This is a genomic window from Nostoc sp. GT001, assembly GCF_030382115.1.
Taxonomy (GTDB): domain Bacteria; phylum Cyanobacteriota; class Cyanobacteriia; order Cyanobacteriales; family Nostocaceae; genus Nostoc.
This window is the reverse complement of record NZ_JAUDRJ010000003.1, coordinates 2,909,734-2,967,404: the sequence shown is the minus strand read 5'-3', so window position 1 is coordinate 2,967,404 and position 57,671 is coordinate 2,909,734. Positions and strand designations below refer to the sequence as shown.

The 57,671-nt window shown below is 42.5% G+C and carries 49 protein-coding genes and 4 pseudogenes (2 of these 53 only partly in view); 29 read left to right on the top strand and 24 right to left on the bottom strand.

What is annotated here, in order from left to right; all coding sequences use genetic code 11:
• A protein-coding gene (radA, locus tag QUD05_RS15470) for a DNA repair protein RadA (RefSeq protein ID WP_289796833.1) crosses the window boundary here: on the bottom strand, positions 1–348 show its 5' end (the start). Its footprint begins 1,179 nt before the window's first position; 348 of the gene's 1,527 nt are visible here — the first part of the coding sequence; the start codon lies at positions 346–348; the stop codon falls past the left edge of the window.
• A 170-nt stretch (positions 349–518) separates the two neighbouring features.
• Between radA and rpaB the strand changes: the two genes are divergently transcribed.
• Together rpaB and QUD05_RS15460 are read left to right on the top strand one after the other, a co-directional pair.
• Positions 519–1,247, top strand: a complete 729-nt coding sequence (gene rpaB / locus QUD05_RS15465; protein ID WP_012412029.1) for a response regulator transcription factor RpaB — start codon at positions 519–521, stop codon at positions 1,245–1,247.
• Between the two features lie 205 nt (positions 1,248–1,452).
• Positions 1,453–2,103, top strand: coding sequence for a cofactor assembly of complex C subunit B (locus QUD05_RS15460; RefSeq protein ID WP_289796832.1), 651 nt, complete (start codon positions 1,453–1,455; stop codon positions 2,101–2,103).
• Positions 2,104–2,248: 145 nt separating this feature from the next.
• Here the strand turns inward: QUD05_RS15460 and QUD05_RS15455 are convergent, their stop codons facing one another.
• Positions 2,249–3,154, bottom strand: coding sequence for a M48 family metallopeptidase (locus QUD05_RS15455; RefSeq protein WP_289796831.1), 906 nt, complete (start codon positions 3,152–3,154; stop codon positions 2,249–2,251).
• Between the two features lie 155 nt (positions 3,155–3,309).
• Between QUD05_RS15455 and QUD05_RS15450 the strand changes: the two genes are divergently transcribed.
• Together QUD05_RS15450 and QUD05_RS15445 are read left to right on the top strand one after the other, a co-directional pair.
• The gene (locus QUD05_RS15450) at positions 3,310–3,828 is read left to right on the top strand and encodes a DUF456 domain-containing protein (protein WP_289796830.1); all 519 of its coding nucleotides are present in this window, start codon (positions 3,310–3,312) and stop codon (positions 3,826–3,828) included.
• Positions 3,829–4,382: 554 nt separating this feature from the next.
• On the top strand, positions 4,383–5,060 hold the full coding sequence (locus tag QUD05_RS15445) for a PEP-CTERM sorting domain-containing protein (protein ID WP_289796829.1): 678 nt from the start codon (positions 4,383–4,385) through the stop codon (positions 5,058–5,060).
• A gap of 161 nt (positions 5,061–5,221) precedes the next feature.
• Here QUD05_RS15445 and nblB read toward each other — a convergent pair whose 3' ends face one another.
• The 7 genes from nblB to dpsA all read right to left on the bottom strand — a co-directional run bounded on the left by nblB (position 5,222) and on the right by dpsA (position 14,233).
• Positions 5,222–5,887: a phycobilisome degradation protein NblB gene (nblB, locus tag QUD05_RS15440; protein ID WP_289796828.1), complete on the bottom strand. Its 666-nt coding sequence runs from the start codon at positions 5,885–5,887 to the stop codon at positions 5,222–5,224.
• A gap of 93 nt (positions 5,888–5,980) precedes the next feature.
• Positions 5,981–6,445: a CBS domain-containing protein gene (locus QUD05_RS15435; protein ID WP_289796827.1), complete on the bottom strand. Its 465-nt coding sequence runs from the start codon at positions 6,443–6,445 to the stop codon at positions 5,981–5,983.
• A gap of 185 nt (positions 6,446–6,630) precedes the next feature.
• Entirely contained in the window at positions 6,631–7,047 is a 417-nt protein-coding gene (mutT, locus tag QUD05_RS15430; protein ID WP_289799979.1) for an 8-oxo-dGTP diphosphatase MutT, read from the bottom strand.
• A gap of 670 nt (positions 7,048–7,717) precedes the next feature.
• Positions 7,718–8,062, bottom strand: a complete 345-nt coding sequence (locus tag QUD05_RS15425) for a DUF760 domain-containing protein (protein WP_289796826.1) — start codon at positions 8,060–8,062, stop codon at positions 7,718–7,720.
• A 222-nt stretch (positions 8,063–8,284) separates the two neighbouring features.
• A complete protein-coding gene (locus tag QUD05_RS15420; RefSeq protein WP_094348517.1) occupies positions 8,285–9,241 on the bottom strand; it encodes an RNA polymerase sigma factor, RpoD/SigA family in 957 nt (318 codons plus the stop codon).
• Positions 9,242–9,844: 603 nt separating this feature from the next.
• Positions 9,845–13,111, bottom strand: a complete 3,267-nt coding sequence (carB, locus tag QUD05_RS15415; protein ID WP_289796825.1) for a carbamoyl-phosphate synthase large subunit — start codon at positions 13,109–13,111, stop codon at positions 9,845–9,847.
• Positions 13,112–13,678: 567 nt separating this feature from the next.
• Positions 13,679–14,233, bottom strand: a complete 555-nt coding sequence (dpsA, locus tag QUD05_RS15410) for a DNA starvation/stress protection protein DpsA (RefSeq protein WP_194044835.1) — start codon at positions 14,231–14,233, stop codon at positions 13,679–13,681.
• 454 nt (positions 14,234–14,687) lie between these two features.
• Between dpsA and QUD05_RS15405 the strand changes: the two genes are divergently transcribed.
• Both QUD05_RS15405 and QUD05_RS15400 read left to right on the top strand, forming a co-directional pair.
• Positions 14,688–14,945 carry an Asr1405/Asl0597 family protein gene (locus QUD05_RS15405; protein ID WP_289796824.1) on the top strand — a complete coding sequence of 86 codons (258 nt, stop codon included), beginning with the start codon at positions 14,688–14,690 and terminating at the stop codon, positions 14,943–14,945.
• A gap of 63 nt (positions 14,946–15,008) precedes the next feature.
• Positions 15,009–15,677, top strand: coding sequence for a (2Fe-2S) ferredoxin domain-containing protein (locus tag QUD05_RS15400; protein ID WP_289796823.1), 669 nt, complete (start codon positions 15,009–15,011; stop codon positions 15,675–15,677).
• Positions 15,678–15,864: 187 nt separating this feature from the next.
• Here the strand turns inward: QUD05_RS15400 and QUD05_RS15395 are convergent, their stop codons facing one another.
• Both QUD05_RS15395 and QUD05_RS15390 read right to left on the bottom strand, forming a co-directional pair.
• Positions 15,865–19,872 (bottom strand): tetratricopeptide repeat protein, encoded by a 4,008-nt coding sequence (locus tag QUD05_RS15395; protein ID WP_289796822.1) that lies wholly within the window; start codon positions 19,870–19,872, stop codon positions 15,865–15,867.
• Positions 19,873–20,517: 645 nt separating this feature from the next.
• Complete coding sequence (locus QUD05_RS15390; RefSeq protein WP_289796821.1) at positions 20,518–20,991, bottom strand: hypothetical protein; 474 nt, start codon at positions 20,989–20,991, stop codon at positions 20,518–20,520.
• A gap of 166 nt (positions 20,992–21,157) precedes the next feature.
• On the opposite strand from QUD05_RS15390, the gene tumA reads away from it, so the two are divergent.
• Positions 21,158–21,388, top strand: coding sequence for an antitoxin TumA (gene tumA / locus QUD05_RS15385; protein ID WP_289796820.1), 231 nt, complete (start codon positions 21,158–21,160; stop codon positions 21,386–21,388).
• Positions 21,378–21,761: a toxin TumE gene (gene tumE, locus QUD05_RS15380; protein WP_289796819.1), complete on the top strand. Its 384-nt coding sequence runs from the start codon at positions 21,378–21,380 to the stop codon at positions 21,759–21,761. The genes tumA and tumE overlap by 11 nt, the downstream gene beginning before the upstream one ends.
• Before the next feature lie 123 nt (positions 21,762–21,884).
• Here tumE and QUD05_RS15375 read toward each other — a convergent pair whose 3' ends face one another.
• Both QUD05_RS15375 and QUD05_RS15370 read right to left on the bottom strand, forming a co-directional pair.
• A complete protein-coding gene (locus tag QUD05_RS15375) occupies positions 21,885–22,139 on the bottom strand; it encodes a hypothetical protein (RefSeq protein WP_289796818.1) in 255 nt (84 codons plus the stop codon).
• Between the two features lie 13 nt (positions 22,140–22,152).
• Positions 22,153–23,277, bottom strand: coding sequence for a Rid family detoxifying hydrolase (locus QUD05_RS15370; protein WP_289796817.1), 1,125 nt, complete (start codon positions 23,275–23,277; stop codon positions 22,153–22,155).
• A 241-nt stretch (positions 23,278–23,518) separates the two neighbouring features.
• On the opposite strand from QUD05_RS15370, the gene QUD05_RS15365 reads away from it, so the two are divergent.
• On the top strand, positions 23,519–23,827 hold the full coding sequence (locus tag QUD05_RS15365; RefSeq protein ID WP_289796816.1) for a hypothetical protein: 309 nt from the start codon (positions 23,519–23,521) through the stop codon (positions 23,825–23,827).
• 2 nt (positions 23,828–23,829) lie between these two features.
• On the top strand, positions 23,830–24,237 hold the full coding sequence (locus QUD05_RS15360) for a type II toxin-antitoxin system VapC family toxin (RefSeq protein ID WP_289796815.1): 408 nt from the start codon (positions 23,830–23,832) through the stop codon (positions 24,235–24,237).
• Between the two features lie 45 nt (positions 24,238–24,282).
• Here the strand turns inward: QUD05_RS15360 and QUD05_RS15355 are convergent, their stop codons facing one another.
• Positions 24,283–24,714, bottom strand: coding sequence for an NUDIX domain-containing protein (locus QUD05_RS15355; RefSeq protein WP_289796814.1), 432 nt, complete (start codon positions 24,712–24,714; stop codon positions 24,283–24,285).
• 205 nt (positions 24,715–24,919) lie between these two features.
• Here QUD05_RS15355 and malQ point away from each other — a divergent pair, with 205 nt between their 5' ends.
• Entirely contained in the window at positions 24,920–26,428 is a 1,509-nt protein-coding gene (gene malQ, locus QUD05_RS15350; RefSeq protein WP_289796813.1) for a 4-alpha-glucanotransferase, read from the top strand.
• Positions 26,429–26,584: 156 nt separating this feature from the next.
• Here malQ and QUD05_RS15345 read toward each other — a convergent pair whose 3' ends face one another.
• Together QUD05_RS15345 and QUD05_RS15340 are read right to left on the bottom strand one after the other, a co-directional pair.
• Positions 26,585–27,400 carry a helix-turn-helix domain-containing protein gene (locus QUD05_RS15345; RefSeq protein ID WP_289796812.1) on the bottom strand — a complete coding sequence of 272 codons (816 nt, stop codon included), beginning with the start codon at positions 27,398–27,400 and terminating at the stop codon, positions 26,585–26,587.
• A gap of 29 nt (positions 27,401–27,429) precedes the next feature.
• Positions 27,430–28,188 (bottom strand): pseudouridine synthase, encoded by a 759-nt coding sequence (locus tag QUD05_RS15340; protein WP_289796811.1) that lies wholly within the window; start codon positions 28,186–28,188, stop codon positions 27,430–27,432.
• 134 nt (positions 28,189–28,322) lie between these two features.
• On the opposite strand from QUD05_RS15340, the gene QUD05_RS15335 reads away from it, so the two are divergent.
• A complete protein-coding gene (locus QUD05_RS15335) occupies positions 28,323–29,036 on the top strand; it encodes an LmeA family phospholipid-binding protein (RefSeq protein ID WP_289796810.1) in 714 nt (237 codons plus the stop codon).
• Positions 29,037–29,369: 333 nt separating this feature from the next.
• Here QUD05_RS15335 and QUD05_RS15330 read toward each other — a convergent pair whose 3' ends face one another.
• A complete protein-coding gene (locus tag QUD05_RS15330) occupies positions 29,370–30,251 on the bottom strand; it encodes a phosphatidate cytidylyltransferase (protein ID WP_289799978.1) in 882 nt (293 codons plus the stop codon).
• A gap of 227 nt (positions 30,252–30,478) precedes the next feature.
• Entirely contained in the window at positions 30,479–31,081 is a 603-nt protein-coding gene (cbiT, locus tag QUD05_RS15325) for a precorrin-6Y C5,15-methyltransferase subunit CbiT (RefSeq protein ID WP_289796809.1), read from the bottom strand.
• Between the two features lie 93 nt (positions 31,082–31,174).
• On the opposite strand from cbiT, the gene QUD05_RS15320 reads away from it, so the two are divergent.
• On the top strand, positions 31,175–32,578 hold the full coding sequence (locus QUD05_RS15320; RefSeq protein ID WP_289796808.1) for a serine/threonine protein kinase: 1,404 nt from the start codon (positions 31,175–31,177) through the stop codon (positions 32,576–32,578).
• 296 nt (positions 32,579–32,874) lie between these two features.
• On the opposite strand, the gene QUD05_RS15315 is transcribed toward QUD05_RS15320, so the two are convergent.
• Positions 32,875–34,206, bottom strand: a complete 1,332-nt coding sequence (locus QUD05_RS15315; RefSeq protein WP_289796807.1) for a flavin-containing monooxygenase — start codon at positions 34,204–34,206, stop codon at positions 32,875–32,877.
• 847 nt (positions 34,207–35,053) lie between these two features.
• Between QUD05_RS15315 and QUD05_RS15310 the strand changes: the two are divergent.
• From QUD05_RS15310 to QUD05_RS15295, 4 genes and pseudogenes are all read left to right on the top strand, one after another.
• Positions 35,054–35,247, top strand: a pseudogene (locus QUD05_RS15310) (twin-arginine translocase TatA/TatE family subunit).
• A gap of 530 nt (positions 35,248–35,777) precedes the next feature.
• Positions 35,778–36,356, top strand: a pseudogene (locus QUD05_RS15305) (reverse transcriptase N-terminal domain-containing protein); the annotation flags it as partial.
• Between the two features lie 499 nt (positions 36,357–36,855).
• Positions 36,856–38,643: a reverse transcriptase domain-containing protein gene (locus QUD05_RS15300; RefSeq protein WP_289794279.1), complete on the top strand. Its 1,788-nt coding sequence runs from the start codon at positions 36,856–36,858 to the stop codon at positions 38,641–38,643.
• Between the two features lie 106 nt (positions 38,644–38,749).
• Positions 38,750–39,784: pseudogene (locus QUD05_RS15295) on the top strand (group II intron reverse transcriptase); the annotation flags it as partial.
• Between the two features lie 87 nt (positions 39,785–39,871).
• Here the strand turns inward: QUD05_RS15295 and cphA are convergent.
• Both cphA and QUD05_RS15285 read right to left on the bottom strand, forming a co-directional pair.
• Complete coding sequence (gene cphA / locus QUD05_RS15290) at positions 39,872–42,577, bottom strand: cyanophycin synthetase (protein WP_099100271.1); 2,706 nt, start codon at positions 42,575–42,577, stop codon at positions 39,872–39,874.
• A 166-nt stretch (positions 42,578–42,743) separates the two neighbouring features.
• The gene (locus QUD05_RS15285) at positions 42,744–43,616 is read right to left on the bottom strand and encodes a cyanophycinase (protein WP_289796806.1); all 873 of its coding nucleotides are present in this window, start codon (positions 43,614–43,616) and stop codon (positions 42,744–42,746) included.
• 538 nt (positions 43,617–44,154) lie between these two features.
• Here QUD05_RS15285 and trmD point away from each other — a divergent pair.
• The 6 genes from trmD (at position 44,155) to argH (ending at position 49,930) form a co-directional block, all read left to right on the top strand.
• Positions 44,155–44,889 (top strand): tRNA (guanosine(37)-N1)-methyltransferase TrmD, encoded by a 735-nt coding sequence (gene trmD, locus QUD05_RS15280; protein ID WP_289796805.1) that lies wholly within the window; start codon positions 44,155–44,157, stop codon positions 44,887–44,889.
• A gap of 41 nt (positions 44,890–44,930) precedes the next feature.
• Entirely contained in the window at positions 44,931–45,416 is a 486-nt protein-coding gene (gene ispF / locus QUD05_RS15275) for a 2-C-methyl-D-erythritol 2,4-cyclodiphosphate synthase (protein WP_289796804.1), read from the top strand.
• A 63-nt stretch (positions 45,417–45,479) separates the two neighbouring features.
• A complete protein-coding gene (locus QUD05_RS15270) occupies positions 45,480–47,261 on the top strand; it encodes an ABC transporter substrate-binding protein (protein ID WP_289796803.1) in 1,782 nt (593 codons plus the stop codon).
• A 78-nt stretch (positions 47,262–47,339) separates the two neighbouring features.
• Positions 47,340–48,128 (top strand): nickel pincer cofactor biosynthesis protein LarB, encoded by a 789-nt coding sequence (gene larB, locus QUD05_RS15265; protein ID WP_289796802.1) that lies wholly within the window; start codon positions 47,340–47,342, stop codon positions 48,126–48,128.
• 106 nt (positions 48,129–48,234) lie between these two features.
• The gene (locus QUD05_RS15260) at positions 48,235–48,441 is read left to right on the top strand and encodes a hypothetical protein (RefSeq protein ID WP_289796801.1); all 207 of its coding nucleotides are present in this window, start codon (positions 48,235–48,237) and stop codon (positions 48,439–48,441) included.
• A gap of 103 nt (positions 48,442–48,544) precedes the next feature.
• The gene (argH, locus tag QUD05_RS15255; RefSeq protein ID WP_289796800.1) at positions 48,545–49,930 is read left to right on the top strand and encodes an argininosuccinate lyase; all 1,386 of its coding nucleotides are present in this window, start codon (positions 48,545–48,547) and stop codon (positions 49,928–49,930) included.
• Between the two features lie 170 nt (positions 49,931–50,100).
• On the opposite strand, the gene QUD05_RS34415 is transcribed toward argH, so the two are convergent.
• Positions 50,101–50,268, bottom strand: a complete 168-nt coding sequence (locus QUD05_RS34415) for an Asl3888 family RNA-binding protein (protein ID WP_012412073.1) — start codon at positions 50,266–50,268, stop codon at positions 50,101–50,103.
• Positions 50,269–50,983: 715 nt separating this feature from the next.
• Here QUD05_RS34415 and QUD05_RS15250 point away from each other — a divergent pair.
• The 4 genes and pseudogenes from QUD05_RS15250 to QUD05_RS34405 all read left to right on the top strand — a co-directional run.
• Complete coding sequence (locus QUD05_RS15250; protein ID WP_289796799.1) at positions 50,984–51,478, top strand: NUDIX hydrolase; 495 nt, start codon at positions 50,984–50,986, stop codon at positions 51,476–51,478.
• A 91-nt stretch (positions 51,479–51,569) separates the two neighbouring features.
• Complete coding sequence (locus tag QUD05_RS15245) at positions 51,570–52,382, top strand: alpha/beta fold hydrolase (RefSeq protein ID WP_289796798.1); 813 nt, start codon at positions 51,570–51,572, stop codon at positions 52,380–52,382.
• 61 nt (positions 52,383–52,443) lie between these two features.
• Positions 52,444–52,569 (top strand): DUF6888 family protein, encoded by a 126-nt coding sequence (locus QUD05_RS34410; RefSeq protein WP_502911397.1) that lies wholly within the window; start codon positions 52,444–52,446, stop codon positions 52,567–52,569.
• 399 nt (positions 52,570–52,968) lie between these two features.
• Positions 52,969–53,046, top strand: a pseudogene (locus QUD05_RS34405) (DUF6887 family protein); the annotation flags it as partial.
• 139 nt (positions 53,047–53,185) lie between these two features.
• Here the strand turns inward: QUD05_RS34405 and QUD05_RS15240 are convergent.
• Together QUD05_RS15240 and QUD05_RS15235 are read right to left on the bottom strand one after the other, a co-directional pair.
• Complete coding sequence (locus QUD05_RS15240) at positions 53,186–53,512, bottom strand: hypothetical protein (RefSeq protein ID WP_289796797.1); 327 nt, start codon at positions 53,510–53,512, stop codon at positions 53,186–53,188.
• Between the two features lie 205 nt (positions 53,513–53,717).
• On the bottom strand, positions 53,718–54,557 hold the full coding sequence (locus QUD05_RS15235) for a pantothenate kinase (protein ID WP_289796796.1): 840 nt from the start codon (positions 54,555–54,557) through the stop codon (positions 53,718–53,720).
• A gap of 109 nt (positions 54,558–54,666) precedes the next feature.
• Between QUD05_RS15235 and QUD05_RS15230 the strand changes: the two genes are divergently transcribed.
• Complete coding sequence (locus QUD05_RS15230; protein ID WP_289796795.1) at positions 54,667–56,391, top strand: diflavin flavoprotein; 1,725 nt, start codon at positions 54,667–54,669, stop codon at positions 56,389–56,391.
• A gap of 178 nt (positions 56,392–56,569) precedes the next feature.
• Positions 56,570–57,671, top strand: the 5' portion of a protein-coding gene (locus QUD05_RS15225) for a diflavin flavoprotein (protein WP_289796794.1). 611 nt of this gene lie beyond the right edge of the window; the window shows 1,102 of its 1,713 coding nt (coding positions 1–1,102); it begins with the start codon at positions 56,570–56,572; its stop codon lies off the right edge, out of view.

Sequence of the window (57,671 nt, the reverse complement as noted above, 5' to 3'; positions counted from 1 at the left end):
AATACCTGGATCGCCACCAATCAGCACCATAGAGCCAGGGACAACCCCACCTCCAAGCACTCGATCTAATTCCCCATAACCAGACTCCCAGCGAGCGATTTGGCGATCGGTAATTTGGTCGAATGTTAAAGAGGCTCGCGCTTTAGCTGGTTTATTGTGAGATTTGCCATTGCCTTGAGCGGATTGCCAACTACTTACCCCNCCTCGACTGGGTACATCTACTGAGGATTGAATCGAAATTTGTTCTTCTAGAGAGTTGTAAGTGCCGCAAGCTGGACACTTACCAAACCACTGGGGCGATTCTGCTCCACATTCGTTACAAGTGAAAAAGGTTTTTGGCTTTGCCATTCTTAAATCTTATTAAATAATCTTAATATTTACTTAATTCTTGAAAAAAACTAGAAACTAATAATAGTGGTATTTAGAGCTTTTTCCAAATCAATTCATGGAATGATATCTTAATATTATGGTATTAAAAATTAATCATGTAAATTTTTAGTCAAGGAGCCTAGAGAAACTTGGAAAGCCATAAAGAAAAAATCTTGGTGGTAGACGACGAAGCCAGCATTCGCCGGATTTTGGAAACACGCCTTTCCATGATTGGCTACGATGTAGTGACGGCTGGCGACGGGGAAGAAGCTTTGGAAACTTTTCGCAAAACTGAGCCTGATCTGGTAGTTTTAGATGTAATGATGCCAAAGCTAGACGGCTATGGTGTATGTCAAGAATTACGAAAAGAATCAGATGTCCCCATTATTATGCTAACAGCCTTGGGTGATGTCGCCGATCGCATCACCGGGTTAGAATTGGGTGCTGATGATTATGTAGTTAAACCATTTTCCCCCAAGGAGCTAGAAGCCCGGATTCGCTCGGTGCTGCGGCGAGTAGATAAAAACGGAGCTTCTGGAATTCCCAGTTCTGGGGTAATCCATGTCGCTAATATTAAAATCGATACGAATAAGCGACAAGTCTACAAAGGCGATGAGCGGATTCGATTGACAGGTATGGAGTTCAGCTTGTTAGAGTTGTTAGTCAGTCGTTCTGGAGAAGCTTTTTCTCGTTCGGAAATTTTACAGGAAGTATGGGGTTATACACCTGAACGTCATGTAGATACCCGCGTAGTAGATGTGCATATATCACGTTTGCGGGCAAAATTAGAAGACGATCCTAGCAACCCAGAATTGATTCTCACCGCACGAGGTACTGGTTATCTTTTCCAGCGAATTATTGAACCAGGAGAGGAGTAAGGAGATGAGGCAGGGGAGCAGGGAGCAGGGGAGCAGGGGGCAGGGAGCAGGTGAGATGAAGGAGATGAAAGGACAAGGGGACAAAGAGATAAATAAAACTCCGAACTCTTAACTCCTAACTCAGCACTCAGCACTGGTTCAACACCCCGCTGACGCTAACAGCACTCAGCACTCCTAACGCCCAATGACAAATGACAAATGACAAATGACTAAACCCGATCCTAATCGCGTTTTGCGGCGTCTACCTATTGTTGTGGGTGGGCTAGGCGCTGTACTTTTATTGATTAACCGTTTCTTGACACCGGAATTAACCCAGTCTCAATCGCGTGGTGATGTAGTAGGCGTAATTTTGAGTGCGGTATTAATTTTGACGGGTTTAATTTGGCAGCAAGTTCAGCCGCGATCGCCTGATATTGTAGAACTAATTGGAGAAGAAGGTTTTGTACTGGCAGCAGATTTGCCCGAAGCCGTGAAAACAGAGCTAGCCTGGGCATCTCATTTATTGTTGACTAATACAGTAACGCGATCGCTTGTGGTTTTTTATCAAGGTAAAGTTTTGTTGCGTCGTGGGATTCTGGGTACTAAATCTGAGGTTGTACCAGGAGTAATCTTAAAACAGGTACTCGAAAAACAAAAACCGATTTATCTAGTTGCTCTAAAAATATATCCAGGTAGGCTCGAATTTGATTATTTACCAGAAAATACTCAAGGTGTAATTTGTCAACCTATTGGCAACCAAGGTGCATTAATTTTGGGAGCAAATGCTCCTCGCAGTTACACCAAACAAGATGAAAACTGGATTGCGGGAATTGCTGATAAGTTAGCCGTTACTCTTAGTACTTCGGTAATCAGCTAGAAGTCAGCCAATTTTAGTGAGACAAGGGGCTTAAGCCCCTTGTTTGGAAGCAGATCACAGCTAATCTGTATTAGCAAGTTATTGACTGTCACAAGCGTATTTTAAATTTAATTTTTAAATCTAAAATCTAAAACTTAAAATTCAATTACCAAGAAGTCAAAAAATTCCAACCTTCCTTTTCTTCCGGTGTTTTTTCTTCTAGTTTTTCTGGTGTCTTTAAATTTGTCTGTTGAATTAAATTATCATAAGCTCCTGAATCAACCCATTTTAATAATTCGCCAGCCCGCATAACTATCCAAGAAAGCCCAGGCTCTGTATAGCTTAATATTTTAGTGACTTTATCCACGCTATCAAAGTTATTGGATGCAAATTCACGGGCTTGAACGAGGAAATCTTCAATTACAGCAGTAGTCAAGTACTCATCTGGTAAACCCGCAAGTTTCATCAGTGTAGTAGTTGCTACGTCAATATCCTGACAAGCAAGCAAAGCAGCCCGATCGGCAGTGAACCTAGCCATCATCCGCCAATTATACAAACCTAGTTCCATTCCACCAGCTACCAAGCCACCGACACCCAATGTGGTACTGCTCAACAAATTTTTCAACGTTGGCATCACAATTGCCATTTGGTGATAAACCATGTGCTGACTTTTGATGCGAGCGATTTCGTGTCCGAAAACATAAAGCAACTCATCTGCGCCAAGCCACTCCATTGCATCTAAATTGATACCGACAAGGGGTTTTTCCACGCCAACAATGTAGGTTTCAATGTGACCTGTGCCTCGAAATAGATACAATTCAGGAAGTGGAGCAACATCAAGAATTTGGCAGGTTTCTACAAATGCTTGATGTAATTCGGGAAAATTACGGGGCGAAATTCTGATTTCACTACCAAGGCTTTGCAGTCTGAGTAGGCGATCGATACCGTATTCGTTAATTTTTTTGAGTAGCAAGGAGACACCGGGCATATTTTGCAAAGAAGCCAAGGCTTTGCGATCGAAGGGGTGTTCGTATGCTTCCGAACTTAGTCCAGTTAATATTTTTCTCGTCATAGGTTTTGAGCTTTTTAATAGCAGTTTAGAAGCATTAGGCAAACTTGCACCACAGTGTACTAAGTATTTTTCGCTATCTTACCCAGATAGAATAAACAGTAGAGACGCACAGATGTGCATCCCTATGAGAAAATTTGGAAATTTACAATTGATCTATGCAAATTATTTATTGGCTATTAGTTGCTGTAATGTTTGTGGGTATTATTGGTGCTGTAGTTCCAGCCATTCCCGGTAGCAGCTTAATTTTAATTGCAATTATCATCTGGGGAATTGTTAGTAGTTCCTTTGCAGCTATCAAAATTCCACTAATTGTGACAATTATAGTTTTACTGCTCAGTGTCGGAGTAGATTTTTTAGCTAGCTACGTAGGAGCAAAGCAAGCCGGAGCTAGCAAGTGGGGGCAAATTGGCGCAATTGTTGGTTTGGTGGTAGGATTTTTGGGATTATTGCCAACTTTACCTTTTGGGGGGCCACTGTTAGGAATTTTACTAGGCCCGCTTTTGGGAGCAATTATTGGTGAGTATCTGTACCGACGTGAATTTGGGTTAGCAGTTAAAGCAGGTATAGGGATTGTAGTCGGATCTTTGGTTGGAAATTTGATTCAAGGGTTGTTAGCGATCGCCGCAGTTGTAGTTTTTGTTGTAACAACCTGGCTACAGGTATTTGGCTCTTAGCATTTGAAAAAGCAGACAGATTTGAGAATAGCGGCAATAGCTAGCAGTTAGCTGTTTGATTACAAACATTCAATTTGATCGCAAAGACTATTCATAGCAAACAAATACAGTGGTTCCTCCCATTTCTTCTATGAGAGGAACCGTTTCACTAAATACTGATAACTAGAAAGATTATAGATACAGTGCATACTCCATTTATCTAAAATATAGTTTAGTAACTATACGTATAAAAAGCTACTATTTTATTGATTACGTAAATAATTTTTCTTAAAGTCACAGCGAATGCCAATAATTGAAACCCTAGAGAGTAAGAGATATACGAAGCGCAGATATGTAAGAAATTAAAATTTTATGAAGACTACTTATTAGTTGAAGATGTGATGAAGACCACTCAGTAAATATTGCAGGTTCTAAGTCTATGTGATTTTATGGAGATAAGAAATACATCACGCAAGTTTCGCTTTCACTGACAGTATTTTAAGTAGATTACTGATAGTAAAAGTCAAGCAATCAATTTCTCTGTTCCAGGTTATTATTAGGACTCTCAAAGGATCATGATTAATTTTAAATCTAAATTAGTAAACGCAACTCTAGCAGCTACTTTTGCAATCCCCTTGGCTACTGCTGGAATATTTACATCTGCTGGTTCGGCTCAAGCTGTAACCCTGAGCGGAAGTATTGGTCTTAATGGTACATCTATCGTTCCTAGTGATGGAATCAATCCAGCTACTACTAGCATTCAATTTGTCGATGTTGATGGTGTTGATCCTGATGGTGATTTTGAATTCTTCTCACCAACTTTATCAGGCACAGGTATTACCATTAACACTCTAAATTTAACCAAGATAGCTGATCTACCAACAGTGGGAACAACCACAAGCGCTACATATTCTACAGGCGTTTACACTCCATTCATTAATTTCGGATCGCGAACCTTGGGTAGTACTACTGCGCTTCTTACCTTTGATCTAGATGATTCTGTAGTTACCAGAATTCGGAAATCGGCTACTAACATTAATGACGTAATATTGGATGGGATTACGGGCAAATTTAATTTCAATGGAAAAACTATTGCGGCTGGCAATTTGGGCGCTTCTGTTAATGGAGCTAGAAGCACTTACCATTTAACTCTCGAAGCAGTTAGTGTTCCTGAGCCAACCACAATGTTAGGTTTAGGTTTAGTTGGTGCTGGCATGGTTATGTCTCGCCGTCGCAAAAGTATTCTTCAATAGTCCTATCCTAAATATAAAAAAGTTACTTTTAATTGCTAAAAGTAACTCTAATTTATCTATTCGATCTGGCTGGAATGCAAAATTTTCCCAACCAGGTCGAATTTTTTTCTGCTGCCAGACAAATCTATATTAAAGGTGAATTTTATTAACCTTAGATAGACTTAAACTGACTGCAAAGAATTTTTAGCTTCGCTTGCGATCGCATCTACTTCATCATTAGCCAGAATTTCTAATATTGATTTGGCTTCTGGATTATCTAAACGAGCCAAGGCTTGTACAAGCCTGTAACGAATTTGCCAATCCGGGTTGGTAGCATAGGGAGCCAACAGAGGAACTGCTTGTACATCTCCCAAGTCACCCAAAGAACTAATAGCAGCAGTTTGGACTAATTCGTTTTCTGATGAAAGTGCCTCTTTAAGTAGTTCAAAGGCTCGTGGATCGCCCAACTCTCCTAATGTAGCAATAATACTGAATTGTATTAGCCATTCACTGGTTGTATGATAAAGCTGCTGTAAATCTTCAAAAGCTTCGCTTAATTTTAGAGCGCCCAAACAGTCTGCTGCTGCTGCTTGTACATCTACTTCGGAGTCATGAAGCAAGCGATCGCGCAAGATATCCAAGGATAACTGTAAATCTTGGGTTCCAAGTGTATCCATTTGACTCACCGCTGAGTAACGGACACGGGAATTGCGATCGCCAATAGCACTTTGAATTAATTCAAAGCCAATCGCAGGTTCCAATTCGCGGATTTGATTTACTGCACGTAAGCGATCGCCTAAATCCTCAGAACTGAGCAATTGCTTAACAGACTCCGGAGTAATACTCATTTAGTTATCCTTGATTTTCAAATGTATAAAAAACAGCCATTAGTTAATACTCAAGGGTCAAAAAAATCTTGACTATTAACTAATGACAACTGACTAATCTTGACTAGCAGCCATAGCCCGAATAATATCACCACGAGTGAGAATACCAATTACTTGACCTGTAATATCAAGTACTGGCAAGCGGTGAACGCTGCGATCGTGCATGATTGTAGCTGCTTCTTTTAAAGTTTTATCAGGGGAAATAGCGATCGGGTTTTTACTCATCACCTCCCCAACGGTTTGCCCTAGAGCCTTGTGCAAATCACGGTCATACGTAGCAGGATTTTTTAAATAGATAACACTATCAAGAAACATAATGTACGCAGGTGGAGTAACACCAGTTTCTTGCCACATCAAATCGGTTTCCGAGATAATGCCCACCAATTTACCGAGATCGTCCACAACAGGTAGTCCGCTGATATGGCGTTCTGCGAGAATTTGGATAGCTTCCTTGAGTGGAGTTTCCTCCCGGACAACAATAGGATCGCGGCTCATCACATCGGCAACGGTTTTAGGCATTTATTTGCTGACACCTTAAATCAAAGTCCCTGCGCCTATTGTAGAAAATTGCGGGACTCAACCTGATGCAATTAATAGATTGTTACGGGATTTGTCATTGGGCATTGGTTATTAATTATTCTCCTCTGCTCCTCGGTCACTGAGCGTAGCCGAAGTGCTGCTCCCCTGCTCCCTATGCTTCTTTCCTAGCCCCCACTTCCTTTCAATGCAGCAATAATTTGAGTATTTGCTTTCGGAAAAGTAAAATGCTCCAGTTCTTCCAAACTTACCCAGCGAATTTCATCGGATTCCAAAGGTTGGGGAATACCTGTAAGATGGCGACAGTGATGTACTGTGAGGGTAACGCGCAAGTTTGTATAGCTGTGGTCAATAGTAATCAGATGCTCTCCTACTTCAATCACTATTCCCAGTTCTTCGGAAATTTCCCGTTGAATACATTCTTGGATGGTTTCACCAGGCTCAATTTTACCACCAGGAAATTCCCACAAACCACCCATCGCTCCTTCTGGACGACGGCGGTCAATTAAAATTTGCTTTTGGTCATTCCAAATTACTGCAACACCAATGATTTTATGGGGTGGGAAAGAACTAGTTTCATTCATAATTGCATGGGAAGTAGGGAGTAGAGAAAGAATTCCTGAATTTTGACTCTTGACTAATAACAAAACTCGGCAGACTAGTTGTAACTCTGCCGAGTTTTGATTTATTGCAAAGGTCATTTAGCACTGTTCGTTTATCCACAAATGTGCATTCATCATTTATGAATAAGCCTCTAATATCATATTCGGTTAAAGACTTATTATTCAAACCGTAAAAAGGCTTAGGGACTTCCAAATAAAAAATATACAACTATTTATTGTGGGGTGGGCGACACGATAGCCCATAGTCAAAGGCGGGCAAGATGCCCACCCCACAAGATTGGATAATTTATTTCTTGGAAGTTCCTTACAGGAGAGGAATTTTTATGCTTTCTGCATAGGTTCGGGAGTTATAACTAACTAGCATGACATCCCTGACATCATATAATTGATTGAATTAATCACAAAATTACAGGAGTTTACAGAGAAGCGAAATCAAAGACTCCGCGTTCCTCTGCATTGAAATTTTAACCTCAATGCGTCACTATTTTGGATATTTAAAAAAACTTAGCTGATGTATAATCTGAAATTAGCGGCAAAGATTTCGCAGAGACTTATTTTCAATTCGTATCGCCGTAACTCTGACTAGCTCTCAGCCCAACAATATTGATTGAATTTCCAAAATTTTACATTTCTACTCAATTTCGCTGTTGTCGGTTTCAGATCCTTGTAGCGCCATTTCAAAATTCATTCTCTGTTCAGCGTTACGCAAGAAATAACCACTAATCATCGCAGAAGCAAGAAGCCTACCTAGATTTTCGCGATTTGTGGTTACAGTAACACCAAAGTGTTCTGAAGGTAGATTACCTAATAGTCCTGTAATATTCCGTTCCATCACCTGAAACACTTCGGCAGATGTGGGTTTGGATAGCTGGGTAACTGTCTCTGGACTCAAGGATTTAACGTACTGCCAGAGTAAATCGTTAGTTTCTGATTCGCTATTAAAAAATTCTGAGACACGATTGGATGGGTTACTCATTTTTTAGCTCCTTAACTACCACTATTAGCTGCGGTGCTTGTGATTTGAATATTAAATGTCTGTTTTGGATTTGACTTAGTTATTTTGTCTTCCTGTCAACTAATGTAACAGCCTCGCGTAAGAGTGGAAGTGGGTGTAACCGTACCAAAGTCAGCGTATTTTCTCACCCAAATAAATAAGTGAGGAGTGGGGAGTTAATTACAAACTCATCACTCCTAACTTCTAACTTGCCAAATATTCATCCATATTGGCTTTAGACTTGCGAAGTTTGCTTAAGGCTTCCCGTTCAATTTGTCGGACTCGTTCTCTACTGATGTTCAATATTTCACCAATTCTAGCCAGAGTCAGGGCTTGCCCATCAGTTAAGCCAAAGCGCAGTGTGATTACTTCCCTCTGTTGTGGTGTGAGATCGCCCATCAGACGATCTAAGTCATAAGATAGGGAGGATTGCATAACAAACTCTTCGGGAGAAGCCCCTGGATCTTCCAGCATTTCTCCGAGTTCGGTGTCGTAGTTATCACCCAGCCGCAAATCCAAGGAAAGAGGCAAACGCGCTTTTTCTAAATACTCTCGTACTTGTTTGGGGGTCAATTCTAATTCTTCAGCTAGCTCCCCAGCCGTAGGAGCGCGTCCCAACTTTTGAGACAATTGGCGCTGTGCCTTTTTAATCTTATTTAATTTTTCGGTGATATGAATAGGCAGCCGAATGGTACGAGCTTTTTCGGCTATAGCACGAGTAATCGCTTGCCGAATCCACCAATAGGCATAAGTAGAAAATCTGTACCCTTTGGTGGGGTCAAACTTTTCTACGCCCCGTTGCATACCAATGCTACCTTCTTGGATCAAGTCCAGTAAATCAACGTTGCGCTTGATGTATTTTTTGGCAACGGACACTACCAGCCGCAAATTGGCTTCTACCATCTTGCGTTTGGCAATTTCACCATCTGCGATCGCTTCGTTCAACTCTGCTGGTTCTAGGTTTGTTGCTGTGGCCCACTCTTCTAGAGTCGGTTGACGATCTAGCTGAGTGGCAAGAGATTCTCTTGATTCGTGCAAAGCACAGGAACGTTGCACCTGTTTACCATAGAAAATCTCTTCCTCGTGTGTTAAGAGTGGCACACGGCCAATCTCACGCAGGTAAGTCCGCACGAGGTCTGTGGCTGTCTGAGCGGTCTTCATGGCGCTACTCTTTGGTAATGATGGGGTTGGCGGTAGGGTCATTAAGGGATAGATGCTTTCTTTATTTATTAGGGTGCTACCCAGTCAGACTGGGAACCCATGTTATGGTTTGCAACTTACGCGCCTGAGAAACTCGGCTGCTCATAATCATCAAATTTAGGCTTGTTAACTGCTAAAACTACAGTTATTTCCTAGTTTTCACAAGTATCTACAGTTAGATAAAAGGTTGCTTTTTAAACATTTTTTATGGAAGTCCTATGAACAATTGTAACATTTATGAGAAGATTTTGGCTAGATAACGACATGAAATCTACTGGTTTTTCCAGTTAATGCAACGTTGCCCTCTATCTTAAGGCTGACTAAAAGTCAATTTAAGAAATTATCTGGTTCAAATAATTTTCCTCATATTTGTTAAAGTATCTCAATGAGAACTATATTCATTCTCTTCTAACAATTGTTTAATTTTTTCTGGGAATTGGGCATGGGGTATTAGGAATACGGAGTGCTGAGTTAGGAGTTAGGAGTTAAGAGTTTTGTTTACCCCCTTGTCCTCTTGTCCCCCCATCTTCCCCTGCTCCCCTGCCCCCCTGCTCTTCTGCTTCCCTACACCCTCGCAATCGGGCAGTACTCTTGGATAGTTTTTACGTCCAAAGTCGTATTTTGTAAGGAACGGATGGCGGCGACGGTAGCTTTTGCACCAGCGATGGTAGTAATGATGGGAATTTTGTAAGCTAAGGCTGTGCGGCGGATTAACCTAGCATCAGTCTGGGCTTCTTCCCCGGAAGGTGTGTTGATAATAAGTTGGATTTTCTGGTTTTTGATCGCATCAAGGACGTGGGGACGACCTTCATGGAGTTTTAAGACTAATTCAATATTTAGCCCCTGTTCCAGAAGAACTCGGCGTGTACCAAGGGTAGCCATCACTGTAAAGCCCAAATCGATAAATTCCTTCACCACACCACTTGCAGCAGCTTTATCGCGATCGCTCATTGATACAAATACAGTTCCCGTTAGCGGTAAACGCTCCCCTGCACCCAATTCCGCTTTGGCAAAAGCACGGCCAAAGTCGCTGTCAATCCCCATCACCTCACCAGTGGATCTCATTTCTGGGCCTAATATTGTATCAGTTCCTGGGAATTTATTAAAGGGTAATACAGCTTCTTTTACAGCAATATGAGTTGGGATGACTTCTTCGGTGAAATGTAGCTCCTCTAAGGTTTTACCCGACATAATTAAGGATGCTAATTTCGCCAACTGTACGCCTGTCGCTTTAGATACAAAAGGTACTGTACGGGAAGCGCGGGGATTAGCTTCTAGAATGTAAACTTGGGGAGAATAGCTGCTTGCACCCACAACAGCAAATTGGATATTCATCAACCCTACGACTGAAAGCGCTTGTGCTAGCTGCACCGTCCAAGTGCGAATTTGATTGAGAACTGCTGGTGATAGAGAAATGGAAGGTAAAGAACAAGCGGAATCTCCTGAGTGAATCCCCGCTTGTTCAATGTGTTCCATGATACCACCAATTACCACCCGTCCCGTATGATCGGCGATCGCATCGACATCAACTTCAATCGCGTTTTCCAAAAACTTATCAATCAAAATTGGATGTTCTGGTTCCACTAGTACCGCAAAGGTCATGTAGCGTTCCAACTCAGCATCAGAATAGACGATTTCCATCGCCCGTCCACCCAACACATAGCTGGGACGCACCACCACCGGATAGCCAATGCGTTTAGCAACAATCAGCGCATCTTCGTAACTCCGCGCGATACCGTTGGGCGGTTGGGCAATATTCAACTGTTGGAGAATCTTTTCAAACCGTTCCCGGTTTTCTGCCATATCGATGGAATCTGGTGATGTACCCCAGATTTTGGTGAGCAGTCCAGAAGTGTCATTGTTAAGAAACTCTTGTAAAGGAATAGCCAACTTCAGCGGTGTTTGTCCGCCAAATTGGATAATTACCCCAACTGGATTTTCAGTTTCGATGATGTTAAGAACATCTTCTTTTGTTAAAGGCTCAAAGTAAAGGCGATCGCTGGTATCGTAATCAGTCGAAACTGTCTCTGGGTTGGAGTTGACCATAATCGTCTCATACCCCGCTTTCTTCAAAGCATAAGCGGCATGACAACAACAATAGTCAAACTCAATTCCCTGTCCAATGCGGTTAGGGCCACCACCCAAAATCAACACTTTTGGCTTGGTTGCGGGGATTACCTCTGTTTCTTCTTCGTAGGTAGAATAGTAGTAGGGGGTAAAGGCTTCAAATTCAGCCGCGCAAGTATCTACAGTTTTGTAAACTGGGATAATTTCTAGCGACTTGCGGTAAGCGCGAACTTCGTCTTCAGTGGTTTTGGTGGCGTAAGCAATCTGGCGATCGCTATATCCGTCCCGCTTTACCTCATAAAGTTGCTCTTTTGTCAATTGCTGCAAAGGTGTCCGCTTCAGGAATTTCTCGACATCTAGTAGTTGCTGAAATTTATCTAGGAACCACGGGTCAATACCAGTCAGTTCATAGATTTCCTCAGCACTAATTCCTAGTTGCAAGGCATGGCGCACGGAGAAAATGCGATCGGGGTTAGGTGTTCGTAATTGGGCGCGGATTTGTTCGCCACTAGGTAATTTTTCAGCTTTGTCACAACCCCAACCAGCGCGTCCGGTTTCGAGTGATCGCAATGCCTTTTGAAAGGATTCGTTAAAAGTCCGCCCAATAGCCATCGCTTCCCCAACTGATTTCATTTGGGTTGTCAGTACTGGGTCAGAACCGGGAAATTTTTCAAAGGCGAAGCGGGGGATTTTTGTCACCACATAGTCAATTGTCGGCTCAAATGACGCGGGAGTTTTTTTGGTGATGTCATTTTTAATTTCATCCAAGGTGTAGCCCACAGCCAATTTTGCGGCCATTTTAGCGATGGGGAAACCCGTAGCTTTGGAAGACAAAGCCGAACTGCGGGAAACGCGGGGGTTCATTTCAATTACAACCACATCACCATTCAGCGGATTGACAGCAAATTGAATATTAGAACCACCAGTTTCCACACCTATCTCACGGATGATTTTAATTGCCATATCCCGCAGCCTTTGATATTCTTTATCAGTCAGGGTTTGCGCAGGAGCGACGGTAATTGAATCCCCGGTGTGAATGCCCATAGGGTCAAGGTTTTCGATGGAGCAGATAATCACCACGTTATCTGCCAAATCACGCATCACTTCGAGTTCATATTCTTTCCAGCCGAGTAAAGACTGGTCAATGAGAATTTGCGAAACGGGGCTGGCATCTATACCCACCTGTGCCATTTCTTCAAATTCTTCTTGGTTGTAGGCAATGCCACCGCCACTTCCACCCATTGTGAAAGCTGGACGAATAATTAGCGGATAAGTACCAATTTGGCGGGCAACAGCTTTGGCTTCTTCTAAAGATTCGGCTGTGTCGCTGGGACACACAGCTACCCCAATTCTTGCCATTGCTTCACCAAACAGCTTTCGATCTTCGGCTTTTTCGATCGCTGGGAGTTTAGCGCCGATTAACTCAACGCCGTACTTTTCCAATACGCCATTTTTGGCTAAAGCAACGGCGAGATTGAGGGCGGTTTGTCCTCCCATCGTTGGTAGTAAAGCATCAGGGCGTTCTTTTTCGATGACTTTTTCGACCAATTCCGGCGTTAACGGCTCAATGTAAGTGCGATCGGCCGTTTCCGGGTCGGTCATAATCGTTGCAGGGTTGGAGTTGACCAAAACCACTTCATAGCCTTCTTCTCGCAGCGCTTTGCAGGCTTGAGTGCCAGAGTAGTCAAACTCACAGGCTTGTCCGATCACAATTGGACCAGAACCTAACAGTAGAATCTTCTGGAGGTCGTCACGGCGGGGCATAGTCGTTGCCTTGGAATACGAGAATAGAAATCCTGATCATTTTAAGGGTCTTTACCCCCTCTGGTGCTTTTTATTATTAAGTTTTCTAAGTTTGATGACAGGAAGGGAGTGGGGGACAAGGAGTGGGGGACAAGGAGCAGGGGAGCAGGGGAACAGGTTAAAGGTTAAAGGAATAAATTTAATCTTCCCCTTACCCTTTTCCCCATGCCCAATGCCCGATGATTATTTTGTATTTTTAATTTTATTTAATTATGATGCTCAAATTTCTAAAGTTTTTGCGAATCTTTGTTATTTAATCTGATAACTCTTCCGATAAATGATGATTTATTTTGGTATTTATCTGTCTGCTTATTTATACACAAATAGATTACTTAGATAAATTTTTATCTAACCTAGCTAATTGCTAAATATTTTCAACGTTAAATATTATATAAATATGTTTACTTAGATTAAAAATGGCAGAGAATATAGGGATACCATTCTCTGCCATTTTTTATAATATTTTAATAGTTGGTGCTGCCAACTTTTTCTTTCAGTCTAGGTAGACAAATCTAGATTATGAGAATTTTAGCTTTGAGCAGCTTGGACAAACCCTAAAGTTAAGCTGTCTTTGGCGAGGAAGTGAGATAAATGATACGCACGTTCCTCAGTTTTCAACAAAATCTTTTCGTATAGATAGCGTGTGCCCCGATCGCCTAAACTCTCTGCCTGAGCAGCTTGACGACGAATTACGCCAATGATTGCTTGTTCGGCAGCTAGGTCATTTTCCACCATTTGGCGAGAGGAATATACGCCTTCAGATTCTTGCTCAAAACAGGTTAATTCTGCTAATTTGCTGAAGGTAGCTACTGGCACACCACCTAGTCCATCTAAACGTTCTCCAATTTCATGAACGTGGTCTTGTACTTGGTTGTAGCTTTCGTTAAAAAACTCATGCAGAGAGTAAAATTCTGAGCCTTCAACTACAAAATGATGCTTTTGGTACTGCAAGTACAGTGCCTGGAAACTAGCTAATACAACATTAAATCCTTCTGTAACTGGAGCAGTTACACTGTGATCCAGCAACACAGGATTGTCATATACATGACCAAAATTCCGTAACAAAGTTTGCGTTTCAGACATTGTTCTCCTTGTTATTTAGCAATTATAGATTTTAACTGCTCATTCTTTACATATTAACATTTTCACAATAAGAGCAAGCCAATTTGCCATCACAAGATTTTGTATTTTTGTTTACTAAAAACCTTAACTTTATTGTTGGCTGGACTATGGCACGCTCATCAAGTTGTGTATATTTCTCATTACTATTGACATAAAAAGTTAAGTGTGCATACATCCCGAAGGGAGTGAGGGGAGATGGAGGAGTAAATGCCTCCTTGTCCTGATACTCCTCGTCATTCCCCTAATCTTTCTCATGGGAGATCGCAAGAATTTTATTTTTTTTGCAAAATTAATGAGAATTGTTTGCACTTAAGGTATGCTGGTTTTAAGAGGCTAGACTACTAAGATTTTCAAAAAGCAGGAAGTTAAATGGCGGTAGTTACTGCAAGTTTGTTGCACTTTGAGGGCAATTCTCTTGAAATCGTATAGTTCAGAAATAAAAATAAACCACCTTGTAGAGGTGAATTGGGTAGACCGCTGGCAAGTCTATCAACGCTTAGAGGAGTTAGACATTCCCTGTAGTTGTGCGGCTAACCAGCCATTAAAAGTTGAAATTAGCAATCCGACTGCGGCTGTTCAACTTTGGAGTGTAGTACAGCGATTTACAGCCTCTCGTCAAGACCAGATTTGGACTCTTGAGTGTTGTTGGAAAAGTCGTTATCAACAGTTCTAATTTTTAGCTACTGCTGAGAATATCTCGCTTGACAGCTTGTCTTAACTAAAAAGAGGTTCAAAAATGGGTGCATCTCACAATATGGAAGTATCAGAATTTTGCCTTGAGGGCAGATTTATAGATTTTGTGATTAAAGACGGCTATAAGCTGAAAGGTTTACTGCTAGGTACTCATGAGGGTGAATGCTACGTTAAACTTGCTAAACACTTACGGGCTGCTTTTGATTTGCGGCTACCAGCAGGTACTTGGCTACAAGTTGTTGGTTATAAAGAATACGATATAAAAAAAGACAAAGTTACACTGAAAGCGGAACGTGTGATGGCGGCGCGTTCTGAAATAGCAACAATTCAAACGATCGCTACACCACAAGAACCCCCATCTATTGATAATGTCAAGGTAAAACCAGCTAAGGCTAAGGCCACGATTTTGGTGTGTCAAAAGTCTGATTGTATGAAACGTGGTGGTAAAGCAGTTTGTCAGGCGTTGGAGGCGGCTTTAAGCGATCGCGGTTTAGAAGACCAAGTTACAATCAAGGGCACTGGTTGTATGAAGAACTGTAAAGCTGGGCCGAATTTAGTAATGCCAGATAAAACCCGCCATAGCCGAATTCAAGCTGCACAAGTTCCAGCCTTGATGAATCAGCATTTTGGCGATAAAAATTTGTCAGCACAGCCTGAGAATTTAAGGGAAGTAGCGATATCTAATGGCAAACTTTGGGGAAGTAGTTCATAAAATCTTGACATTTGAATGAGAAAGCTTAATAATATCTTCTCAAGTGTGTTCCGTTAATACTCGGCCGTAAAGTCCGCTAGAAGTTTGCAATAAAATCAAAAAACTGGCTTTAATTAAGGCCAGTTTTTTGAATGAAGAGGCGTAGGCGTAGCCCACCGCAGGCATCGCTTCATATTTTTACTGGAAATTACATCATCTCAGTTAGAGAAGACTGCAACAACTGTCGTATGGATGTAGCCTGCACATGGTTAGGGAAAACAGTTAAAAAGTCATTTAGGTCTTGGATAGCTGCATGGATATGCTCTAAGGAAGCACCTTGAGATAAAACATAGCGATATAACTTCTCTGCTGGTTGATTATATTGATCAGCTAAATAGTAAAGGGCTAAATTAAAGGCATTAAGCCAGTCTTTAGAATCTTTTTTACAATGCTCTGTGGCAAGCTTGATGGCAAGTGCTAAGTCAGCCCGTGCTTTATCTAGTTGGTTAAGGGCTTGGTAGGCTAAAGCGCGATTATATAAATACCAATTATTGCCAAAATGTAAGTCAATAGCGCAGTTTAAATCTGCAAGAGCCTCATTATATAGCTTAAGCATCAGGTAAGTTTGACCGCGAAGTGCGATCGCCAAGTCAGATTTGGGGTTAAGTTCAATGGCGCGGTCAAAATCTTCTAGAGCTTCTGGGTAACGCTCCATTAAGCGATAAGTAAAACCGCGACTTGCGATCGCCAAGTCATATTTGGGGTTAAGTTCAATGGCGCGGTCAAAATCTTCTAGGGCTTCTGAGTAACGCTTCATTGATTGGTAAGTTTGACCGCGACTTACGATCGCCAAGTTATATTTGGGGTTAAGTTCAATGGCGCGGTCAAAGTCTTCTAGAGCTTCTGGGTAACGCTCCATTAAGCGGTAAACAAAACCGCGCTGTGCGATCGCCCAGTCATATTTGGGGTTAAGTTCAATAGCGCGGTCAAAATCTTGTAAGGCTTCTGGGTAGCGCTTCATTGAGTAGTAAGTTACACCACGATTTGCGATCGCCCAGTCATATTTGGGGTTAAGTTCAATGGCGCGGTCAAAATCTTCTAGGGCTTCTGGGTAACGCTCCATTAAGCGGTAAGTAAAACCGCGACGTGCGCTCACCCAGTCATATTTGGGGTTAAGTTCAATGGCGCGGTCAAAATCTTTTAGGGCTTCTGGGTAACGCTTCATTAAGCGGTAAGTTTCACCGCGAGATATGATCGCAAAGTCATATTTGGGATTAAGTTCAATGGCGCGGTTAAAATCTTCTAGGGCTTCTGGGTAAAGCTCCATTAAGCGGTAAGTTTCACCGCGATTTGCGATCGCCAAGTCATATTTGGGGTTAAGTTTAATGGCGCGGTCAAAATCTTCTAGGGCTTCTGGGTAACGCATCATTGATTGGTAAATAAAACCGCGATTTGTGATCGCCAAGTCATATTTGGGGTTAAGTTCAATGGCGCGGTCAAAATCTTCTAGTGCTTCTGGGTAACGCTTCATTGATTGGTAAATAAAACCGCGATTTGTGATCACCCAGTCAGATTTGGGGTTAAGTTCAATGGCGCGGTCAAAATCTTCTAGGGCTTCTGGGTAACGCTCCATTAAGCGGTAAGTTTCACCGCGATTTGCGATCGCCCAGTCATATTTGGGGTTAAGTTCAATGGCGCGGTCAAAATCTTCTAGGGCTTCTGGATAACGCTCCATTAAGCGGTAAGTAAAACCGCGATTTGCAATCGCCCAGTCAGATTTGGGGTTAAGTTCAATGGCACGGTCAAAATCTTTCAGTGCTTCTGGGTAACGCTTCATTAAACGGTAAGTTTCACCGCGATGTGTGATCGCCAAGTCAGATTTGGGGTTAAGTTCAATGGCGTGGTCAAAATCTTTTAGTGCTTCTGGGTAACGCTCCATTAAGCGGTAAGTTTCACCGCGAAGTGCGATCGCCCAGTCATATTTGGGGTTAAGTTCAATGGCGCAGTCAAAATCTTTTAGTGCTTCTGGGTAACGCTCCATTAAGCGGTAAGTAAAACCGCGAAGTGCGATCGCCAAGTCAGATTTGGGGTTAAGTTCAATGGCGCGGTCAAAATCTTCTAGTGCTTCTGGGTAACGCTTCATTGATTGGTAAATAAAACCGCGATGTGTGATCACCCAGTCAGATTTGGGGTTAAGTTCAATGGCGCGGTCAAAATCTTCTAGTGCTTCTGGGTAACACTCCATTAAGCGATAAGTTTCACCGCGACTTGCGATCGCCCAGTCATATTTGGGGTTAAGTTCAATGGCGCGGTCAAAATCTTCTAGCGCTTCTGGGTAACGCTCCATTAAGCGGTAAATAAAACCGCGCTGTGCGATCGCCCAGTCATATTTGGGGTTAAGTTCAATGGCGCGGTCAAAATTTTCTAGGGCCTCTGGGTAACGCTCCATTGAGTAATAAGTTTCACCGCGACTTGCGATCGCCCAGTCATATTTGGGGTCAAGTTCAATAGCGCGGTCAAAATCTTCTAGCGCTTCTGGGTAGCGCTCCATTAAGTGGTAAGTATAACCGCGCCAACCTAGAGCAATTGGTTGCCATTTAAGCTCAATCCCAGAATTTTGTACGACTGCGGTAAACATTTCCAATGTAACTTGATAAAGGTTTTCCTCATAAGCTTTTAACCCATTCGCTAATTGCTTACCCCAACGCTGAACTTCAGCAGAATCCGCATCTTTACCAGCCTGAAGCATCGTTTCTGCATATTGTTGGGCAAATTTGCGTTTATTTTTGAGTGCAGCAAGAAATTGATTCAGAGATACAGATAAATTTCTTTGCGGTGACTGACATAAGTTGTGATACAACACGTTTAATGTGTGACTTTGCCAGCTAGGATCGCGCTGTTTTTCCTCTTCTTCCAATTGAAAATCATTCCGCAGGCTGTCATAATATTCTGCCAACTTACCATGTATGTCAGCCCAACCTTGCGGCGATGAAAGGCGCTTGTGGCGTAACATTTGGGTTTTGACCACATCATGATAAGCCCAGCCGTCGGTACGTTCGTTGACAAAAGATGTTTCTTTTAGCCAAGTAAATAACTCGTCAGCTTCTTCTTCTGTTCTTAATTTGGCTATAACATCTCGATTCAAACACCGAGGAATGGCAGCATCAAGCGCCACTTGTTGCTGTTTGGGGTCATCAACCCATTTTAAAAAGCGTTCTACAGCACTGTTGCAAGGCTCAACTACCTGGTTTGGATCATTGGGATGAGTATCTGCTAGCATTCCCACTAGCAGGGGTAAGTTTCCAGAAAGGTGTAAAATTACTTCAACAACACGATTGTCTGTAATGCCTTTGCGAGTTAGATATTGTTGGGCTTCTTCTTCTGTAAATGGTTCCAGAGGGAAACGAGCTATTAACCCCTCATAAGATGCCCAATGATTTTTATCTAATTCATGCCGACCAGCAATAGTTATCAATATATTGAGAGATACTTCACCGTGGCGACCCTCCAAAATTTCTCGTAGCCAGTTATCTAAGAATTCCCCGGTGCGTTCATAAGTATCAAAAAACAAGACAACAGCAGTTTCTTTTGCAATTTTAAAAATATCTTGCAAAAATAGCGGAGTCAGCACTTCTTCAGGTTCTTGAACTAATCGCACCTCATCTTTATTCGTTATTTTCTTTGCAACATAAGATGCCCATTCTCCGGCTTGGGTAGCAAAAGCATCTTCATCGACAAAATCAAATACAGCACCACCAACGGGAACTCGACGCGCCAGACGCACACCAGTTTTTACCATAGTTTTCCCGACAAAAGCGGAAAAACCTTGAGGAGCTTCTGGATCGGTTTCTAATTCTTGGCGCTTTTGACGGTAAACTTTGTAGCGTTCTGTAAACTGTGTTAGTTTGTGACCTTGCCGTTCTAACTCTTCTGCTAGACGACCCATAACTTCTGGTATAGTTTTTTCAGCTTCATCGATGTAAGCCGAAATGATTTTTGCTTCGTCAGCAATTTTACGAAACTGTCGCAGCAGAGTACTTTTACCAACTCCGCCTTGACCCCAAACGTTATATAGAAAATGACGGCGATCATCTTCTGGGGGTAATGCTAAATTTTGGCGAAATTGGTTTACTTGGTCTTCACGACCCACAAAACCTGATTGCTGGCGCTGCTTAAGAATATCTTGTAAGCTCTTGGGCTTGTTTTGCGGGTTCATTACAAGATTTAATTTTGAGGTGCTAGTGTTTACAGAATAACTACTAAAGATACAAGGTGTATTTCGGAATTTATCAAACTTTTTCTAAGTAATTTTTAATGTGTTGACCTTCTGAGGTTCGACGTTGACCTTCTGAGGCTCGACGTTGACCTTCTGAGGCTCGACGTTGACCTTCTGAGGCTTGACGTTGACCTTCTGAGGCTCGATGTTAACCTTCTGAGGCTCGACGTTGACCTTCTGAGGCTCGATGTTAACCTTCTGAGGCTCGACGTTGACCTTCTGAGGCTTAACTTTGACCTTCTGAGGCTCGACGTTGACCTTTTGAGGCTCAAAAATATCTTGGCGACTTAGCGCTTGTCGATGAAGTCCAATACAGACCTAACCCCCAGCCCCTTCCCTACAAGGGAAGGGGAGTAAGATTCAAAGCCTCTCCCTTTGTAGGGGAGAGGTTTGGAGAGAGGTCAAAGTGTACTTTAGATAAACGACATGCGCTATAAAAATTGCAACTACACAGACAAAACCTCCCTCCGCAAGTTTAAAAAATGTTTGGATACAAAACGCGAAAAGGGCATAACATTGTTATGCCCCAACAAATGACGTGTATTTTACCAAGTTGACAACTGGTATAATTGCCTGTTTCAAGTTTTAGCTAACTGGGACTTCGGGTTGCTTTTTCTTAGAACGGCGGTTAAACCTGCGTCCCATCTCATCAATTACTGCATCTAAACCTGCGATATCACCGCTAGCTTTGGCATAGCTATAAACTGCTAATGCTGCTGCATATGCTTCACTAGCAGCAGCTATACAGGTATCATCCACCAATTCTTGCAGTTGCGTTAGAGACAACAACACCGGATACAAGTCCTCATATATTTCCAAGTCCCGGCGCATTTCTTCTAAATCAAAGTAACGAGGCAAAAAGTTAGGGTTTTGTGTTGCCACTTGTAAGGCTTTGCTGACAAAAGCCCGACTTTTATCTCCCATCTTCAGCATTGTTCGCCGATCTTCAGGGGTCAAATCAACTAAAAACGGTAACTTTTCTCTAATTGTAGCGATCGCCTGCATGACCGCTTCTTTGTCTGCTGGGGCTAAACTGGCACTGATACGATTTTCTGCCATTTTTAATACTCCTTTAGGGTACTTAATTTCAGTATTCCCAAAGTTGTAAAGGCGATCGCGTTTGTTGAGAGGTAATTAACAGAATTTTATCTAGATTTGCAAAAAAGAGACGGGAGTTTAGAAGAAGAGGCTTAGGATAAACTAATGAAACTGAATGCAGAAATCAATGCGTAAACAAATCATCGAATATACATCTCCACTAGATGCACTGATTGCTCTTACCAAACAGTTAAATACTTATGAAATAAAGTACCAAATGAATTCAGAAGAATTTTTTGCCAAATATAACCAAGGCGAAACTTCTGACGAGGAAGTATTTGTTGAATGGGCAGCAAACTACCAACATTATCTCGCTCTACATCAAGATATAAAAAGCAAACTCAGAGATGTCGCGTAAAGTTATCCAAGCCTATTTAGATGAAATTGACCAACTTTTACTCAATTTTCATAACACATACGTTGAGGAATATAGTGCAGTAATTTTAACGACAGAGAGAGCAAATATCCGCATTAGAATACGTTTCGCTCTCAAATATTTACTGGCAGTCAGTGAAGCTTTGGTTATTGTAGATAATCAAATTACATATATCGATTACCGCTATCACTTTCAAGATGAGCAAAATAGTCTGATTTTTCGTTATGACAGTACACCACACTTTCCCAACTTGCCTAGTTTCCCGCACCATAAACATCTTTTCGATAACGTAATTGCTTGCGAAAAGCCATATATAGGCGATGTGCTACAAGAAGTGATGGAGTTTTTAGAGTAGAGTATGGAATTTGTATTGCAAAACAGAACCATTAAATGGAACCGTTAAGATTTTGCTTATTGTTCTATTTCTCTTAACCGCTAATCACCGCGATCGCACTTATCAGAGGGGAACACTCAAACATCATGTGTTAATTTCAGGCTGAGGTTTTGGTGTGCCATAGAGGTAACGATCGTGTTGACTTGCCCAATCTTCGGGTGCATCAACTGTCCCTGTTAAATCTTTTAATACATCCCACACATCAGCCACTTTAGTTTCAGATGAGTTAATATCCTCAGAAACGATGGTAATCACATAGCGTTTGTTCAGTTCTAAATCAGGTGGAATATCTGGGCGCAAAACAGAACCATCAAATGTGACCGTTAAAATTTTGCTCATTGTTCTATTTCTCCTAACCGCTAATCACCGCGATCGCATCAATTTCTACCAACACATCTTTAGGTAAGCGCGATACCTGCACACAAGCCCGCGCTGGGGCTGTATTTTCCGGGAAATATTTAGCATAAACGGCATTCACCGCCGCAAAATCATTCATATCCGCCAAAAATACAGTGGTTTTTACCACATCTTCAAAAGTCGCCCCAGCTGCTGCAAGGATGGCTTCAAGATTAGCTAATACCTGCTCAGTTTGCTTTTTGACATCATCAGTATAGACGACATCACCAAGGCGGGGATCGATGGCAATTTGTCCAGCGATGAAGACAAATTGACCTGAAGCTGCGATCGCTTGATTATAAGGGCCCACTGGTGCGGGTGCGTTATCAGTATTAATTACTTTACGGGTCATAGATATTACTTTCTCTAACGATGTTTCCTGTTTACCGATTTCTAGCTGAGAAGCGATCGGTTTATAGACTTCTCCATCTGGCATTATCGCACCAGTTAGGTCAGCATCTTTAAAGGTCGTCCCATAGATATTTGCCCCAGTTAAATTTGCCTTCTTCAGGTTTGCTCCATCGAAATTTGCCATCATCAAGTTTGCATCCGAAAGACAGGCTCTTTCTAGATTTGCTCTTTGCAGACAAGCTTTGTTGAGATTTGCTTTTTCCAAGCAAACCCTAACCAAATCCGCCTCAGCTAAATCTACCTCTGATAGATTACATTTCTCCAAAGTGACTCCCCTGAGTATGGCTTTCTGGAGATTTGCCCCATGAAAATTTACTTCAGTTAGTTTTATCTGAGTAAAGTTTGCGCTAGTCAAGTCTGCCCCACTCAGATTTGCATTACTGAAATTTGCACAACTTAAGTCCGCACCACTCAAGTCTGCCCAACTAAGATTGATTGAAGAACCCTCTATCCCACTCAAATTTGCATTTATTAAAGATGCTCTACTAAGGCTAGTATTATTAAGTTTCGCCCTAGTCAGGTTTGCGTCACTCAAATCTGCTCCATTCCAATTTGCATTAGATATATCTATATCAGTTAGGTTTGCACCCTTCAGGTCTATGCCTTGGCGATTTATAGTAAACTGCCGTCCCCCTGCGGCGTATTTCTCCAACAGTTTGCCAGCATCCATAATGCACCTTTAAATACCACTGACACAGTATAATCAACAAAAACTTTGTGTCACAGATATTCCTCTCTTTTCTTCCTTCTCTTCGAGACGCTGCGCGAACGCGCCCTTTGCGTCTTTCGCGGTTCGTTCTTCTTACCCCAACCTTGGACGTATCCTATAATGCCATCAGATCAGCATCGCGATCGCACTCGTATAATACTGTTACGACAGACTGCAAAATATCATTTATGAATAAACCAGGATGAATATTAAAGAACTACTGCTTCAAGAAATTGAATCATCCTCAGATGTTCTACTAGCCCAAACACTAGATTTTTTGCGTTTTCTCAAGACAAAACCAGAAACCGAGGAAATCTCTCTTGACCTGTCAACGGAAAAAAATGATGATACTTCCAGTCATCAAACACAACCGGAAATACAGGAAGCAACACCAATTCTTAGAGGCTCTAAAGCAGAAGATTTACTAAAATTTGCCGGAACCTGGCAAGGGAATGATTTTGAGGAGTGCTTGCAGCTTGTTTACGAAACCCGTTCCCCATCTGAATTTTAGTAATGTACCTCCTAGATACCAACCATTGTAGCCGGATCATTTTTGGAGAAACAAACGTCATTCGTCGGTTACAAGAACACATTGGCTTAGGGGTTGCAACTAGCGTTATTGTGCAAGGTGAACTACTTTACATGGTGCAAAAGTCTTCTCAACAACAAGCAAATCTTCGATTTGTCAAAACTTTTTTGCAAACCATTGACCTTTATCCCATTAGTGGAGAGGTTGCCGATGTTTACGGTACCCTCAAAGGAGAAATTGTCGAACATTTTGGCCCCAAAGACAAAGCAAAGCGTAGAAAGTTTACAGTTCAAGATTTGGGTTTTAGCGATAACGACTTGTGGATAGCATCAACTGCTCTGCACTATAACCTCACCGTCATCTCAGCGGACAGCGATTTTCAAAGGATATAACAAGTACAAGCCTTAGCGTTAGAATCTTGGCTTTGACATCCTCTCCTACCCCAACCTCGGACGTATCCCATAATGCCGATATCGCCAATAATCGCGCAAAATGCGATCGTGGTCAAAACATAAATTACCAGGCACACACCAATACTCAAAAATGCCTACACCCTGAGCATCATCACCAGCCTTTGGTTCACCCTTCGCTGTCGCCAAAAACACAATACTAATCGTATGCTGACGAGGATCGCGATTTGGGTCAGAATATACCAGTAATTGTTCAACTAATTCTACCTGCAAACCCGTCTCTTCCTCAGCTTCTCGCCGCGCTGCTCCTTCCACCGCTTCGCCATAATCTACAAAACCACCAGGAATAGCCCAACCTAAAGGTAGATTATGTCTTTCAATTAACACTATTGGCCGATGAGGTCGATCTACTAGTTCAATGATGATATCAACTGTCGGTGTAGGATTTCGGTAAGTCATATTTATTAGTCATTAGTCATTAGTCATTGGTCATTAGTCAAGAGCAAAGGACAAATGACTAAGGACAAACAAAATGAGTTTACTTGATTTCCCCTGCAAATACTGTTCCGTGATAAATTCGATGCGTTGGCTTTGCCACTGCCCCTTGGGCAATCGCATCGCGTCTCCATCAGACAATTGCTCCCTCTCATAATTCAGGTTATTTATGCCTTTTCCTAGATCCAGTGGAATTTTGCTGCATCCTACTTCCTTTCCCAGTCGATTTGGCATTGGGGATTTAGGCTTAGAAGCCTATAACTTCATTGATTTTCTTAAAGAGAGCCATCAACAATATTGGCAAGTTTTACCACTGGGCCCCACTGGATACGGGAATTCTCCGTATATGTGCTACTCCGCAATGGCAGGAAATCCTCTGTTAATTAGCCCAGAAAAACTCTTAGAAGAAGGTTTACTATCTGAAGAAGACTTTGCTAATTTACCAGGATTTCCGGAAGAAAAGGTAGATTTCAATCGAGTTGTGCCAATTAAGATTGGGCTACTCAAAAAAGCCTGTGACAACTTTAGAGCCAATGCTACGCCCATCCAGCAGAAAGAGTTTGCAGGTTTTTGCGATAGTAAAGCCTATTGGCTGGATAATTACGCCTTATTTATGGCGCTAAAAGATGCCAATGAGAATGCAAACTGGCACGCATGGAAGCCGGAATTTGTCAAGCGCGATCCCCAAGCATTGGAGCAAGCACAGCATCGGCTCAATGGAGAGATTTATTATTACAAATTCGTCCAATTTGAGTTTTTCCGCCAATGGTCTGACCTAAAAAGCTACGCTAATATGCGCGGCATTGACATTATTGGCGATATCCCCATCTACGTAGCTCATGATAGTGCTGACGTGTGGGCGCATCCCGATATTTTTTGCTTAGACGAAGAGACTGGACAAGCAGCACAAATGGCAGGAGTTCCACCAGATTACTTTAGCGCCCTAGGTCAATTGTGGGGAAACCCGGTTTATAACTGGGAAGAATTGCAAAAACAAGACTTTAAATGGTGGGTACAGCGCTTTGAGGCAATGCTGGATTATGTAGATATAATTCGCATTGACCACTTCCGAGGCTTTGAGGCTTATTGGTCTGTGCCCCAAGGTGAAGAAACTGCCATGAATGGGAAATGGATAGAAGCGCCTGGAGATGCTTTTTTTGCAGCGATTAGAGAGAAGTTGGGCAAGCTACCCGTCTTGGCGGAAGATTTGGGAGTAATTACACCAGAGGTAGAAGCGCTGCGAGACAAGTATGAATTTCCGGGAATGAAGGTTTTGCAGTTTGCCTTTGGTTCCGATCCTGCTAATCCATTTTTACCATTCAATTACCCGCGAAATGCTGTAGTTTATACAGGCACTCACGATAATGACACAACTGTAGGCTGGTTTAATTCAGCTAATGACAACGAAAAGCATAATTTATGGCTCTATTTAGGTTGTATTAGTCCTGAAGGCATCCAATGGGATTTAATTCGCCTAGCTTTGAGTTCTATTGCCAATCAAGCGATTATTCCTTTGCAAGATGTTTTGGGATTAGGAAACGAAGCGCGGATGAATTTTCCTAGTGTTGCAGAGGGGAACTGGGAGTGGCGCTATCAAGCAGGAGCATTAACAGACGAATTACGCGATCGCTTGAAAGTTCTTACCAGACTCAATGGACGCGCCCCAGAAGTCCAGTGAGAAGTGGCTGAGTAGGGCATGGGGTATGGGACATGGGGCATAGGACAAGGTGAGAAAAGTTAGAAACTGCAACAAGTCTTTCCCCTTGTCCCCAATTCTCTTTGTCTCCTTGTCCTCTTCACCATGCCCCATGCCTAATGCCCCATAAACCATATTTCAAAACTTAGGCTTTGCAGCAGCAATCCTAACTTCTTCCTCTTTCCCTGGTTCTCCCATTTCCTTGGCCTTCTCTTGATTGACGCTCACCAACACACCGCCAGCATTATCAGTTTTCACTGTCAGTTGCTCTTGGGCTTTCCAAATTCGGTGAGTTCCCTCTGGCAGGATACCCTCAAACTCGGTTTTGCCATCGGCTACTACACGAATCCAAGATGAGGCTTTCAAAGTTACACCAACCTGTACAACCTGTCCCTTTTGGACACCACTCAGGGTATCGTTGACAGGTTGTACCTGGGTTGACTCTTTTAGTTGAGCTAGTTCTGGTTTAACAACAGACTTTTGTTTTGGATATGGCTGGTTTGGGCTATTACTCGCTTGTAGTAACGCGTTATTTAATAACTGAGATAACCCATTTACAGAACATACGATTAGCAATATGTAAAGAAAGTAAAGATGAACTGGACGTAGTTGAGCCAAGGGTGAATTATTCCCTTTATTGAGAGGGCTAACTTGTGCAGAACTGATCGGAAAAGTGCCAGAAAATTCTACTCCATTCAAGCCTAGTGCATCGGCAAATTGCCTGATTAAACCCTGAATATAGACTGGTTCTGGTAGATCGTTTAAATTACCTTCTTCGATCGCCTGCAATAATCTTCGGGGAATCCGAGTCAATGCAACCACTTGGTCTAGAGATAAACCCTGTTCTTGACGCAATGCCCAAAGTTGAGCGCCTAACTCTGCCAACTTTTCGGCTCGTTGTTGCTCTAATGAAAGTGATGGCTGGTGCTTATTCTTCTTTCTTAGCCATTTCATGCCTACTGACACTCCTTAACTCCACTGAATCAATAATTAGGTTGCGCGATCTGATCTTGCAAAAAGTGAATCTCACGATCTTTGAGGGAACGATATTTACCCTCTGATAAAAAGGGTTCCTTTGGAGTTTGTAATTGAATTGGGCCGATAGCAGTCCGATGCAGCTTGATTACTGGGTATCCTAACTGTTGAGCTATACGGCGAATTTGGCGATTTCTTCCCTCCTGCAACACTATTTCTAAAACGCTTTCCTCGGTACGACGTTCGATTAGGCGTACCTTAGCGGGCCTAGTTTTTCTACCCTCCAACATCACACCTTGACACCACGTCTGTAGTACTGTTTCTGGAGGATGTCCTTTGACCAAAACATGATATGTCTTGGAAATACTGTGACGTGGATGGGTTAGCCCAAATGTCAGTTCTCCGTCATTAGTCAGGATTAATGCTCCTGTAGAGTCTGCATCTAGACGGCCAACTGGGTGAATACCTGAACCCTCCCGTAATTCTTTCGGTAGTAGATCCAGGACTGTTGTTCTGCGATGAGGGTCGTAGCAAGTCGAAACCACTCCCGCTGGTTTGTGCAGCAATAGATATATTAAAGCCGGACGTTGCTTTTCGGATACAGGCTTACCATCAATTGCGATCGCATCTTTTTCGGGATCGACTTTTTGACCTAAATGTGCCAATACCCCATTAATCCGCACCCGTGAGTGCCTAATCATTTCTTCGGCTTCACGACGTGAGGCGATACCCCATTGAGCAAGAATTTTTTGTAACCGTACCTCCATGTGGAAATTGCTTATTTACTGTTATCAATTAAATGATATTTGCATTTTGTAGCGAGTAGGCATAAATGTTACATTTAAAGCTTATTTAATTTCGGTTCGGTTGTAGAGCAAATACTCATAAACAGATTGGTTAAATGCCAGAGCAAAATCCCCAAACAACAAGTGGAAATAAAATCCGCATAATTACGCAGGTACTCACAACAGCAGTCAAGCTCTGGTTGAGATCGCAGACCAGCCAAATCTCTGAATTAGAAGTGGAGATTAAAGCTAGCGATCGCCAACTTTTCTCTGGACGCATTCCTGCGGTATCTGTTTTTGCTACTCATGCAGTTTATCAAGGTCTCCTAATTACACAAATTCAATTAATAGCAGAAAATATTCGGGTAAATATCGGTTCCGTACTCAAGGGAAAACCTCTACGACTGTTAGAAACAGTACCAGTGGTTGGCGATTTAATCATAGACGAGAAGGATCTGAATGCTTCTCTCTCATCAGACTTATTATCGACTGCTTTAAGCGATCTCTTGGTTAAGGTTTTACCAAAAGATTATCCGCAGTCACAACCAATCAAGTGGCAAGAAATTCTCCTTGGGAACAACCAAATTATACTGCGAGGTTTGAGAGTAACCAATCGTGAAACAACACCTCTAGAGATTTGTCTGGGCTTACAATTACTCAGTGGGCATGAGTTGCAACTGGTACATATCCCAATCAAGCCCGACCAGGGAGATATATTAGAGGACAATCATGAGTACAATCTGGATCTTGGCTCAGATGTCGATATCCAAGAACTAACGCTGATCCTAGGCAAGCTAGTGTGTCGTGGGCGGATTAACGTTAACCCTTGATGATTATGAAATTAAAAAATGCTAATACATTATTTTAAATGATATTGCAGCTCTCAGGGGATAAGAGAGCAGGTGGACAATCCCCGGCTTCGTTGCGATCGCGCCTGGGACATAGAATTCCAAGTTATTGCATTGAAGGAAGAATAAACAGAATTCTGCACTTCGTTGCTATCCCGCCTCGGAATAGACTTCCAAAGCTAATAGCTTAAGTCCTCTGAAGAGGACTTAACAAGAATTTTAGTCCACTTAAGTGGACTTGAGCTATTAGCCCGGAACTTAAGTTCCGGGCGGGATAGCAACGAAGTGCAATACTCTAACTGTTACTGAAAACCGCTATAGTAGCGGCAACAGCAATGTCACAAAATAATATACCAAAGGAGCAGTGAAAATATAACTATCAGTACGGTCTAAAATACCACCATGACCGGGGATTAACTGCCCAGAATCTTTAACTCCAGCATCCCGCTTGAGCATAGATTCTGTGAGATCCCCTAAAAGACTAGCAATACCAATCAGCAAACCCAATGCTAAACCTGTGAAGGCGGATTCAGGCAAGTGAAGATAATAGGCTCCTGCTATGGCTACGGCAACACTTGAAGTAATACCAAAGACAGCACCTTCGACAGTTTTTTTCGGGCTAATGTCAGACAGACGGGTTTTCCCAAAGAATTTGCCAATGGTGTAAGCACCGATATCAGCTGCCCAAATACACAAAAAAGTCAGTAGTGTGGCTGTAAAACCTTGTGCTAAAGAAGCGGAATTTGCCTTTTCCCAGAAATCTGTCCAGGTTGTGGGCCAGTAACCTCCGAAAGGGAGATTACTAAAAGCAGCGCTATCAATTGCTCGTAACCGCACCCAGTAACTTGGTAAATAACCGACGTAAAATAGCCCCATAATAGAAGCGGAAACATCAGCGATCGTGGCAAATTTGGGTTGAAACAGCAGGTAAAAACAAATAAGTGTGCCAGCTATTGGCATCACAGCGTCAGCTAAACTGCCATCAAGGGTACAAATAGCTAGCAATACTTGGCTGACAGCCATAGTGGTTTTAGCGGCGGGAGCGATGCCTCTGGCTCGCACCAAATTAAAATATTCCTGTTGACCCAAAAAGATGATGACCGCAAAGATGATGGTAAAGTACCAACCCCCCAAAAGGGTTGCGGAAAGGGCAAGAGCGATCGCAACAATTCCACTAATAATCCGAGACCAAGGCATAGAAGTATTAAATATTGGGAATGGGGCATTGGGCATTGAGCATGGGGGATGGGGGATGGGGCATTGGGAAAGAGAAGGCAGGAGGCAGAAGGCAGAAGTTCTTTAATTTTGAATTTTGAATTTTGAATTTTGAATTGATTGCTCCCCTGCTCCCCGCACTTCCTCATCTCTGTCTTCTTCCTTCCCTTGCCCCCTCTTCCAATGCCCTATGCCCCATACCCCATTCCCTAATCCAGTTTCTCACCACTGAGGATAAAAATGGGATCGACGGCGGTAAAGGTTTGAGAAAAGCCGCGTGTCTCTAGGCGGTTAACCGCAGATTGGACGACTTCGATATTTCTAGCTCTTAATAAGGAAAAGCTCTGGGAAATAGCATATAGACTTTCTAGATTAGCAGCTGTGGCTACAACCCGACCGGATGGCGGCAAATAATGCCAAGCTGCTTGCAGTATTTCTTGAATGGGGCGACCTCCCTCAATACAAACGCGATGAGGGGTAATTTTGAGGTCATGTAAACACTCTGGGGCGCTGCCTTCAACAACTTCGACATTTTTCACATCAAAGCGATCGCAGTTACGCTTGATCAAATTAGCGACTTCTTCATCCCTTTCGATAGCGATAATTTGTCCGCCTGGACACAATAGCCCCACCTCTACCGGAATTGTACCTGTCCCTGCACCAATATCCCACAACACAGAATCTGATTTTAGCCGCAGTTGAGAAATCAATAGCAGTCGGACTTCTCGCTGGCTCAGGGGAATTCCTGGCAAATGCTCAAATAAGTCATCGGGAATACCAGGGGTAATATAAGGCCAAAGTTGGGAGGGCATAGAATTACGCAATTATACTAAAGATATCGATTTGCCAAATTGAAAAGCTATCAGCTATAAAACTTTTCAACCGTAGCATTACAAGAAAACATAATGATTGGTGAAATATTAGGCGATCGCTACGAAGTTCAGCAGCTATTAGGAAAAAAAGCCGGGCGACGGACGCTATTAGCTCGTGATTTGCAAACTCAGAAATTAGTTGTCATTAAATTACTCTCTTTTAGCAGTGACTTTGAGTGGGATTCACTCAAGTTGTTTGAGCGAGAAGCCGAAACTTTAAAAAACCTAGCACATCCCTCAATTCCTGGCTATTTAAACTATTTTGAGGTAAATTTACCAACCATCAAAGGATTTGCTCTAGTACAAACTTATATCCCTGCACAAACTTTAGAGCAATGTTTACAAACTGGGCGGACTTTTACCGAAGCTGAAGTCAAACAGATAGCCAAAGCACTTTTAGAGATTCTCGTTTATTTACATGAACTACATCCGCCTGTAATTCACCGTGATATTAAGCCTAGCAATATTTTATTGGGGGAGCGCTCTGGAAATAGTGTCGGTCAAGTTTATTTGGTAGATTTTGGCTCAGTGCAGACTGTCCTAGCTAGCGAAACCGACACAAGAACTGTGGTAGGAACTTATGGTTATATGCCACCAGAGCAATTTGGCGGGCGCACTGTTGCAGCATCTGACCTTTATAGTTTAGGCGCAACCTTAATTTATTTAGTGACGGGGACTCACCCAGCCGATTTACCCCAAAAGGATTTTCGGATTCAGTTTGAACAACTGGCTAATCTCAGTCCCAGCTTTAGCAATTGGTTAAAGTGGATGATTGAACCTAGTTTAGAACGGCGTTTGAGTTCTGCGATCGCTTCGGTAGCAGCTTTAGAGAAACCACAACCGACAAACTTGCCTACTTTAGTTGTTGGCAAACCAGATGGGAGTAAGATTCAACTAATTAAAAATGGACATTCTCTAGAAATTATCGTTCCACCCGCTGGTTTTGATCCATCAATAGTATTTACAGGTTTATTTGCGATCGTCTGGAATTCATTTATCTTATTTTGGACAATTGGCGCACTCTCAGCACCCTTTCCTGTCAACATCCCCTTTGCCTTGTTTTCACTTCCATTTTGGGGTGCTGGCTTGATGATGGTGTATAAATTTTTCTTTCATTTTTTTGGACGCATCTGCTTACGCCTGAATCCCGAACAAATAGCCATAACGCGGGAGTTGTTTGCTTGGAAATTTTATCGTCCCCGTGCAGCGCCAAGACAAAGTATTAATAAATTAGTTTACATTCCCAAGCATTTTACAAAAGATTCTGAAGGCACGAGAATTGCCGTTCCCGCACAATTAGATATTTGGGTAGGAGTAAAAAAATATCAACTTGGTGGTAATGATGGTGCGATTAAATCGGAAGCGGAACTGGAATGGCTAGCTCATGAATTAAGCGATTGCTTAGGTTTGCCAATTACCAATCCAATGAGAAGTTAGTTGAGCGATCGCTTACATTGAAAAGCCATAATAAAAGGGACAGTATTAGGAATCGCCAAGTAACTACTTAAGAAATCCTTACACGATAAGACTTTTAAGCTATCCCCGGTTTTCTGTAACTGTCCCTAAGAATTTGTTTTCAGTAGCCAGTTCTACTTTAAATTCATCATTCAGCAGCATTCTCAACGTTTACTAGGCTCCATCAGTTAGTTATCACTCTTAAACTATTGATAACTACTCTTATTATGAGAATTACTGGTAGATACATTTGAGGTTGTTTTCTGGCTACTTTTAGTCTAAATCTTACTAACTAATTTTTGTAGCAAGGGTGGGAGTGGATGATTCTCAAACTGGGAATACTGGGAATCAATTCGGTGAGCTTTTTGAACCATCCGTTCAAAAAACAGATTGACTAATTTTAATTCCCGAAAAATCTTTTGCGGATCTTCAAGATGGGTTGTCGGTAGTTGCTGTCCCATTTTTTTGAGGGCTAGACCTACAGGAATTTTAATTTCATCCTGGAGTTTCAGAAAACGGGTAAATATGGGTGCAAAAGCGGACAATACAGAACCAGCACCTCCTCTAGCTTGTCCCCAACCGATGTAGTAAATTCCTTTGTAATCTTCAAGAAATGACCCTCCATAACATTTCACTGTTGCTCCTTTCACCCGTTGCAGTTCTGGAGCTAAAAATGGATAGGCAAGATGAAAACCAGTTGCACAAACAATTAAATCAAAGCTTTCTCGGCTACCATCTGCAAATTCAACTTCCCCGCCATCTAAATGTCGTACCTCTGGTTTATAGGTAATGCGACCGTGTTTAATATAGTAAGGAACCTCATTATTTAAGGTTGGGTGCTTATCAAAAATGCGATATTTGGGTTCGGGTAGACCATAATCTTTGTGCTTACCGAAAGTCAGCAAAATAATTAAATAAGTCATCAACCGCTGAAACCATTGTGGCATCCACCATTCAGTTAAATCGGAAATTGGAACACCTGCAAAGGTTTTGGGAATAAACCACACAGATTCACGCATACTCAACACAGATTTAGCTCCCACCCTAGCTGCTTCTGCGGCTATATCACAAGCTGAATTCCCTCCACCAATCACCAGAACTCTCTTTCCACGTAGTTGCTGGGAATTTTTATAATCTTTGGAGTGAATTATCTCCCCATCAAATTCTCCTGAGAATTCGGGAAAACGTTTGCACCAGTGATGACCATTACAAATAATAATCCCTTTGTAAATTCGCTGTTCCCCATTATCAAAGGTAACTTCCCAGAGATTATCCTCAACAGGCCGCACGTAGCTAACTTGACGATTCAATTCAATATTTTTACGTAACTCAAAATGGTCAGCAAAGGAGTTTAAGTAATCCCGTATATTTTGAGCGCTGGGAAAATCCGGATAATTATCCGGCATAGGGAAATGGGTAAATTGGGTAATCTTCCGTGATGAAATAATGTGTGCAGTTTCATACACACCATGATGCCAATTTCCACCAATGTCATCGCTAGCATCAACTTGGTCGTAGGCAATACTCGCGCTCTTGAGCGCTTCAGCCATACTTAATCCGACAAAACCAGCCCCAAGAATTAAATGCTTGTGAGTAGTGTCCAACATCATTCTTAATTTTACTTGACTATTTTTTAAACTTTGGGAAGATACCGAGCTAACCCACTCCCCTGCTTAGGGAATATCTCGTGAGGATATGAAAAGCTTGTACAACATCAGGGAATACGTACAAATTTATTGACAGCAATACTTCTAATTGCTGCCCGCACTACCTGTGTATGGTCTGTTGTCATATATTTCGGAACACCCTGGCTTCTCTTGGCTAGAGATTCATATCGTTCCGATTGCAGGATTGGAGCACGACTAAAAAATTAATAAACATTGGGACGCGTGACGTTATATTCCTTAACTTCATTGTTGTGTTTATTTCTGCCAACTTATTATTAGCTTCAAATGTTAAGTGAACTGACGCTGCCTAACTGTAGCAGTGAATACGGTATTTTAGTTTAGAAAAAAATGCTGAAAATATGTCTAAAAAATATCAATTAATACAAGTAAAATCAATTATTTGAATTGGATAATTTGGAGTAATTTAAGATAAGCTTTATTTAATGGATTACGCGCCTAAAGACGTTTGGGAGCTAGCGACTACTACTACAAGGCGAAATTAAAAATTAAAAAAAGTAAAAAATACTTGCATTTTATTCATTTTTAATTGGTGTTTGGTTTACTACATACTGTACTATAAGAATCCTATTTGATTTTTGAAAAACTCCGTATAACTCGAAAAGGCTAACTCCTTACTTTCTGCCTATCACGCTTGCGCAATACGCAAATAAATCAATCGCATTGCTATGGTATATTCTCCTGTGGGGTCAAGGGCTTATCAGTGGCGAACTCATCAGATTTGAGCCATCAATGTTTATATTTAATTACAGATGCCTTAGAGGAAATTTATATGTTTGGACTGGGATGGCCAGAAATAGCTGTAATTAGCATAGTCGCTATTCTAATTTTCAGTCCAAAAAAATTCCTGAACTGGGGACTGCACTGGGCAAAACCTTACGAGGTTTTAAGGAGGAGATGAAAACTCCCAGCGAGGAAACCAATCAGGAAGAAGAGTGCGATTCGTTGATTAGCAAATCACGGTAATCAGTCCGTAAATAACTAATCCAGCCCGACAGCAGATTACTGTCACTAAAGGCTGAACTCTCGGTCAGATGTAGGTGAAAGTCCTACCATTCAGACTCAGAATTGACTCCTTACCTGCCCACACCGAACAAGCTCGGTTCTTGTAGAGTGAAGCTGGGAACAGGGCGCAACCAGACGACCGTTGCGGGTTGACACTGGCGCTAACAGGGAGTTCCCACGGTGAAACAGAGCCTATAAAAGTGACCTACCTGAAAGCGGGGCGCAACACAAAAAACCCTGACTTCATTGGAGATTATTCCCGCCGCATCACTTTTCTAGAAGCGGCAAGAGTCCAGGGAATCCAATGGTTGAATTGGCTACACCTAAAGGAACAATCAATCTCTCCGAGGGAACGAATAAAAACGAATTGTGGGTCTAGGGGCGGTCGAACCCCAAAGTAGCCCAGACGAGCGGAGGAATCCCCACAATTCGGGTAGGACAGACCGTAATTGGTCTGAGGTGTTCAGAATACACAAACTCTCGAAGAGAAAATGATTAGACACAGTAGACATACTAGTGAATCTTGGAGAGCTTTACCGTGGAAGAAATTCCGCCGTAACCTTTTCCGCCTTCAAAAGCGCGTGTACAAAGCGGTTCAAGTTGGAGACAAGCGGAAAGCTAGGTCACTCCAAAAGCTTATTCTAAAATCCACCTCGGCTCGATTTCTTGCAATTAGACAAGTATCTCAGCTAAATGCTGGTAAGAAGACGGCTGGTATTGATGGTAAGAAATCCCTTTCATTTGAGGAACGCTTCAATTTAGAAGAACTACTGAAAATGAATAGCGGAAATTGGAAGCATCAAGGATTACGGGAAATCCCCATCCCTAAAAAGGACGGGACAACCAGAATGCTTAAGATACCAACCATCGCGGATAGAGCTTGGCAATGCCTCGCAAAATATGCACTCGAACCAGCGCACGAAGCCACCTTCCACGCTAGGAGCTATGGGTTTAGAACTGGGCGCTCTGCCCATGATGCACAAAAGTACATCTTTAGCAACCTAAGCTCAAACGCTAACGGAATAGAGAAACGAGTTATCGAACTCGATATCGAGAAGTGCGTGCGCCGTGACAGTTAACGCGGTATCCCCAATCAAATTGGGAGAGATTAAGAAGAACATCTCTAAGTCAACCAACTTACCTAGAGTCGAAAGACAAAAGGAACAACCGCATGTTGGTAAAGCCGGAAATAGAGAGAAGGCGTTAAAACTAGAGTCCGGCAAGACTTGTGTGACAGGGTGAAGGTTAAACTACCTGAAGCCTAATTCTGACGGTATATTCGATTGCCTATTCCTACAACGCCTAACAGGAATAATCGTTTGTGTGTAGTTTTAAACATTTGAACCACACAACTTCTTCAAACGGAGTCAGCCAGCGATGAGATGGCTTAACGAATGAATGGGACACCTAAATCACACTACTACGTATCGAGTTAATAAAGCGCGGGATGACTTACGGGGGGCGACCCCTATGGTTACAGAGTTCTCATAGTAGTCCGAGAGCGGGAAAGCCGCTTACATGGCAAAGGAGAACAGGTATTCTTCACACTTATATCGGGAGGTACGCGAGATGCGAAACGCCGAAACGGTTTTAAGTGTAATCCGAGACAGAGGAAATCGTGGTTTACCTCTGGATGATGTCTACAGGCAACTTTTCAATCCTAACCTGTACCTCTTGGCGTACAGTCGCATTTACAAAAATAATGGGGCAATGACGCAAGGAGTTACATCAGAGACTGTGGATGGGATGTCCATCAAAAAGATTGAAAACCTCATAGAAGATATTCGCTATGAACGTTTTCGATGGACACCAGTACGGCGAATTAATATTCCCAAGAAAAATGGGAAAACGCGACCACTGGGCATTCCCACTTGGAACGATAAATTGGTTCAGGAAGTAATACGTTTGATATTAGAAGCGTACTACGAACCCCAATTTTCTAACAGCAGTCATGGTTTTCGACAAGAGCGTGGATGCCATACTGCATTAACAGTAATAGACCGCACTTGGCAAGGAACCAAATGGTTTATTGAAGGAGATATCCGTGGTTGTTTTGACAATATAGATCAGAAAATCTTAATGTCAATTCTCCGTGAGAAAATCCAAGATAATCGATTTTTGAGATTGATTGAAACCTTATTAACGGCAGGTTACTGTGAGCAATGGAGATACCATTCTACACTGAGTGGAACGCCACAAGGGTCGATTGTCTCACCCATACTCGCAAATATTTACCTTGATAAGCTAGATAATTTTGTCGAACAGACAGTCATTCCAGAATATACACGAGGTAAATGTCGGGCAGAAAATCGAGAGTATTCAAGGCTCGTAAAACTTGCTTGGTATTACAGGAAAAATGGACAATTCGATAAAGCGCGTCAACTGGAGATTAAATACCAGAAAATGCCCTCCAAAGATGTCCGTGACCCAGAATACAGAAGGCTAAATTACGTCCGCTATGCTGATGATTTTCTACTTGGTTTCATTGGTTCACTTCAAGAAGCAAAAGAAATTAAGGAAAAACTAAAGACATTCCTAGCCGACAATCTTCAGTTAGAAATGTCAGCAGAAAAGACCTTAATTACTAATGCCAGAAATGAAGCAGCGAACTTCTTAGGTTACGAAATCTTAGTTCAATATTCCGACAATAAGCATACCAATGGTAAACGCTCACTTAATGGAATTACTGCACTAAGAATCCCAGCAAGTTTTGTAGAAGGAAAATGCGCTCTTTATATGAGGAATGGCAAACCCATTCATCGTCCTGAGTTAATAAATGACGATGATTTTACTATCATTAACATTTACCAATCAGAACTCAGAGGCTACGTACAATTCTACAGCCTTGCTCAAAACATTGCATGGCTCCGTAAACTCCAATGGGTTATGTGGAGTTCGTTAATGAAAACCCTTGCCTGTAAACACAAAACTAGCGTAGCCAAAATCTGCGCCAAGTACCAGAAGACGGTAAAACTTCCACAAGGAAGGAGAAAGTGTGTTGAAATAACCGTCCCAGTAGAAGGTAAGAAACCCTTGGTAACTCGTTTCGGGGGCATACAATTAAAACGCAACTTAAAAGCAACCATAGAAGATTTGCCACGAGTGCGAAAACCCGCGTTCAGAAATGAACTGATTAAACGGCTTCTTGCTTCGGAATGTGAGATTTGCGGGGCAACAGGTGATATTGAAGTTCACCATATTCATGCCCTTAAAGACCTCAAAATTAAAGGCAAGAAAGAAAAACCGCAATGGATGCAAATCATGTCCGCACGTAGAAGAAAAACTCTCATGGTTTGCCCTCAATGCCATGATGCAATACACGCTGGTAAACCAATATCTCAACAAGTCTCGCGATAACAGAGTACTGGAGAGCCGTGTACCTGGAAACTCGTAAGCACGGTTCGGAGGGGGCTAGTTAGAAAAGGAGCCAAGGCTTGGAAACCTCGCTAGCTAGCTACCCACTTTCGACAGGATTAACCACTCAGCGATAATGGATGAACTCATCGCTCCCAAAGGCTTAAAACTCGGTATCTACCGATGCCTCAAGACTGGAGTAAACCCAGAATTCCCCGAACAGGGTACACCTCAAGGGGGAGTAGTTAGCCCATTACTAGCCAATATCGCACTCAACGGGATTGAGAGTATACACAGATACCAAACTGAAGGGTGGGCAAAAGGGACAATGAGCGAACCATCAGTCCGATACGCGGATGACATGGTTATTATACTTCGCCCCCAAGATGATGCGATAGAAATACTTGAAAGAATCAGCGAGTTCCTCCGCAAACGCGGAATGAATGTAAGCCAAAAGAAAACCAAAGTTACCGCCGCGACAGATGGGTTTGATTTCCTCGGCTGGCACTTCAAAGTGCAGAGCAACGGAAAGTTCAGAAGTACTCCCTCAGTGGACAACTTCAAAGCATTCCGTAAGAAAGTAAAACACATCGTCAACAACTCGAATTATGGTGCTGCCACAAAGGCTGAGAAATTAGCCCCGGTAGTTAGAGGTTGGAGAAATTACCATAAGTTCTGTAAGATGGACGGGGCTAGAGACTCGTTATACCACATCGAAACAAGAGCAAAAAAGGTATTTAACAAGGAAACCAAACTAAATCGCTACTCCAGTAAGAAATTACTAGACAAAGCATTCCCAGCAGTTCCCTACTCCGAACACAAACACGTCCCTGTCAAAGGAACTAAATCCCCCTATGACGGAGATACAGCCTACTGGAGTGAACGTAACAGTAAACTCTATGACGGCGAAACCTCTAAAGCTCTTAAGAAGCAAAACCATAGATGTGCTTCCTGCGGTTTAAAATTCATCGATGAGGAACGGGTTCACCTACATCACATCGACGGAAATCATGCCAACTGGAAAAAGAATAATCTTGAAGCAATTCATGAGAGTTGCCACGATTACAAGCACATGAGCAAAAGCACAAAGCTAAGAACATCGGAAGCTGGGTGCGGTGAAAGTCGCACGCCCAGATTTAACTGAGAGGTGCGGGGAATAATATCCCCCATCGACTCAACCAAAACAGTAATTAAAATAGTCAGGAGAAGTCAGCGCACTGACTCCTCCTGACTACAACAAGGTATTAACAACAGAAGAAGGTGCGATCCCATTTTGGGAATCGATGACAGTTGTGCCGGGATTTTGTTGGTGTGTCTCTTCCTTGGCTAAACCACGCAGCTTAATTAACTTAATCGCGCGAGTAACACTTTCTGGCAAAATTACCACCAGGCTGTTATCAGGAGCCATGTCTAAGCCTTTATTGATCGCTTGGGTTTCATCCAGAATTGATTCATAGCGGCTATCAGGCTTAACTTCTGTGATGCCTTGAATAATTAACTGGGCAGCTGATCCCCGTAGTCGTCCCCGTGTATCATCGTCTTCTTTAATGATGATGTAATCAAAAATTTGCGCTGCTAATTTGCCCAAAGTAACAAAATCTTCGTCGCGGCGATCGCCTGGGCCACCAATTACGCCAATCCGTTGTCCTGTAGTCCAGTTCCGCACAAAGGAGCCTACAGCTTCGTAACTGGCTGCGTTGTGGGCATAGTCCACCAAAGCGTGGTAGTTGCCTAAATTAAATAAATTCATTCGTCCCGGCGTTTGACTAACTGAAGCCCGGAAGGTCTTCAAACCAGCACGAATCTGCTCAATTGTGACGTTTTGCACAAACGCTGCCAAACTTGCTGCTAAAGCGTTGGCAATCATAAACGGCGCACGTCCGCCCATTGTTAAAGGTATATTTTCAGCTCTTTCTATGCGGTGTGTCCAATCACCTTTAACAATTGACAAATAGCCATTTTCATATACTGCCGCTACTCCACCCTTTTGGATGTGCTTCCGCACTAATTCCGAATCGGGGTTCATGGTGAAGTAAGCAATATTAGCTTTAGTTTTTTCTGACATAGCAGCGACGCGGCGATCGTCGGCGTTAAGTACCGCATAGCCATCAGGGAATACAGCTTCGGCTACTACGCTCTTGAGATTAGCTAACTGCTCAATGGTATCTATATCGCCGATTCCTAAGTGGTCGGATGCTACATTCAATACCACCCCTACATTTGCGGCTTCAAAGCCCAATCCAGAGCGCAGAATGCCACCGCGAGCCGTTTCTAGTACTGCTACTTCTACTGTGGGATCTTGGAGGATGACGTGGGCACTTTGGGGGCCTGTATTATCGCCAGATTCTACTAAGTAATCACCGATATATGTCCCATCAGTTGTAGTATAACCTACTACTTTCCCCGTCTGTTTATAAATATGTGCTAGTAGTCGAGTAGTGGTGGTTTTGCCATTAGTACCCGTGATACTGAGGATGGGAATTTGGCTAGATTGCTCGTTAGGAAACAGCATATCCATCACTGCGCCAGCGACGTTGCGGGGAATGCCCACACTTGGGGCAACGTGCATCCGAAAACCGGGAGCGGCGTTAACTTCAACAATCACGCCATCTACTTCCCGCAGAGGACGGCTAATATCTGTGGTGACGATATCGAGTCCGGCAATATCTAAACCGATAATCTTGACTACTCGTTGTGCCAACCAAAGATTTTCTGGGTGAATTTCATCGGTACGGTCAACGGCACTACCACCTGTACTTAAGTTGGCTGTTGCTCTGAGATAACAAATAGTGCCCTTGGGTGGCACGCTATTTAGGGTGTAACCTTGCCTTTCTAGCAGTTGATAGCTGGTGCGGTCTAGTTCAATCTTGGTCAGGACGTTATCATGTCCTTCACCGCGATTTGGGTCAAGGTTTGTTTCTTCAATCAGTTCGGCAATGGTGGATCTGCCGTTGCCAATGACATGAGCCGGAACACGTTCGGCTACTGCTACTACTTTGCCATTTACCACTAGTACCCTGTGGTCGCGTCCAACGTAATATCTTTCGACAATAATTGACCGGGAAACTTGTCTGGCAGCTTCATATCCGGCTTCAGCTTCTTCCCAAGTTCTGATATCAATGGTGATCCCACGTCCATGATTGCCATCTAGTGGCTTGATAACGATGGGATAGCCGCCAACGAATTCAATTGCTTGTTCTAAATCGTCTAAGAAGTTGATTACTGTACCTCTGGGTACTGGCGCACCAGCAGCAGCGAGGATGCGTTTAGTGGCTTCTTTGTCGCAAGCTAGTTCTACACCCAGAATGCTGGTGTTATCAGTCATTGTCGCCTGCATCCGCTTCTGGTTCACGCCGTAGCCTAGCTGAATTAAAAAGCGGGCTTCCAGGGACATCCAGGGAATGCCTCTTTTTTCTGCTTCTTTGACGATCGCTTCGGTGGAAGGGCCTAAAGAAGCATCACGGGTGAAGTCTTTCAGGTCTTGGATATCTTGCTCTAATTCTGCCTTGGGATAACGGCCTCGATCGACGATACTCTGGCACAGCCGTACTGCGGCTCGTCCAGCGTAGCGTCCCGCTTCCTCATTCAGGTATTCGATTACTACTTGATAAATTCCGGGTGTGGCAGTTTCGCGGGTGCGACCAAAGCCGACATGCATACCAGCTAATTCTTGGAGTTCTAAGGCTACGTGTTCCACTATGTGGCCAATCATAGTGCCTTCTTTGACTCGCATTAGAAAACCACCACGACAGCCAGGCGAACAATAGTGGCCCTCCAGACTTGGCAGCGCCTCAACTAATCCTTCATAAAAGCCAGGGATTTCATTCGAGGGCGTCTCGCCAAGGGTTTCTAAATCGAGGCGCATGACGATCAGTTTGTGGCGTCGAATGCTCCAATAGTTTGGGCCGCGTAAGGTCTGGATCTTGAGGATTCTCATGGGAATAGGTAGATGGAGATTCGGAACCAAAATTCTAGTTTCTTACTGGAATTGACCGCTAAACTGTTCGTTATAAACAGTTTTTTCTTTTTACATGGTATTCTTATCATTTTTCTACGGTAAGAAATAATAAATGTGCGGTCAACTCAGTGTAACCTCAGATACTCTATCCCGTCGAGCTGGAGATTCGGTGTACAGCAGGCAATACAGTCCGCTGGTACAAGTGGAAGCGATCGCCGTAGCTGAGGATATGGAGACGTAAATTATGTACTGTTAAGGGTTCATTAGCACCGACATGAGGTTCGTTGGTATGGGTCAGCTCAGTGGGATCAACAATGGTGACACTGCCTTTGCCCATAACTTGTAGCCAACCATCACGTTCAAACACTGCACAAGTATCTTCGTCAATGCCAATACCTAAGCGATCGGGATGAGCTGAGATCGCACTAATCAGTCGCCCCATCCGATTACGGTTATGAAAGTGTTGGTCAACGATTACTTCCGGAATAAATCCCAAACCCGTTGCCATATCCACTAGGGAACGATTGGGCGTCTCTCCACTACCGCCGCCAGCAATCATGTGATGCCCCATCACCGCCGCTCCTGCACTGGTGCCTGCTAACGTCAATTGCCCTGCTCTCACCCGCTGGCGAATAATTTCCATTGCTGGCGTATCTGCCAATACGCCACAAAGACGCAGCTGGTCTCCTCCTGTCAAAAATACCCCGCTACAGGCTTCTAAGGATGCTTTGATCTGGGAGGCTTCACACTGTTCTCGTTCGCGGATGTCTAAAATCTCTACCTTCTGGGCACCCATTTCTTCAAAAATGCGAATATACCGACCACCAATGATGGCGGGTTCGCGAGAGGCAGATGGAATAATTGTAATATAAGCCTTACTAGCGCCAGCACGTCCAAAAAAAGTTCGTAGGATTTCGCGCCCATGAACTTTATCTTCTGCACCTCCGATAACCAGAACGGCGGTTTTAGTTGCTTGGGGTGTCCTCATTTCTAGCGATTTAGCTTGTAATTGCGGCATTTTGGTTCTCCTGTCAACAACTTCAGGTGAATTTAACAAGGTTCAGTTGCCTGATGATTTTTGCGCTTTGCTTCTTCGAGAGGACACTTTTTGGAAGTTTGGAACTGGGGAAAGCCACTCTCCAAATTCTCGCTTAACGCTCGCGTTGCCTCAGTCTAAACGTGTTTGTTCACATTCCTCAAAGCCAGCGCCTTGTTTTTCACCTGTCCACTTGTAGCAGGGCAAAATAGTCTTTAAGTGGCTATATTCCCCCTTTAGGATTGGGGAAGAGCAATTAAGACTACGCTTTTTTCTGAGGCTGGCTCGATGCATCCTGGAAGTTGTTAACTTGATATGATTATTAATTTAAATGTAGTTGTGACAACATTTAAACATAAATTAAGTAATTAGAAAAACTTTTGATCCCATCTAAAATCCAGGAGGTCTGGTAGTTTTAGATACTATTGATAAAGTTTAACTGGAGTTTAACCCGACCTTGGCTTGCTGGTGTTTGCTAGACATTCAAATTTAAGATTAGTGTCCTCGAATACGAATAACTGTGCGCTTTGATATAGTTACGCTTTTTCCTGACTGTTTTAACTCTGTTCTCAATTCTGGGCTGCTGGGTAAAGCCTTAGCCAAACAGATTGCCGAAGTGCATCTGATTAATCCACGGGACTTTACCACTGACAAGCACCGAAAAGTAGATGATGAACCCTACGGCGGCGGTGTTGGGATGCTAATGAAGCCAGAACCTATTTTTACCGCTGTAGAGTCGCTGCCGATTCTACCCCGAAGAGAAGTAATTTTGATGAGTCCACAGGGTCAAACAATCAATCAACCTCTTTTGAAAGAATTGGTGACAAATTATGACCAGTTAGTAGTTATTTGTGGACATTACGAAGGAGTGGATGAGAGGGTGCTACATTTGGTAACTCGTGAAGTATCCTTGGGCGATTTTATTCTGACTGGTGGGGAAATTCCAGCAATGGCTTTGATTAATGGCGTCGTGCGGCTGCTCCCAGGAACCGTGGCCAAAACTGAGTCCCTCATAGCAGAAAGTTTTGAAGAAGGGTTATTGGACTATCCCCAATATACTCGTCCTGCCGATTTTCGCGGTTTAAAAGTGCCTGATGTCTTGCTCAGTGGGAATCACGCCGCGATCGCAAAGTGGCGTTATGAACAACAAATTCAAAAAACCCGCGATCGCCGCCCCGATCTCTTGGAGAAATTGCAGCAGGGGGAGCAGGGGGAGCAGGGGAAGCAGGGGAGCAGGGGAGCAGGGAGAGAATAATAATTTCTAACTCTTGACCAATGACTAATAACTAATGACAAATGACTAAAATTCGTATTGGTAACGGCTACGATATTCACCAACTGGTGAGCGATCGCGCTTTGATTTTAGGTGGAATTAAAATTCCCCATGAACTCGGTTTATTGGGGCACAGTGACGCTGATGTGTTAACGCACGCGATTATGGATGCCATGCTTGGGGCATTATCTTTAGGGGATATTGGTCATTATTTTCCGCCTAGCGATCCTAAATGGGCGGGAGCAGATAGTTTAGTACTATTAAATCAAGTACATCAACTGATTCGCGATCGAGGCTGGCAGGTGGGAAATATTGACTCGGTGATAGTAGCAGAACGCCCAAAATTAAAACCACATATTCACAACATGCGCGACAAACTAGCGGCTGTTTTAGAATTAGAACCAAACCAAATTGGCATCAAAGCTACCACTAACGAAAAATTAGGCCCAGTTGGACGTGAAGAAGGTATATGTGCTTATGCTGTTGTCTTACTAGTTGTTTCAGAGTAACTTTTGTTTTAGTCTCTGATCGAGATATTGAAGACTGATTAAGATGGAAATAAATTTGGAATTATGAAATTTTTTAGACAAATTTTTCTGGCAATTAAATATTTTTGGTTGCCAATAATTTTGACTTCAGCAACAGCATTTACACTTACCGCTTGCAACCCCACTAACTTTAAAAGTGCCGCTGCTCAAATGCCGCAATTGGTAAGTGCCATTCTCAGCGATCCCAAAACTTTCAACTACCCTTTGAGTCAGGAATCTCCGAATGTTTTTCCTCTGATTTATGAAGGGTTAACTACTGAAAACCCCATAACTGGCAAAATAGAGCCTTCTTTAGCAGAATCTTGGGAAATTTCTGATGACAAATTACGATTTGTTTTTACCTTACGTAAGGAATTGAAATGGTCTGATGGAGAACCTTTAACAGCAGATGATGTAATATTTACCTTCAACCAAATTTACCTGAACGAAGCGATTCCCGCAGATGCTAGAGATGTGCTACGGATTGGTGAAAGTCGGGCTTTGCCAAAGGTACGAAAAATTGATGCTCTACGAATTGAATTCACAACTCCAGAACCGTTTGCACCGTTCTTAGGAACTCTAGGACTGCCAATTTTACCTGCCCATACTCTAGAACCATTTGTCAAGACAAAAGACCAAGAGGGTAAGCCAATATTTTTGTCAAAGTGGGGCGTTGATACTCCTCCAGATCAAATTATCGTCAACGGCCCTTACAAGCTAGAGCGCTACGACACAAGTCAGCGTGTAGTCTTCAGGCGCAACCCTTACTACTGGCGCAAAGGGCCGAAAGGAGAACCCCAACCTTATATTGAACGGATTGTGTGGCAAATTGTGGAATCGACAGATACATCCTTGCTGCAATTTCGTTCGGGCGGATTAGATACTGTGGGAGTCTCACCAGATTATTTTTCTTTGCTAAAGGTGCAAGAAGATCAGGGAAATTTCAAAATTTTCAATGGTGGCCCAGCAACTGGTACAACGTTTATTTTATTCAATTTAAATAAAGGTAAAAGGGATGGAAAACCGCTGGTTGATCCAGTTAAATCGCGTTGGTTCAATACTGTAGAGTTTCGACAGGCAGTAGCCTATGCAATTGACCGACAAACAATGATTAACAACACTTTTCGTGGCTTAGGTAAACCACAAAATTCTCCAATTTCTGTGCAAAGCCCTTATTATTTGTCGCCAGAAGAAGGCCTTAAAGTTTATAACTACAATATAGAAAAGGCGAAGGAACTGCTACTAAAAGCAGGATTCAAATATAACAACAACCAACTAATTGATGATCGAGGAAACCGCGTTCGCTTCTCGTTACTCACCAATGCTGGTAACAAAATCCGTGAAGCAATTGGATCGCAAATTAAACAAGACCTGAGTAAAATTGGTATTCAAGTCGATTTCACTCCTCTAGCGTGGAATACTTACACAGATAAGCTGTCAAATTCATTAGACTGGGAAGTTTCTATGCTGGGTCTGACTGGTGGTTTAGAACCAAATGATGGGGCTAATGTCTGGTCTCCCGAAGGTGGATTACACATGTTTAATCAGAAACCCCAAGCTGGACAAAAGCCATTGCAAGGTTGGGAAGTGGCTCCTTGGGAAGCAGAAATTGCTAGGTTATACATTCAAGGAGCAAGGGAATTAGATCCAGTGAAGCGGAAAGAAATTTATGCCCAAACCCAAAAGATTACCCAAGAAAATTTACCGTTTATTTATCTAGTTAATGCTTTATCAATGTCAGCAGTGCGTAATCGCTTTGAAGGCATCCAATACTCTGCACTTGGTGGCGCATTCTGGAACATTCATGAAATTAAAATCACGGATTAATCATGGGGCATTATAGAGTATTGGGAATTAGTTATTGCACTACTGAAGAAATGACAAAGAACAAAGGGCTAATTACCAATGACTGATGAAAAAACTTTGCGATCGCTACTCGTTGCGGTTGCTAATGGTAAAGTTACGCCAGATACGGCATTAGGCTCACTCAAAGACTTAACTTATGAATCTGTAGGTGAATTTGCCAAAATTGACCATCATCGCCTACTCAGAACTGGCTTCCCAGAGGTGATTTGGGGCCCTGGTAAGACTCCAGACCAAATTGCTCAAATTATCGAAGTGATGCGCCTCCGCAACCCGGTGGTGATGGCAACTCGCATTGAACCAGCAGTTTATACCGCACTGCAATCAAAAGTTAGTGGTTTGCGATATTACGAATCGGCGCGAATTTGTGCGATCGCTCCCCCTACCATCGAACCACAATTCCAGGGTGAAATTGGCATTCTTTCTGCTGGTACCGCCGATTTACCCGTTGCTGAAGAAGCTGCTGTCACTGCTGAACTTTCTGGTTTTAAGGTACAGCGTCTCTGGGATGTTGGCGTTGCTGGGATTCACCGCTTATTAAGTAACCGCCACCTGATTGAGTCAGCATCAGTGTTGATTGTCGTGGCGGGGATGGAAGGCGCTTTACCCAGCGTTGTTGCAGGTTTAGCGAGTTGTCCTGTGATTGCCGTACCCACCAGCATTGGTTATGGCGCAAGTTTTGGCGGTTTAGCACCTTTATTGACAATGCTTAACTCTTGTGCTGCGGGAGTAGGTGTAGTAAATATCGATAATGGTTTTGGTGCAGCAGTTTTGGCGGGACAGATTTTGCGGACTGCCGAGAAATTGCGGTTGGCATCGGCTACATCTTGAGTTAAGACATTGAAGTTACATCCAATATTTCAGTAAATATCAGTAATTAATGTAAATAATAAACTGATGCTGAAATTTGCCACCCTTAACTTCTTAATCACAAAAGATGAGCAATTACAGCGATTTGACATCTCAGTTTCTTTGGCATTTGCCTGTAAATTGGACAGCCCTAGCACAAACAATCACCGATCCAAACGTTATGGGTCAGATGCAAAAAGCTTGGAGCCACTTTATACAAACAGGTCAAGTATGGGCATTGTTGATTGGTTTAGTCATTGGCTATATGATTCGGAATCTAACTAGCTACGGTTAAATTTAAAAGTTAGGAGTTGAAAGTGAGGAGTGAGAAGTTAGGAGTCAAAAACTCATAATTCCTCACTCTTAACTCTTAACTATCGCCCACCTTTTCATAATTTATGACCAAAAAAGAAACTTGGAGCCAGCGATTTGAATCAGCGTTGCACCCAGCGATCGCTCGTTTTAATGCCAGTATAAGTTTTGATATTGAATTAATCGAATACGATCTTACTGGTTCTCAAGCTCATGCCAAAATGCTTGCTCACACGGGCATCATCTCCCCAGAAGAAGGAGAGCAACTAGTTGCAGGTTTAGAACAAATTCGCCAAGAGTACCGCCAGAGAAAATTTCAGCCTGGTGTCGATGCTGAAGATGTGCATTTTGCAGTTGAACGCCGACTGACAGAAATTGTTGGCGATGTAGGTAAAAAGGTGCATACAGCGCGATCGCGTAATGACCAAGTTGGTACTGATACCAGACTCTACCTCCGCGACCAAATCCAACAAATCAAAAGCGAATTGCGAGAATTTCAAGGTGTTTTACTAGATATAGCCGAAAAGCACGTTGAAACTCTAATTCCTGGTTATACCCACCTCCAACGCGCCCAACCCGTGAGTTTAGCTCATCACCTCTTGGCATACTTTCAAATGGCGCAACGTGACTGGGAACGCTTGGGAGATGTTTCTCGCCGTGTGAATATTTCACCTTTGGGATGTGGTGCTTTAGCAGGAACTACTTTCCCTATCGATCGCCACTACACAGCCAAACTATTGAATTTTGACGATATTTATGCTAACAGCCTCGATGGAGTGAGCGATCGCGATTTTGCGATCGAATTTTTGTGTGCTGCTAGCTTGATTATGGTTCACCTCAGCCGCCTTGCAGAAGAAGTCATTCTTTGGTCATCTGAAGAATTTCGCTTTGTCACCCTGAAAGATAGTTGTGCTACAGGTTCCAGTATCATGCCCCAAAAGAAAAATCCCGATGTCCCAGAATTGGTGCGGGGGAAAACGGGACGTGTATTCGGTCATCTCCAGGCGATGTTAGTCATTATGAAGGGGCTACCCCTGGCATATAACAAAGACTTACAAGAAGATAAAGAAGGTCTATTTGATAGCGTTAATACAGTCAAAGCGTCTCTAGAAGCGATGACGATTTTGCTCAGGGAAGGCTTAGAATTTCGTACCCAGCGGTTAGCAGAAGCTGTGGCGGAAGATTTTTCTAATGCTACCGATGTCGCAGATTATCTAGCCGCACGTGGCGTTCCTTTTCGGGAAGCTTACAACCTTGTGGGTAAGGTGGTAAAAACTAGTATTGCCGCAGGTAAACTCTTAAAAGATTTGAAATTGGAAGAGTGGCAACAACTACATCCGGCATTTGCAGCAGATATTTATGAGGCAATATCCCCTCGTCAAGTAGTGGCAGCCCGCAACAGTCACGGAGGTACTGGCTTTGTACAGGTAAACAAAGCACTCATAGCCGCCCGCGCTGAAATTGCTCAATAGAGGGACTGGGGAAAAGGAGACAAGGGGAGTTTTGGAATAAATCTCTCCCTTGTTTCCCTTATCTTTTCTCTATGCCCAATGCCCCAATCCCCAAAATAAATAAGGGCGTACAAATAAATGTGCGCCCTAAAAGATAAATAATCTAAATAAAAAGGCTTTAAGCAGAGAGCTTAGTCAGTGTCAGCTGCTGTTGCTGCGCCTTCTTCTTCTTCACTCTTCGGTGGTCTTTGTTGGAACCTTCTCTGCATTCTTCCTGTCGTAGTTCGTTTACGAAACTTTCTGGCATACGCCTGGTTACGTAGCGCCTTTTCTTTTTTCGGGTTACGGCGCTTGGCCATGTTCACCTCATTAATAAACAACAAAAAAGTAGCAACTAGGCATCACGTAGGCAATATTAGCTACCAATGTTATTGATATACTTTTAACCTAGTGCAGCAATAAATACGCTTTAAACAGTGTACTAGTCTATCGCATTATACCTAACTTTGTCAATAAAAATTATGAATTTTCCCTGCTAGCAAGATGAAAAATTTCTTTTCTGAGATTCTAATCTATTAAATAGATTGGAAATTAGCTCATTAGTTGTTGTTCTTGAAACAAACCGATATTATTAAGAAATAATTCAGAAGGCATAGGTGGGTTTCAGTATAGAGTCTAAATATTTGATTTAGCTATCTTTAATTAATTGTAGGTTTTAAACCCGACTTAATTGCCTCTTATAAATTCAGAATTCATAATTTTGGATTTCGACTTATTATTCATATTATTTCTTTTAATGTGTTCTAAAAATCTATTAGTAACAGCTAGTTTCAACAGCACTAATGCTAGCTATCAACTGAAAATTTACCTGATTCAAGAAATATTATGTATATATAAACACAGTGCTTCTCTTGAAACTTGATGTTAGAATTGATAGTATTCTACGTAAATCGTGAGAATAAAATCTCAAGCCACAAACATTTTTGTATAAAACAAAACTCAGCAAAAATTTTATTAGTTGAGTCTATGTTAAGTGGTAGGGAACTATAGAATACAACACATAAATTTTGAAGATTGAACGTTATTGCTTTTTTTCCGGAAGCTGTAGAGTCCACACGTAGCTTATGGCGTATTGGACAAACAGTATTGGGTATAATATTTCGTCATCCCATTACTGGCACTAGTATCATCCCAATTTTACCCGATGGTCGGATTGTACTAATCCGGCGGCGCGACAATGGTCTTTGGTCATTGCCTGGAGGGATTGTGGATTGGGGAGAAGATATTCCCAATACAGTTCGTCGGGAATTGATGGAGGAAACCGGGCTAGAATTGGTGAAAATTAACCGTTTGGTAGGAGTTTACTCTGCACCAGACCGCGATCCCAGAATCCATTCAATTTGTATTGTGGTTGAAGCCGAAGTGTATGGGACAATGGAGATTCAAGACACTTTAGAAGTTATGGAAATCCAAGCTTTCTCTCCCAGTTTACTACCTTCAGAAAAGATGTCTCACGACCATACTCGGCAGTTGCAAGACTACTTGAATGGCTTGACAACACTGGCATAACAATATTTTTTTCATTAGTCATTAGTTATTTGTCAGATGCTAATGACTAATGACTATTTATTATGGTGCTTCAAGTTAACTACTAAATAAAATGGATACACTATTCCGTAACTCCCGGAGAAAGCTCTCGCAAGGGCTACTTTTCTGGCGTGAAGTCGGTGAAAAAACTCCTATAATTTTTTTACATGGTGCTTGGAATGAGAGCAGTCAATGGTTATCTGTGATGGAATCCCTTGCACAAGATTTTCATTGTTTTGCACCTGATTTGTTAGGATTTGGCGAATCAGAAAATCCCAATATCCACCATTCGATAGATTTACAAGTTGAATGTTTAGCTGAATTTTTGCAAGCTGTGAAGCTAGAAAAAGTATATTTAGTGGGGCATTCTCTTGGGGGTTGGATTGCTGCTAGCTATGCTTTAAAGTATCCAGAGAAAGTTGATGGTGTAGTACTGCTAGCACCAGAGGGCGTGGAGATAGCAGGACAAGAAGAATATTGCCAGAAGATGCGGCGATTATTGAATTATCCACCACTAGTAGTTAAATTGTTGCGATCGCTAACTCCCTTGACTAAAATCCTGGGTTGGCATGAAAAAATTGCGCAAGACTTGCAGTTGCGTCAAGCGCTACTGCCGTATCCCATAGGTTGCCAGTTACTTTTCAAACGGCGACAAGTAGAAATTGAGGCGGAATTACTGCAAAAGCAGCTTTACATGATAGATGTCCCAGTTTTTATTTTACAAGGTGGCCAAGATACCCCAGATGCTTTAGCCAGAAGCCGTGTTTATGCTCAACTGATGCCGAAAGTGGAGTTGAAAATGATTGGCCATGCCGGAAATGACTTACCAGAATCTTGTGCTGAGGTTGTGGCGATAGATATTCGGGAGTTTATTCAAGGGAATTAATTGGGCATAGGGCATTGGTAATTGGAGAAATGCGAGTTACGCATTTTAAAAAAGCGATAATTTGGTCTATGCTTTTTTGCTTATTAACGTGGTACGACTGGACGAAAGAACAAAACGCATATACGTTTTGATTGGGGACACAATACAAATAGAGATATATCCTAACGGTGAGGTAAGATTTCCATGACTAAACCTAATTATCAAGCCATGTCAGATGATGAATTAAGAGATTGGGTCAGATAAGCTAAAACACATCTAATTTGCAGATGAAAATTTTCTCAATATCTTGTGGGGTGGGCATCTTGCCATTGATGTCAAGTTAAGCTCAAACTTACTATGTCAATAAGCATTTAGGCTTAAAAATTCGGTTTTCAAGGGACAAAAAACGAACTTTTTCAGGTACTATTAATGCTTTGTTTATTAGCATCACTCCCAGCTTGTGTATAGAAGTCAGAAAAAGTTCACCTTTATACTTCGTTCCTAACAAAACCTATCGTTGACAAATGGGTTTTAATCTTAAGTTGACACCAATGGCATCTTGCCCGCCCTGATTATGCAACTTGAATGCTGATTAGCTTATCACCCACAGGACACCGAGGCATTCCATATTTTAATAGACAGGTTAGACCAGCGACCAACAGTAATCACTCGCACTGATGAATAATTTGAAATTGAGTTGCAACGGCGTATTAGCCAAGCTAGTTGAAGTAAATTAAAATTAACGAAAAACCACCAGCTTTCACACTGGTGGTTTAGTAGTAATTAAAACTTATTTCTAGGAAATAAAACACTTACAGATTTTGCTAATTTTTATTATTTCCGAATCCAAAATCTGTCGGTTCAAGTGTAGCGGGGGTTTCTAACAACTTTTCCATATTCTCTTGATGCTGTCTAAGAAGCTCCAATTGATAATCTCTCAATATTTGGTTTTGCTTGTATCTAACAGCGAGATTACAGATTTCAATTTCTTGAGGTGTTAATGATCTTAACTGATATACTCTGTTACACTCATTAATCACGTCGTCATAGTAGTCATATTGGTCTGCTTTTGCTCCTTGTACACCCATAGTCATAGATATAGCAGTTCCCGCTAATAAAGCGATGCAGCCTCTTTTCACTAATTTAGACATATACAAGTCCTCCGAAAGTATACCCCAATATAGAGTTCGAGAATTTAGCTATAATTAATACTACGAAATGTTACAAGTTTATATGTATGATTACAAAGAGCAGAAACACAATTTCCGAAAAATTAATTATAGATAGTAATAATCAAAACTCTACCTCTTTAATAGAGGATATACCATAATACCGTAGTATTGTCAAATCCATACGTTAACTCATTACTATTTCGCGTATTCCCCAAAAAATTAAATTTGGTTCAATAATTAAACGTGCTGCTATTTCTGGAAATTGGGTTTGCAGTAGGTTTAATAATAAAGTGCGATCGCCCCCTTTAATCGCAACTTTTCCATCAGGAAATAAATCCTCCCACGCCTCAATAAAATCTTTAATTCCAGCTAATACTGTGTAAATTACTCCGCTTTGAATTGCTTCTTTAGTATTGAGAGCAAAACGTGCTGGTAGAGACGGAAAAGTTTGCATTTCCACAAATGGTAATTGTCCTGTTTGTTGACCTAGAGTTGTAAATTGCAAACCTAAGCCTGGCAAAATTGCACCTCCAACTAGACACTCATTAGCATCCGCAGCCGTGAAAGTTAGCGCTGTTCCAGTATCAATTACCATCATCGGAAAACCCCAAGTTTTCCCCGCACCCCACAAAGCTAAAGCGCGGTCAATTCCCAGTGTGGGATACACGCCTTTTAGTGGTATTTGCTCTAAGCTAATAATGCGAACATTTGGGTAAGTTTGCCAAATAGCAGTTTGGCTGGGAACTACCGAGGCGAGGAGAAGAGGGCACGGGGGCAGAGAGACAAAAGCGCAAAGGGGTGGAATATTTGTGAGAAAATTACTTTGTTGATGGGGTGGAGAAATTGCTAGTAATAAATCATCTAGGGTTTGACATTCAGCTAGATGTTGTATGACAGACTCAGGGAAATAGTCGGTATCCCAAGCTGAGTAAAGTGTCTCGCCAATAAACAATGCCCAATGCAGCCGAGAATTCCCAATTTCTAAGGCTAGCCAAATTTCCTCTCTGTGCCTCTGTGGTTTCACACTTTTGATTTTTTTAAGTAAACTATAGATTTTTTAATAAAAATTAACATTCAAGCCGTGTCACAATAAAAGAAGAGGAACAAATACTCATTGTGTCAAGGAGGGAGTTATGGTGGCACTCACCGAGAAAACTGAAAAACGGCTCACCATACAGACTGTAGAGATTGCTCAAGAGACGACGGCTATTCGCTCTTTGGATTGGGATCGCGATCGCTTCGATATTGAGTTTGGTCTGCAAAACGGTACTACTTATAACTCGTTTCTCATCCGTGGAGAGCAGACTGCTTTAGTTGATACCTCCCACGAAAAGTTTCGTCAACTATACTTTGATACGCTCACCGGATTAATCAACCCAACAGAGATTGATTATTTAATTATCAGCCACACTGAACCAGACCATAGCGGCTTAGTTAAAGATTTGCTGCAAATGGCTCCAGAAATAACCGTTGTCGGTTCTAAAGTGGCGATTCAGTTTCTTGAAGATTTAGTACATCAGCCATTTAAACGGCGGATTGTGAAAAATGGCGATCGCTTAGATTTGGGCAATGGCCATGAATTTGAATTCGTGATTGCTCCAAATTTACATTGGCCGGATACCATTTTCAGTTTCGACCACAAAACCAAAGTTCTCTACACCTGCGATGCCTTTGGGCTGCACTATTGCTCAGATAGCACCTTTGATGAAAACTTAGCAGCGATCGAAGAAGACTTTCATTACTACTACGATTGCTTGATGGGGCCGAATGCCCGATCAGTTCTGTCTGCCCTGAAGCGGATGGCAGAACTGAAAACCATCGACATGATTGCCACAGGACACGGGCCATTATTATCTCACAATGTTGAAGAACTAGTTGGACGTTATCGCACTTGGAGCCAAAGCCAAACCAAGGCAGAAACGGCAGTTGGAATATTTTACGTTTCCGAATACGGATATAGCGATCGCCTCGCCCAAGCAATTGCCAACGGTATCGGTAAAACCGGTGTCGCAGTGGAAATTGTCGATTTGGGATCTGAAGTAGATTTACAAGAACTGCGGGAACTAGTTGGCCGCTGTGCTGGACTAATCGTTGGATTACCTCCGGCTTCTGGTGCTTCTAGTATCCAAGCTGCACTCAGCACAGTTTTAGGAGCTGCCAAAGAAAAGCAAGCTATCGGCGTCTTTGAAACCGGTGGTGGCGATGATGAGCCAATAGATCCTTTGCTGAGTAAATTTCGCAATTTGGGTTTGACAACAGTTTTTCCAGCGATTCGGATTAAACAAACGCCCACAGAAAATACCTACAAGTTGTGTGAAGAAGCGGGTACAGACTTAGCTCAATGGGTAACACGCGATCGCACTATCAAAGCCATGAAATCCCTTGGTGCTGACTTAGATAAAGCATTAGGTAGAATTAGCGGCGGATTATATATTATTACTGCCAAAAAAGGCGATGTATCAAGTGCGATGCTAGCCTCTTGGGTTGCTCAAGCTAGCTTCAAACCATTGGGATTCTCCATTGCAGTCGCCAAAGATCGGGCAATTGAATCACTCATGCAAGTAGGCGATCGCTTTGTTCTCAATGTCTTAGAAGAAGGCAATTTCCAACCATTAATGAAACACTTTTTGAAACGGTTCGCCCCTGGTGCTGATCGTTTTGAAGGTGTGAGAACTCAGCCAGCCGAAAACGGTGCGCCCATACTCAACGACGCCCTCGCTTACATGGAGTGCGAAGTCATCAGCAGAATGGATTGCGGCGACCATTGGGCAGTATACAGCACAGTCTACGCGGGACGGGTTTCTAAACCAGAAAGTTTGACTGCTGTGCATCACCGTAAAGTTGGCAACCATTACTAAAAAGTTAAGAGTTAGGAGTTAGGAGTTAGGAGTTGTAGAGGCGAGTTTAACAAAAAATATCGTCTGTACAACGGAAGTTAAAAGATTTAGATTAACGACTTTCTTCAACTCAGAACTCAGAACTCCTAACTCAGAATTCAGAACTCCTAACTCTTAACTCCTAACTCTTGTTTTACCTATGTCAAAAAATAAACCCCGTGACGTTCAAGTTTTTCCCATTGCTACAGATACAAGAATACTGCGATCGCGCAGTTGGTCAAGGCTGAGATTTGAAATTGAATATGCTCTTGCTAAGGGTACAACTGCTAATTCTTATTTAATCGAAAGTGAGAAAACCGCCATCATCGATCCTCCAGGGGAAACGTTTACGCAAATTTATTTAGAAGCTTTACAGCAGCGTTTCCATTTTGAAGATTTAGATTATGTAATTTTGGGACACGTAAATCCTAACCGGGCTGCAACTTTAAAAGCTTTGTTAGAAATTGCCCCGCAAATCACCTTTGTGTGTTCTAATCCAGGGGCGATAAATTTACGTGCGGCGCTGGAAAATCCAGACTTGCAAATTCTCGTGATGCGGGGCGAAGAAACTCTAGATTTGGGTAATGGGCATAATTTACAATTTATTCCCATCCCCAATCCCCGCTATGCAGATCAACTCAGCACCTACGATCCACAAACAGAAATTCTGTACACAGATAAGTTATTTGGGGCGCACGTTTGCGGAGATCAGGTATTTGATGAAGGCTGGGAAGTATATAACGAGGATCGGCGCTATTATTTTGATTGCCTCATGGCTCCTCACGCCCGTCAAGTTGAAACAGCGCTGGATAAACTTGTCGATTTTCCTGTACGAATGTATGCCAATGGACACGGGCCTTTGGTGCGCTATGGCTTAATCGAACTGACCAAAGCTTATCGGGAGTGGAGTCAACAACAAACTTCTGCTGACTTGACAGTAGCGTTAATTTATGCATCAGCTTATGGGAATACGGCAACCTTAGCCCAAGCGATCGCTCGTGGGATTACAAAAGCTGGCGTCGCTGTAGAATCCATTAACTGCGAATTTACTGAACCAGAAGAAATCCGGGCGGCTGTGGAAAAAGCAGGTGGTTTCATCATTGGTTCTCCTACCCTTGGTGGTCATGCACCGACACCTGTACAAACAGCTCTAGGAATTGTGTTATCCACCGCTACTAATAATAAACTTGCTGGTGCTTTTGGTTCCTTTGGCTGGAGTGGGGAAGCGGTTGATTTAATTGAGAGTAAATTAAAAGATGCTG

Excerpts from the sequence above, each read along its gene's own strand:
- malQ (WP_289796813.1), top strand. The coding sequence starts at position 24,920 with ATGCCTTTTCCTAGATCCAGTGGAATTTTGCTGCATCCTACTTCCTTT.
- QUD05_RS15260 (WP_289796801.1), top strand. The coding sequence starts at position 48,235 with ATGAGCAATTACAGCGATTTGACATCTCAGTTTCTTTGGCATTTGCCT.
- QUD05_RS15375 (WP_289796818.1), bottom strand. The coding sequence starts at position 22,139 with ATGAGCAAAATTTTAACGGTCACATTTGATGGTTCTGTTTTGCGCCCA.
- QUD05_RS15245 (WP_289796798.1), top strand. The coding sequence starts at position 51,570 with ATGGATACACTATTCCGTAACTCCCGGAGAAAGCTCTCGCAAGGGCTA.
- QUD05_RS15315 (WP_289796807.1), bottom strand. The coding sequence starts at position 34,206 with ATGATGTTGGACACTACTCACAAGCATTTAATTCTTGGGGCTGGTTTT.
- QUD05_RS15355 (WP_289796814.1), bottom strand. The coding sequence starts at position 24,714 with ATGACTTACCGAAATCCTACACCGACAGTTGATATCATCATTGAACTA.
- tumA (WP_289796820.1), top strand. The coding sequence starts at position 21,158 with ATGCGTAAACAAATCATCGAATATACATCTCCACTAGATGCACTGATT.
- QUD05_RS15435 (WP_289796827.1), bottom strand. The coding sequence starts at position 6,445 with ATGCCTAAAACCGTTGCCGATGTGATGAGCCGCGATCCTATTGTTGTC.
- carB (WP_289796825.1), bottom strand. The coding sequence starts at position 13,111 with ATGCCCCGCCGTGACGACCTCCAGAAGATTCTACTGTTAGGTTCTGGT.
- QUD05_RS15400 (WP_289796823.1), top strand. The coding sequence starts at position 15,009 with ATGGGTGCATCTCACAATATGGAAGTATCAGAATTTTGCCTTGAGGGC.
- larB (WP_289796802.1), top strand. The coding sequence starts at position 47,340 with ATGACTGATGAAAAAACTTTGCGATCGCTACTCGTTGCGGTTGCTAAT.
- QUD05_RS15425 (WP_289796826.1), bottom strand. The coding sequence starts at position 8,062 with ATGAGTAACCCATCCAATCGTGTCTCAGAATTTTTTAATAGCGAATCA.
- QUD05_RS15240 (WP_289796797.1), bottom strand. The coding sequence starts at position 53,512 with ATGTCTAAATTAGTGAAAAGAGGCTGCATCGCTTTATTAGCGGGAACT.
- cbiT (WP_289796809.1), bottom strand. The coding sequence starts at position 31,081 with ATGCCCTCCCAACTTTGGCCTTATATTACCCCTGGTATTCCCGATGAC.
- QUD05_RS15230 (WP_289796795.1), top strand. The coding sequence starts at position 54,667 with ATGGTGGCACTCACCGAGAAAACTGAAAAACGGCTCACCATACAGACT.
- argH (WP_289796800.1), top strand. The coding sequence starts at position 48,545 with ATGACCAAAAAAGAAACTTGGAGCCAGCGATTTGAATCAGCGTTGCAC.
- QUD05_RS15330 (WP_289799978.1), bottom strand. The coding sequence starts at position 30,251 with ATGCCTTGGTCTCGGATTATTAGTGGAATTGTTGCGATCGCTCTTGCC.
- nblB (WP_289796828.1), bottom strand. The coding sequence starts at position 5,887 with ATGAGTATTACTCCGGAGTCTGTTAAGCAATTGCTCAGTTCTGAGGAT.
- QUD05_RS15285 (WP_289796806.1), bottom strand. The coding sequence starts at position 43,616 with ATGCCGCAATTACAAGCTAAATCGCTAGAAATGAGGACACCCCAAGCA.
- QUD05_RS15460 (WP_289796832.1), top strand. The coding sequence starts at position 1,453 with ATGACTAAACCCGATCCTAATCGCGTTTTGCGGCGTCTACCTATTGTT.
- QUD05_RS15370 (WP_289796817.1), bottom strand. The coding sequence starts at position 23,277 with ATGGATGCTGGCAAACTGTTGGAGAAATACGCCGCAGGGGGACGGCAG.
- QUD05_RS15395 (WP_289796822.1), bottom strand. The coding sequence starts at position 19,872 with ATGAACCCGCAAAACAAGCCCAAGAGCTTACAAGATATTCTTAAGCAG.
- cphA (WP_099100271.1), bottom strand. The coding sequence starts at position 42,577 with ATGAGAATCCTCAAGATCCAGACCTTACGCGGCCCAAACTATTGGAGC.
- QUD05_RS15420 (WP_094348517.1), bottom strand. The coding sequence starts at position 9,241 with ATGAAGACCGCTCAGACAGCCACAGACCTCGTGCGGACTTACCTGCGT.
- QUD05_RS15340 (WP_289796811.1), bottom strand. The coding sequence starts at position 28,188 with ATGGAGGTACGGTTACAAAAAATTCTTGCTCAATGGGGTATCGCCTCA.
- QUD05_RS15300 (WP_289794279.1), top strand. The coding sequence starts at position 36,856 with ATGCGAAACGCCGAAACGGTTTTAAGTGTAATCCGAGACAGAGGAAAT.
- QUD05_RS15270 (WP_289796803.1), top strand. The coding sequence starts at position 45,480 with ATGAAATTTTTTAGACAAATTTTTCTGGCAATTAAATATTTTTGGTTG.
- QUD05_RS15335 (WP_289796810.1), top strand. The coding sequence starts at position 28,323 with ATGCCAGAGCAAAATCCCCAAACAACAAGTGGAAATAAAATCCGCATA.
- QUD05_RS15360 (WP_289796815.1), top strand. The coding sequence starts at position 23,830 with ATGTACCTCCTAGATACCAACCATTGTAGCCGGATCATTTTTGGAGAA.
- QUD05_RS15345 (WP_289796812.1), bottom strand. The coding sequence starts at position 27,400 with ATGAAATGGCTAAGAAAGAAGAATAAGCACCAGCCATCACTTTCATTA.
- QUD05_RS15450 (WP_289796830.1), top strand. The coding sequence starts at position 3,310 with ATGCAAATTATTTATTGGCTATTAGTTGCTGTAATGTTTGTGGGTATT.
- QUD05_RS15320 (WP_289796808.1), top strand. The coding sequence starts at position 31,175 with ATGATTGGTGAAATATTAGGCGATCGCTACGAAGTTCAGCAGCTATTA.
- QUD05_RS15365 (WP_289796816.1), top strand. The coding sequence starts at position 23,519 with ATGAATATTAAAGAACTACTGCTTCAAGAAATTGAATCATCCTCAGAT.
- tumE (WP_289796819.1), top strand. The coding sequence starts at position 21,378 with ATGTCGCGTAAAGTTATCCAAGCCTATTTAGATGAAATTGACCAACTT.
- QUD05_RS15390 (WP_289796821.1), bottom strand. The coding sequence starts at position 20,991 with ATGGCAGAAAATCGTATCAGTGCCAGTTTAGCCCCAGCAGACAAAGAA.
- QUD05_RS34415 (WP_012412073.1), bottom strand. The coding sequence starts at position 50,268 with ATGGCCAAGCGCCGTAACCCGAAAAAAGAAAAGGCGCTACGTAACCAG.
- QUD05_RS15445 (WP_289796829.1), top strand. The coding sequence starts at position 4,383 with ATGATTAATTTTAAATCTAAATTAGTAAACGCAACTCTAGCAGCTACT.
- mutT (WP_289799979.1), bottom strand. The coding sequence starts at position 7,047 with ATGAATGAAACTAGTTCTTTCCCACCCCATAAAATCATTGGTGTTGCA.
- QUD05_RS15455 (WP_289796831.1), bottom strand. The coding sequence starts at position 3,154 with ATGACGAGAAAAATATTAACTGGACTAAGTTCGGAAGCATACGAACAC.
- dpsA (WP_194044835.1), bottom strand. The coding sequence starts at position 14,233 with ATGTCTGAAACGCAAACTTTGTTACGGAATTTTGGTCATGTATATGAC.
- ispF (WP_289796804.1), top strand. The coding sequence starts at position 44,931 with ATGACTAAAATTCGTATTGGTAACGGCTACGATATTCACCAACTGGTG.